Below are 56713 nucleotides of genomic sequence, written 5' to 3'. Positions count from 1 at the left end.
GTTCGGGTTGAAGGCCGATTCGATGAACGGCAGTAGCGCCAGCTCGGTCGGCATGCCGCGCTTTTCCAGCTCCGAGACCACGTGGAACAGGTACAGCGAGGCGCGCGCGGTGGTGCGGGCGATGTAGTCGGGACGGGTGGCGTACCAGTTGACGTGCTTGGCCACCAGGTCGTTGTTCACATCCGGAATGGCGTAACCACTGCGGATGCGGCCCCAGACGTCTTTCTCGTGGAAAGCATCCTCCTCGGCCAGTTTGGCCGGTTTGGCGATTTTCAGCGTGGAGGACAGGTCGGGGAGCGGGTTTTTTGGCAGGGGGGACAGCGCGGCGGAAACGGGCGTCTGGTCCATGTCGTGATCGTAGGCCTGGACCAATGCCGGCGCGAGTAACGCGATCAGGGCTGCCAAGGCGGCGGATTTGGGAATACGAGCTTGCATAGTTTTCCGTGAGTTAGCGAAAAGACACGTCGCGTGGACTATGAATAAACGTGGAGTGTAAGGACCTCACCGGGGGGAGTCAAGCTATATGTCACGCATATTACAAATTCTTATAGGTAATAATTCCCGCAAATTAAGGGCGAGATCGCGGCAGATTGGCGGAAGTAGGCGCGGCGGCCAAGAGTGCGTACAATTCGGTTTTTGCAGAAGTGATCAAGGAATCGTCTTATGAGTAGTCCCGCCATCGACCGCGACGTGGTGGTCGCCGACACCGTGCATTGGCTGGAACAGGCCGTCATTGGCCTGAACTTGTGCCCGTTTGCCAAGGCGGTGCATGTGAAAAAGCAGGTGCGGTATGTGGTCAGCGAGGCGGAAACGCCGGAAGAACTGCTGGAAAAGCTGATGGAGGAGTTGCAGCACCTGGCCGACGCCGATCCGGAGCAGCTCGACACGACGCTGCTGATCCATCCGAACGTGCTGACCGATTTCTTCGATTACAACGAATTCCTCGACGTCGCCGACGCCGCGCTGGAGGACCTGGGCCTGGACGGTTTCCTGCAGGTGGCCAGCTTCCATCCGCAGTACCAGTTCGCCGGCACCGAGCAAGACGACATCAGCAACTTCACCAACCGCTCGCCGTACCCGACGCTGCACCTGTTGCGCGAGGACAGTATCGAGCGCGCGGTCGAGGCCTTCCCGGACGCCTCGGATATTTTCGACAAGAATATCGAAACGCTGGAAAAGCTGGGCCACGCGGGCTGGGCGACGTTGATGGCCAAGCCGCCGCTGGAGCGGCCATGAGCGATTTGCCGGTGCGCCCGGACACGCCGTGCGTGGCCGTGTGCTCGACCACCTTTGACGAAGTCTGTCGCGGTTGTGGCCGCACGGTGGTCGAGGTGGCGCACTGGGTGTCGATGAGCGCCGAGGCGAAAGAGCGGGTGTGGCAGCGCATCCTGGCGCAGGGCTATCCGCGCCGCAACACCTGACCGGCTTAGTAAGCGGCTTAGTAGCTGCCGATAAAGTCCTTCTTGCCAATTTCCAGGCCGTTGTGGCGCAGAATGTCGTAGGCGGTGGTGGCGTGGAAGTAGAAATGCGGCAGCGCGTAGTGGAACAGATAGGTCTGGCCGACGAAGTGCTTGGTCTTCTCGCCGCTGCCGGTGGTGATGGCGCGGCCTTCGCTGCCCTCGATCGACGCCTGCGGCACGCTGTCGAGATACGCCAGCGTCTTGGCGATGCGCGCCTTGAGGTCGGCGAAGCTCACTTCCTGGTCCTCGTACGACGGCACTTCCTGGCCGCCCAGGCGCGCCGCCGCGCCCTTGGCGAAGTCGCAGGCGATCTGGATCTGGCGGGTGAACGGCAGCATGTCCGGGAACAGGCGGTCAGTGAGCAGCGCGGTCGGATCGATCTTCTTCTCGGCGGCGTGCGCCTCGGCTTTGTCCAGAATGGCGTGCAGGCTGTTCAGAATCTGCTTGAACACAGGAACAGAAGCGGAATACATCGAGAAAGTGGTCATGGTCATTCCTATGTGTGGGGAAAAGAGTGGCGATCATAGCGCGCTTGTAGGTTTTTTGCTCATCGATGACTTTTTATACTTTTTCCTGTGCATTTCCGTGCATAATTCCTATCAAGTAACAACCTCAGACCTATGATGCAAATTAAACCCAACGCTGTGTCGTTGCATGACTAGCACGATTTATCTGAACCTGCGCAGCCGCCTCGGCGCGCTGTACGGCCTGTCCATCTATGGGGCCTTGTTACTGGTGGTCTTTGGCGGCCTGGTGATCCCGGCCATCATCGGCAGCTATCTGCTGATCGGCGTGCACGAGCAGCAGTCGGCGCGTGTCGCCCTCAACGAGTCGCTGCAGCGCAATGCCGACATCCTGGCGCTGGGCATGCAGGAATCATTGTGGAATATGAATGCCGAATCGGCCCATTCGCTGGTCGAATCGGTGATGCGCGACCGCTCGGTGTTGCAAGTGCAGGTGGTCGGCCAGGCCGACACCCAGTTCATACGGGTGCGCTCGCCGCGCGCGGCCAGTGGCAATGTGTATCGCGCCGAGCGCGAGATCCTGGTGCGGGGCGAGCGTATCGGCCGCATCATGGTGGAAATGGACGACGCCCGCAACCAGCAGGAACTGCGCGAGAAGCAGTGGTCCTACGTGTTTGTGCTGGCGGCGCAGCTGACGGTGTCGCTGCTGCTGATCGTGCTGTTCCTCAAGGCGCGCCTGATCAAGCCACTGCGCAAACTGATGCGCTTCTCCGACCGCCTGTCGCAAGGCGACTTCGAGACGCGGCTCGACGTCAGCGGCGGCGATGAACTGGGCCGCCTGGCGCAGCAGCTGGAGCAGACGCGGGTGGCGATCAAGCGCCTGTTCGAGGACATCGGCCGGCGCGAGGAACGCTTCCGCACCATCGTGACCCAGGTGCCGGGCGCGGTGTTCCGCATCCGTCCCGACGGCCCGATCGATTTCGTTTCCGACGCGATCGAAGAAATTTCCGGCTATCCGGCGGCGCAGTTCATGCGCGGCACCACCCACGCGTGGGCCGATCTGATCGCGCCGGAAGACCGCAAGAAGCAGCGCCGCGCGTTGGCGCAGGCGATCCTGGACGGCCAGCCGTATGAAATCGAATACCGCATCCGGGACGCCGCCGGCGCCGAGCGCTGGGTGCTGGAGAACGGCCAGCCGCAGGCGCCGGACGGCGAGGTCGCCGCGCCGTGGGTGGATGGCATCATCTCCGACATCAGCCAGCGCAAGCACAATGAAATGCGCATCGAGGCGCTGTTGGCCGAGCAAAGCGCGATTCTGGACAATGTGATGTTCGGCGTGATGTTTGTGCGTAACCGCAGCATCGTCTCGGTCAACCGCCGCTGCGAAGAGCTGTTCGGCTACGAACCGGGCGAGATGTCCGGCGCCTCGACCGCCATCATGTTCCTCGATGCGTTCGACTTTGAATCGTCCGGCGCGCGCCAGTACCCGCTGCTGTCGCACGGCGACTACTTTAACGAAGAGCGCCAGTACCGGCGCCGTGACGGCGGCGTGTTCTGGTGCCTGGTCAGCGGCTATGCGCTGGACAGCAGCCGCGCCAACGAGGGCAGCATCTGGGTGTTCGCCGACATCACCGAGCGCAAGGAAGCGGAGGAGAAACTGCGCCTGTCGGCCACCGTCATCGAGCATATCGCCGACGGCGTGGTGGTGCTCGACGCCGAGGGCGTGATCGTGGCCGTCAACCCGGCCTTCACGCAGATCACCGGCTATACCGAGGCCGAAGCGCTGGGCCGGGACCGCACGCTGACGCGCTCCGGCCGTCACGAGCAGGCCTTCTACGAAGCCATGTGGCAGCAGCAGCTGGACACCGGCTTCTGGCGCGGCGAGCTGTGGTGCCTGCGCAAGAACGGCGAGCTGTACCTGGAGTTCCTGACCGTCAGCGCGGTGCGCGACACGCACGGCAAGACCACCCACTACGTCGGCGTGTTCAGCGACATCACCAAGGCCAAGGAGGCGCAGGAAAAGCTGGACCATCTGGCGCACCACGACCCGTTGACGGCGCTGCCCAACCGCCTGCTGTTCAACGACCGCCTGCAGCATGCCTTGCAGCGCGCCTCGCGCGATGGCAAGCAACTGGCGCTGCTGTTCATCGACCTGGATCGCTTCAAGAATGTGAACGACACGCTGGGCCACCACATCGGCGACGAGCTGCTGAAGCAGGTGGCCAGGGCGCTGCATGACCGTCTGCGCGAAGGCGACACGCTGGCGCGCCTGGGCGGCGACGAATTCATCGTGCTGCTGGAGGATATCGAGAACCAGTACGGCGCCAGTCTGGTCGCCGAAAAACTGGTGCAGATGTTCGAGCAGCCGTTCATGGTGGCCGGCCACGAATTGTTCGTCACCTGCAGCGTGGGCATCTCGCTGTTCCCGGACGATGCGTCCGACCTGAATATGCTGATCCGTAACGCCGACGTGGCGATGTACCAGGCCAAGGCGCGCGGCCGCAATGGCTTCAGCTTCTTCGCGCCGTTCATGATGGGCGAGGGCGTCGAGCGTCTGCGGCTGGAGACCTATCTGCGCCGCTCGATCGAGAAGGACGAGATCTTCCTCAACTATCAGCCGCAGGTGGAAATCGACACCGGCCGGCTGGTCGGCGTGGAGGCGCTGGTGCGCTGGAACCACCCGGAACTGGGCCTGATTCCGCCGATCCGCTTCATCCCGCTGGCCGAGGACACTGGCTTCATCAATCAGTTGGGCAAGTGGGTGCTGCACGAAGCCTGCCGCCAGATGGTGCGCTGGCAGGAAGCCGGCCTGCATGTGCCGAAGATCGCGGTCAATCTGTCGGCCAAACAGTTCGAGCGCGGTTCCATCGTCAATATGGTGGCCGACATCCTGCGCGACACCGGCCTGGAGCCGCAGCGTTTGCAGCTGGAAGTGACCGAGTCGGTGATCATGAACACCGGCGACGCCATGGTCTTCATCAACGACCTGCACTCGATCGGTGTGGCGCTGGCGATTGACGATTTCGGCACCGGCTACTCGTCGCTGGCCTACCTCAAGCAGTTGCCGGTGCAGACGCTGAAGATTGACCGCTCCTTCATCAAGGACATCTCGACCGATGTCAATGACGAGGCGATCGCCATCGCGATTATCCAACTGGGCAAGAGCATGAACCTGTCGGTGATTGCGGAAGGCGTGGAGACGGAGGAACAGGCGGCCTTCCTGCTGCGCCACGGCTGCAACCTGGCGCAAGGCTATTTCTACAGCCGTCCGTTGACGGCGGACGATATGTTCACACGCTGGCAAAAATAAACAATACGCGGGAGACGTGCATGCAGGGAGCGAAAAACAAGTCGCGCCGCCGGTTCATATTGGGCGGTCTGGCGGCGACCGGCGCGCTGGTGGTTGGTTGGGGTGTGATGCCACCGCGCCAGCGCCTGCATGCCTCGGTGCCTTTGCCGTTGAGCGGCGATAGCGTCGCCCTGAACGGCTGGGTGGGCGTGGCGCAGGATGGCACGGTCACCGTCGCCGTGCCGCGCAGCGAAATGGGGCAGGGCGTCTACACCGCCTTGCCGATGCTGGTGGCCGAGGAGCTGGATGTGCCGCTGTCCGCCGTGCGGGTGGTGCAGGCGCCGATCGACAAAATCTTCGGCAATATCGCCATGCTCAAGGACGGGCTGCCGTTCCATCCCGACGATACCGGGCGCTTGAAAGCGACAGTCGGCTGGATCGTCGGCAAGGTCGCGCGTGAATTGGGGCTGATCATCACCGGCGGCTCGTCGAGCGTGAAGGATGCGTGGGAGCCGATGCGCGAAGCCGGCGCCACCGCGCGCGCCATGCTGGTCGCCGCCGCCGCGACGGAATGGTCGGCGCACGCCGCCGATTGCCGCACCGAGGCCGGTTTTGTGGTGCACGCGGACGGCCGCCGGCTGGCCTATGGCGCGCTGGCCGCGCGCGCGGTCACCGCCAGCCCTGGTGAAGTGCGTCTGAAAACGCCGCGGGAATTTCGACTGATCGGTCGGCCGCAGCCACGGCGCGACACGCCGTCCAAGGTGAATGGCTCGGCCATTTTCGGCATCGACGTGCGGCCGCCGGGCATGCTGTATGCGGCGGTGCGCATGTCGCCGGTGATCGGTGGCACGGTCGTCCGCGTCAACAGCGCGGCGGCCCTGAAGATGCCAGGCGTGCTCAAAGTGGTGGATTACGCCGGCGCGCTGCCGGAGAAGAGCGGCGCCGGCGCCGGTGTCGCGGTCATCGCCAACAGCTATTGGCAGGCCAGGCAGGCCGCGCTGGCGCTGGACATCACATGGAGCGATGGGCCGCTGGCCGGATTGTCGGACGCCGCCATCTACGCCGATTTCGCGGCGAAGCTGGAGCGCGAAGACGGCTACGCCTACTACAAGGCGGGCGACATGGACGCGGTGGAAGGGCGTGCGTCCGGTGTCGCCAGGAGCGTGCAGGCCGAGTACCGCGCGCCGTTCCTGGCGCATGCGGCGATGGAGCCGATCAACTGCACCGCGCAAGTCAAGGATGGCAAGGTGCGCGTGTGGGCGTCGACGCAGTCACCGGGATTCGCGGTGGAGGTGGCGGCCAAGGTGGGTGGCGTGGCCGTCAACGATGTCGAACTGCAGGTGACGCTGCTGGGTGGAGGATTCGGCCGGCGGCTGGATGTCGACATGATCGCGCAGGCGGTGGCCATCGCCAAACAAGCGGATGGCCATCCGGTGCAGATGATCTGGTCGCGCGAGGACGACACCACGCACGACGTCTACCGCCCGGCGGCGCTGGCGCGCTTCAGCGCCACGCTGGACGCGGTGGGCAATGTGCTCGGCTACGACAATAAATCGGCCAGCGGTTCGATCTCGCACCAGTTCTTCAAGCGCAATCTCGGGCTGCCAGCGGGTGGGCCCGACAAAACCACCGCCGAAGGCGAATTCGACATGCAGTACCACATCGCCAACCAGCGCATCCGCCATGTGACCGTGGACAGCGCGGTGCCGCTGGGCTACTGGCGCTCGGTGGGGCACTCGCACAACGCCTTCTTCAAAGAGAGCTTCATCGACGAACTGGCGCATGCGGCGGGCAAGGACAGCGTGACGTTCCGCCGCGAGCTGCTGCGCCAGCACCCGCGCCATGTGGCCGTGCTGGACGCGGCGGTGATGAAGGCCGGCGTGGCGCCGGCAGGGCGCGCGCACGGCGTGGCGCTGCACCAGTCGTTCGGCACGATCGTCGCGCAGGTGGCGGAAGTATCGGTGGAGGGAGCGGAAATTCGCGTGCACCGGGTGGTGTGCGCGATCGATTGCGGGCTGGCGGTCAATCCCAACATCATCGCGCAGCAGGCCGAATCGGGCATCATCTTTGGCCTGTCGGCGGCGCTGTTCGGCGCCGTCACCATCAGCGGCGGCAAGGTCGGGCAAAGCAACTTCCATGACTACCCGGTGGTGCGCCTGAACCAGGCGCCGGCGGTGGAAACCATCATCATCGCCAGCAACGCGCATCCCGAAGGCATGGGCGAACCGGCGACGCCGCCGATCGCGCCGGCGGTGGCCAACGCCGTCTTCAAGCTGACCGGCAAGCGCCTGCGCAGTCTGCCGCTCAAACTATAAAAAACCGGTGTCAGGTCTGACATTCGCACACGGGCTCAACTGCGGAGCAGTTGAGCCCGTGTGCGAATGTCAGACCTGACACCGGGGTTTAGGCTACTGGCCCAGCAACAGGAAGACGGTTGGCTTTTTGTGGAAGTCCGGTGGGGCGGTGGTTTTCCATTGGGCCGCCGTCATCGTGCGGATGGTTTCGGATGGCAGGCTGAGGTCGGTCGCGACGCAGATCAGCGTGCCCGGCGCGCAGGTCGTCACCAGCGCTTCCAGCAGGGCGGCGTTGCGGTACGGCGTTTCGATGAACAGCTGGGTCTGCTTTTCCTTGCGCGAGCGCTGCTCCAGGTCTTTCAGGCGGCTGGCGCGCTGGGCGGCGTCGGTCGGCAGGTAGCCGTTGAAGGCGAAGCTTTGGCCGTTCAGGCCGCTCGCCATGACGGCCAGCAGCAGCGACGACGGGCCGACCAGCGGCCGCACCGGAATCTTGTGCTGGTGCGCTAGCCGGACCAGGTCGGCGCCGGGGTCGGCCACCGCCGGCACGCCGGCTTCCGACACCAGTCCGCCATCCTGGCCGGCCAGCAGCGGCGCCAGCAGCGCGCTCAGCGCGGCGGCCGGGGTGTTGACGTTGAGCTCGGCGATGGTGATGTCCTGCATCGGCTTGCACAGCGGGTGTTGCGTGCCGACCAGCTTGAGGAAGGCGCGCGCGGTCTTGGCGTTTTCCGCGACGAAGTAGTCCAGTTGCGCGGTCAGGCGCTGCACCTGCTCGGGCAGCACGTTGGCGAGCGCTTCGGTCTGGCCCAGGGTGTTGGGGATTAAATACAGGGTGCCGGTCATATCATTGCTTGAAAAAGGTGAGGCCGAGGTTGCGCAGCATGCCCGTCAGCGCGATTAATGGCAAGCCGGTGAGGGCGGTCGGGTCGCTGCTGTCGATGCGTTCGAGGATGGCGATGCCCAGCGCCTCGTTCTTGGCGCTGCCGGCGCAGTCGTAGGGTTGTTCGATGCGCAGGTAGGCGTCCAGCTCGGCATCGGGCAGATCGCGGAAGCGCACCACGGTCTGGATGTCTTCCAGTTGATGCGTGCCGTCGCGGCCATCCCAGACGCACAGCGCGGTGTGGAAGATGACCTCGCGGCCGCGCATTTTTTGCAGTTGCGCCAGCGCGTTGGCGTGGTTGCCTGGCTTGCCGATCTGTTCATTGTCCAGCGTGGCGACCTGGTCGGAGCCGATGACGATGGCGCCCGGCATGTTGGCGGCCACGGCGGCGGCCTTGTCGCGCGCCAGGCGCAACGCGGTGGCGCTAGGTGTTTCGCCCGGCAGCGGGGCCTCGTCGATGGCCGGCACGGCCACCTCGAACGGTAGTTGCAGGCGCGATAACAATTCTTTGCGGTAGGCGGAACTGGAGGCCAGTACGAGTAAACTTGATGTCATGAGGGGAATGTTATATGCTCTGTCGCCGGTGATTTCAGCGATATAAATGTCGCGAAACCGCCAAGGCTTTGACTTGAATGCGAAAACCCTGCTATTATCGCAGGTTTTCCGGGGAAACTCTGTAATGAATGCTTTTGTGATCGACACCTTTGAGTTCTGTCGGACCAACAGCAGCCAGGCAGGCACGACGCCTGTCGCTGAATTGACCCGTCTGGCCAAGGAGTGCGCGGACGCCTCCGGCGAGATCGCCTGGAAAGTAGCGGGCACGACCCACAAACTGGGCTTCCCGCAGATGACGCTGTCGGTCAACGGCACCGTGCAGCTGGTCTGCCAGCGCTGCCTGCAGCCTTACGCCCACCACCTCGATTCGTCGACCGTGCTGATGCTGGGTAAGGATGATGAGCAGGCGGACGAAATTGAAGAAACGATCGACGACGAATCGATCGACGTGATCGTTGGAAGTCGCAGCATGGAGCTGATGTACCTGGTGGAAGATGAAGCGTTGCTGGCCTTGCCGCAATCGCCGCGTCACGCTGTCTGCCCGGATGCCAGCCTGCTGGACAAGGCGAAAAGCGAGAAAATCTCGCCCTTCGACGCTCTGAAGAGCCTCAAATCCGAATAAGTAGTGTGTAACAGACGTGTCAATACGCGTGTTTATCGAGTCTTGGCAAGTGAGTAGTGCAATGTAGTAGGGCTCGATTCGCATATGTATGCCGGTCGATTGTGTTAGAATTTTAGAACTTATGTATTAGGAGTCATTAACATGGCAGTTCAACAGAACAAAAAATCCCCATCGAAGCGCGGTATGCACCGTTCGCACGATTTCCTGGTTGCTCCACAACTGGGCATCGAGCCAACCACCGGTGAAACCCACCTGCGTCACCACATCAGCCCTAACGGCTTCTACCGTGGTCGTAAAGTCCTGAAAACCAAAAACGACGAGTAATCGAACGTTTTTGCTGGACACGGAAACAGGCGGTGCTGACTTGTGTAGCATCGCTTTTTCTTTTTTAAGCGGCTGCAATCTGATTTTGCACACCGTCATGTTCAATGCGGATGGCCGACGTTGAGCTTCCGCCGCTTGCCATAACAATGACAATCAAAATTTCTATCGACTGCATGGGTGGCGATCATGGCCCGTCAGTCACTATTCCCGCCGCTGTTTCCTTCGTCAAACGCGAACCTGATGCCGAGCTGATCCTGGTTGGTCTCGAAGACGTCATCCGCGCCGAACTGAAGAAACACCATGCCGAGGCCCACCCGCGCCTGAGCGTGGTCCACGCTTCCGAACAAGTCACCATGGACGATCCGCTCGAAGTGGCGCTGCGCCGCAAGAAGGATTCGTCGATGCGCGTCGCCATCGAGCAAGTCAAGGACGGCAAGGCCCAGGCCTCGGTCTCGGCCGGCAACACCGGCGCGCTGATGGCCGTGGCCCGCTACGTGCTCAAGACCATGAGCGGCGTCGACCGCCCGGCCATTTGCAGCATCATGCCCAACCAAAAAGGCGGCCCGACCTATATGCTGGACCTGGGCGCCAACGTCGACTGCGAACCGCATCACCTGCACCAGTTCGCCATCATGGGCTCGGTGCTGGTCTCGGCGATGGAAAACATCGCCCGCCCGACGCTTGGCCTGCTCAACGTCGGCACCGAGGACATCAAGGGCAACGACGTGGTCAAGGCCACCAGCAAGCTGCTGCAGGCCGACCACGAGCGCGGCGCGCTCAACTTCCACGGCAACGTCGAGGGCAACGACATCTTCAAAGGCACCACCGACATCGTGGTGTGCGACGGCTTCACCGGCAACGTCACGCTGAAGGCGGTGGAGGGCGTGGCCCGCTTCTTTGCCGACACCGTCAAATCCGAATTCACCCGCAATCCGCTGACCATGCTGAGCGCCCTGATCGGTCGCGGCGCGCTCAACAACATCAAAAAACGCTTGTCGCCGTCGCGTTACAACGGCGCCAGCCTGCTGGGCCTGCGCGGATTGGTGTTCAAGAGCCATGGCGGCGCTGACGCATATTCCTTTGAGTGGGCGATCAAGCGGGCGTATGATGCTGCAAAAAATGACGTGTTGCCGCATATTTCGACCCTGATTACCGAGCTGATGCCGCGCAACACTGACACGCCGGAAGTACCCAGCTCAACTCTTTAGTGGACGGTAGAACGTCATGACTCTGTATAGTAAAATTATCGGCACCGGCAGCTATCTGCCGGCCAAGCGTGTGACCAATCAGGAACTGACTGATCAACTCGCGGCCAAGGGTATCGAGACTTCGGACGAGTGGATCACGACCCGCAGCGGTATCGCGGCGCGCCACTTCGCCGCGCCCGAGCAAAAATCGTCCGATCTGGCGGTGCATGCCGCCCACAACGCGCTGGACATGGCGGGCTTGCAGCCCAATGATATCGACCTGATCATCGTGGCCAGCTCGACCCCGGATTTCTTCGGCAGCTTCCCCAGCACCGCCTGCGTCGTGCAGCAAAAGCTGGGCATCACCAACCACGGCGCCGCCGTCGATGTGCAGGCGGTGTGCAGCGGCTTCGTCTACGCCTTGTCGACCGCCGACGCCTTCATCCGCGCCGGTGTGCACAAGAATGTGCTGGTGATCGGCGCCGAAGTCTTTTCCCGCATCCTCGATTTCAATGACCGCACCACCTGCGTGCTGTTCGGCGACGGCGCCGGCGCCGTGGTGCTGACCGCGTCGCAAGCGCCCGGCATCCTGTCGACCGCGCTGCATGCCGATGGCAGTCACTCCAGCATCCTGTGCATGCCGCATTCGTTCAGCGGCGCCACCGCCGGCGAAGCCTATCTGTACATGGATGGCCCGGCGGTGTTCAAGCTGGCCGTGTCGGTGCTGGCCAAAGTGGCGGACGAGGCGCTGGCAAAGGCCGACATGCGGGCCGAACAAATCGACTGGCTGATCCCGCACCAGGCCAATCTGCGCATCATGAGCAGCACCGCCAAGAAGCTGGGGCTGCCGATGGAAAAAATGGTGGTCACCGTTGATCAGCACGGCAACACCTCGGCCGCGTCGATTCCGCTGGCGCTGGACGTCGCCGTGCGCGATGGCCGCATCAAGCCTGGCCAGAACATCATGATGGAAGGCGTCGGTGGTGGTTTCACCTGGGGCGCTGTGCTGGCCAAGTTTTAAGTGAATTAGAATTAGAGTTCTAACGAGCTCGGCGTAGCAGTGCTGTCATGTTCGCATGCTAGCTTTGCTGCCAATAATTAAAGAGATAAACCGATGACTAAATTTGCTTTTGTATTCCCGGGCCAAGGTTCGCAAGCGATCGGCATGCTGAACGGTTTCGCCGATAACCCGGTGGTGGCGCAGACCGTCGCTGAGGCGTCTGCGGCCCTGGGCTTCGACCTCGGCAAACTGATCGCCGAAGGTCCGAAAGAAGAGCTGGACCTGACCACCAACACCCAGCCGGTGATGCTGACCGCCGCCGTCGCCACCTACCGCGCGTGGGTCGCCGCCGGCGGTCCGCTGCCGTCGGTCGTGGCCGGCCACAGCCTGGGCGAATACTCGGCGCTGGTGGCTGCCGGTGTGATCGCTTTCAAGGATGCGGTGCCGCTGGTGCGCTTCCGCGCGCAAGCGATGCAGGAAGCCGTGCCGGTCGGTCAGGGCACGATGGCCGTGGTGCTGGGCCTGTCGGATGACGACGTGCGCGCCGCCTGCGCCGAAGCCGCCGCCGCCGGTGGCGTGGTCGAGGCGGTCAACTTCAACGCGCCGGCGCAAGTGGTCATCGCCGGTGATACCGCCGCCGTTGAGCGCGCCTGCGACATCGCCAAAGGCAAGGGCGCCAAGCGCGCCATGAAACTGCCGGTGTCGGCGCCGTTCCACTCGTCGCTGCTGAAGCCGGCGTCGGACCGTCTGCGCGACTATCTGGCCGATATCCATTTCGCGGCACCGCAGATCCCGCTGATCAACAACGTCGATGTTGCCGTGCTGAGCGATCCGGCCGCGATCAAGGACGCGCTGGTGCGCCAGGCCGCCGCGCCGGTGCGCTGGGTCGAAACGGTGCAGAAGATCGCCGCCGGCGGCGTCGTCGATGTGGTCGAGTGCGGTCCGGGCAAGGTACTGATGGGCTTAACCAAGCGCATAGACGGCAATCTGGCGGGCGATGCCATCTTCGACCAGGTCTCGCTGGACACCGTATTGAGCAAGCTCAAATAATCGTTTGCGCTTTCAGGCACACTCGGAATTTACTGTAGAAGGATTTACATGACTTTAGCAAATCAAGTCGCCCTGGTAACGGGCGCATCGCGCGGCATCGGCAAGGCGATTGCCCAGGAGCTGGCGCGCCAGGGCGCGAAAGTGATCGGCACCGCCACCACCGAGGCCGGCGCCGAGGCCATTTCCGCTTACCTGGCCGAGATCGGCGTTGACGCAGGCAAGGGCATGGTGCTGAACGTCACCAACGCCGAAGCGTGCGCCGCCATCATCGACGACATCGGCAAGACCTATGGCGCCGTGGGCATCCTGGTCAACAACGCCGGCATCACCCAGGACAATCTGGCGATGCGCATGAAAGATGAAGAGTGGGAGAGCGTCATCGCCACCAACCTGAGTTCGGTCGGCCGCCTGTCGCGCGCCGTGCTGCGCGGCATGATGAAGGCCAAGACCGGCCGCATCATCAACATCACCTCGGTGGTGGCCTCGTCGGGCAATCCGGGCCAGATGAATTACGCCGCCGCCAAAGCCGGCGTCGAGGGCATGACCCGCGCGCTGGCGCGTGAAATCGGCAGCCGCAACATCACCGTCAACAGTGTGGCGCCGGGCTTTATCGATACCGACATGACCAAGGCGCTGGGCGAAGAGCAGCACGCCGCCTTGCTGACCCAGATTCCATTGGCGCGCCTCGGCAAGCCAGAGGACATCGCCGCGGCGGTCGCTTTCCTGGCGTCGCCGCAAGCCGCTTATATTACCGGCGCCACCCTCCACGTGAACGGCGGTATGTATATGAACTGACGCGGATGGGCGCGAAATAAATGCCCATTCAACTCTTTTAAGTGTGATTTCGGTATATTTAGCAGCACTCACCGAAATTAGTTTTTCAGTGCGCAAACCTGATAAAATGCGCGCTTTCCGTAACAAACAAATGGAGCCATAACATGTCGGATATCGAACAACGCGTTAAGAAAATCGTCGCTGAACAACTGGGCGTCGCCGAAGCAGACATCAAAACCGAATCGTCGTTCGTCGATGATCTGGGCGCTGACTCGCTGGACACCGTGGAACTGGTGATGGCCCTGGAAGACGAGTTCGAAATGGAAATCCCTGACGAACAAGCAGAGAAAATCACCACCGTGCAGCAAGCGATCGACTACGCTACCGCGCACGTCAAGGCGTAATACCCGCCCGATCGACTCTAGGAGAATCGCTTGAGAGGTTCTAAAAACCGTCGTGTTGTCATTACCGGCCTGGGCGCCGTGACTCCGATCGGCAATAACATTGCCGATTCGTGGGCCGCTGCCGTCGAGGGCAAATCCGGCATTGCCACCATCACCAAGTTTGACGCAACAGCTTTCAGCACCCGCTTTGCCGGCGAAGTCAAAGGCTTCAACATCGAGGACTATATCTCCGCGAAGGAAGCCCGCCATATGGATACCTTCATCCATTACGGCATGGCGGCCGGCATTCAAGCTGTGAACGACTCCGGCCTGGTTGTCACCGAAGAGAACGCCGACCGCATCGGCGTGATCGTCGGTTCCGGCATCGGCGGTCTGCCGATGATCGAAGAGCAGAAGGAAGACTACGACAAGCGCGGTCCGCGCCGTATCTCGCCGTTCTTCGTCCCGGCCTCGATCATCAACATGATCTCGGGCAACCTGTCGATCAAGTACGGCATGCGCGGCCCTAATCTGTCGATCGTGACGGCTTGCACCACCGGCCTGCACTGCATCGGCGCCGCCGCTCGCATGATCGAGTACGGCGATGCCGATGTGATGATCGCCGGCGGCGCCGAATCGACCGTGTCGCCACTGGGTCTGGGCGGTTTCGCCTCGGCCAAGGCGCTGTCGTCGCGCAACGACGACCCGGCCACCGCGTCCCGTCCATGGGATACGGACCGCGACGGTTTCGTGCTGGGCGAGGGCGCCGGCGTGATGGTGCTCGAAGAGTACGAACACGCCAAGGCGCGCGGCGCCAAGATCTACGCTGAAGTGCTCGGTTTCGGCATGAGCGCCGACGCCTATCACATGACCTCGCCTCTGGAAGATGGCAGCGGTGGCAGCAAGTCGGCGCAAGCCGCGCTGCGCGACGCCGGCATCAATCCGGATCAGGTGCACTATGTGAACGCGCACGGCACCTCGACGCCGCAAGGCGACGTGGCCGAAGTGCAGGGCATCAAGCGGACGTTCGGCGACCACGCCAGGAAGCTGGTGGTCAATTCGACCAAGTCGATGACCGGTCACCTGCTGGGTGGCGCGGGCGGCCTGGAGTCGGTGTTTACGGTACTGGCGGTACACCATCAGGTGTCGCCGCCGACCATCAACATCTTCAACCAGGACCCGGCGTGCGATCTGGACTTCGTTGCCAACACGGCGCGCGACATGAAGATCGAGTATGCGGTCAAAAACTCGTTCGGCTTCGGCGGCACCAACGGCAGCCTGGTCTTCGGTAAAGTCTAAAAAAGTTTGAACTAATTCTCGTCGCGCCTTGTCCAATCAAGGTGAGCGAGAATTCGGCGCCGGCACTCGCTGGCGCCTGAATTGCCCGGCCTCCCGGCCGGCGCTTCCACGAGGTACTTCCCGTTTTTAAATTCATGTGTTTGTGGTGCTGGCGTCATGTCGATCGCGGTGTCTGTCATCGTTCGCCCCTCGCGTGGCTTGCGCGTTGCGCATGCCGGCTTGTGCTGTTGCGTGATGGCGTCCGCCGCCGTTTGCCCCGGCGTTCTGGCACCGTTGTTGTGTTTGCTGGCCGGCGCGCTGGCCTGGCTGTGCGGTCGTCCGCCGGCTATCGCGCATCGGCTTGATATATCCGGTGTCGGCCATGTGCGGCTGGCGGTATACCAGCACAACGACGGTGCGCAGCGCCTGCTGGGCGGCTCGACTTTATGGCCGCGCTTGCTATTGCTGCGCCTGAGCGACGCGGCCGGCAAGCCGCAGGTGGTGGCGGTGTTGCCCGATAGCGTGGCCGCCGCCGAGTGGCGGGCAGTGGCGCTGGCATGCCGCGCCGTGGCGCACACCGAAATAAACACACCGGCAGGTTGAACTTCTTGCAGCGGGCTAACTCTATAGCATATGGCTACAGATATCGGCAGCGCTGCAGGCCACCGAGGAATGCAGGAGTGACGACAGAACGCGAGTGTGACCAGTTGCTGGTCGAGCGGGTACGGGATGGCGAGAAGCAGGCGTTTGATTTGCTGGTGGCGAAGTACCAACGCCGGCTGATGCGTCTGCTATCGCGTATCGTGCACGACCCTACCGAAGCGGAGGACGTGGTGCAGGAGACCTTTATCAAGGCATACCGGGCGTTGCGGCATTTCCGCGGCGATTCGGCCTTCTACACCTGGCTGTACCGCATCGGTATCAATACCGCCAAGAACCACCTGGCGACGCAGGGACGGCGCACGCCCACCTCGACCGACACCGATGCCGAACAAGCCGAAGGTTTCAACGATGGCGAGCATTTGCGCGACATCAATACGCCGGAGTCCATGCTGGCCAGCAAGCAGATCGCCCAGACCGTCAACGCGGCCATGGACGCCTTGCCAGTGGACCTGCGCACCGCGATCGCCCTGCGCGAGATCGAGGGGCTGAGCTATGAGGAGATTTCCGACATCATGGCTTGTCCCATCGGCACGGTGCGCAGCCGTATCTTTCGCGCCCGCGAAGTCATCGCTGAAAAACTGCGGCCTTTACTGGATATGCCGGTTGACAAGCGCTGGTAACGCAGCAATGATGCGTTAATGATGATGACGGCCGGCAATTTATGATGGCGGGATGCGAATGGACACCGATAAAAAACTGCGTGAACATATCTCGGCACTGACCGATGGCGAATTGCCCGACAGTGAGCGTGAGCTGGCTTTTGCCGCCCTCGACACCGACGCCGGGCGGCATGCCTGGCGCGCCTACCACCTGACGGGCGACGTGCTGCGCGGCACGCCCGGCGCCGACCTGCGCGCTGATTTCAGCGTCCGCATGGCGGCGCGGCTGGCGGCCGAGCCGGCCTATGCGCCGGCCGATGCCGGCCTTGAAGTTCAGCCGGTAGCCATCATTTTCCCTTAAGCACACGGCGTTAGCATCATATTGCACATACGGAACGGCGATTTTCGCTTACCATGTGCTAGCCTCACGTCGCGCCACGCCACGTGCAGGGCGATTGCATCCTGAACTTTAAAGAAGAGATCGATACTCCATGAAAAATAACTTCTCTGCTGGTCGTAACACGCTGTCCGCGCTGGTACTCGGCGCAAGCTTATGGATGTCCCTGGGAATGACGCCGGCGACGGCGGCGTCGCCGGTCACCGGCGCCGTGATCGGCCTGCCGGACTTCGCCGATCTGGTCGACCGCGTTGGCCCGGCGGTGGTCAATATCCGCACCACCGAACGCCCGAAACAGTTGCAGCGCGGTGCGCAAGGCGCGCAAGGCGATGAGGACATGCAGGAATTCCTGCGCCGCTTCTTCGGCGGGCAGTTGCCGCCGGGTGCGGCGCCCAATGGCCGCGGCCAGCGCCGTGGCGCGCCATCCGACGAGCCGGTCAACCGCGGCGTCGGTTCCGGCTTCATTCTGTCGGCCGACGGCTATGTGATGACCAACGCCCACGTGGTGGATGGTGCCGACGAGGTGTTCGTCACGCTGACCGACAAGCGCGAGTTCAAGGCCAAGGTGCTGGGTGCCGACGCCCGCACCGACGTGGCGGTGCTGAAAATCGAGGGCGACAAGCTGCCATTCCTGGCGATGGGCGATTCGGACAAGATCCGCGCCGGCGAATGGGTGATCGCGATCGGCTCGCCGTTCAACCTGGAGAACACCGTCACCGCCGGCATCATTTCGGCCAAGGCGCGCGATACCGGCGAATACCTGCCGCTGATCCAGTCGGACGTGGCGGTCAATCCGGGCAACTCGGGTGGCCCGCTGATCAATATGCGCGGCGAGGTGATCGGCATTAACTCGCAGATCGCCACGTTGTCGGGTGGCTCGAACGGTATTTCGTTCGCGGTGCCGATCAATGAGGCGATGCGGGTGTCCGACCAGCTGAAGAAATCCGGCAAGGTCACCCGTGGCCGCATTGGTGTGCAGATCAGCGAAGTCAACAAGGAAGTGGCGGAGTCGCTGGGCCTGAAGTCGGCGCAGGGCGCCGAGGTGTCGATGGTCGAGCCGGGCGGTCCCGCGGACAAGACCGGCATCAAGGCCGGCGACATCATCCTGAAGTTCAACGGCAAGCCAGTGGCCCGTTCCAGCGATCTGCCGCGTCTGGTGGGTGAGACGGCGCTGGATAGCAAGGCGACCGTGACCGTGTGGCGCAAGGGTGCCGAGCTGACGCTGCCGGTGACCGTGGCTGAGCTCGATGGCGACAAGAATGCCAAGGGCGCGAAAGGCAAGGGCGCCGACAAGGTCGAGCCGGCCAAGGCCAATGCGCTGGGGCTGAAGGTGGATGACCTCAGCGCCGCGCAGAAGAAGGATCTGGGCGTCAATGGCGGTGTGGTGGTGGTGGATGCCGAGGGGGTGGCGGAAGGCGCCGGTCTGGATGAGGGCGATGTGCTGCTGCAGCTGAACAACATCGAGGTCAAGGACGCGAAGCAGTTCAATGCGGCCGTGGCCAAGTTGGATCCGAAGAAGCCGTCGGTGTTGTTGGTGCTGCGTGATGGTAATACACGCTTCATCTCGCTGCGCCCGACTGCCAAGGCCGAGAAGTAACCGAGAAATAAGCGGAGTCGTTCCGGCGGACGCCGGGACGACGTGCCGACGCGACGACGATGCACTTTACCCTCTACTCCCGCAGCTATTGTCATTTATGCCAGGACATGCTGGACGCGCTGATGCGGCTGCGAACGCCGCAACAGCCGATCACCGTCGACGTCATCGACATCGACGACGCCAACGATCCTGAGCTGCTGGCGCGCTATGACGAACTGGTGCCCGTCCTGTTCGCCGATCTGTCGCAACCGGAGCTGTGCCACTACTTCCTCGACGAAGCCAAAGTGCGCGAACTGCTCAAAATCTAGGCAGAATTGCATTTCTCGTGGCATAAATCCGGGCTTTCCCCTCTGAAATCCGGTAAAATGCCCGGGCAAAGCATATTTCCACAAGGCGCTCGCCAGGGCTTCGCCCCGTTCGGAGCGCTTTTTTGTATTGTGCGCCCGTTGTGTCAAACCCGTTTTTGAATATTTGTTAATGAATAACATACGCAATTTCTCCATCATCGCCCACATCGACCACGGCAAATCGACGCTGGCCGACCGCATCATCCAGCTGTGCGGCGGCCTGTCCGACCGCGAGATGGAGGCGCAGGTGCTCGATTCGATGGATCTGGAGCGCGAGCGCGGCATTACGATCAAAGCCCAAACCGCCGCCCTGCAATACAAGGCCCGCGACGGCGTGGTCTACAACCTGAACCTGATCGACACGCCCGGCCACGTCGACTTCTCCTATGAAGTGTCGCGCTCGCTGTCGGCCTGCGAAGGCGCGCTGCTGGTGGTCGACGCCTCGCAAGGCGTGGAAGCCCAGACCGTGGCCAACTGCTACACCGCGCTCGACCTGGGCGTGGAAGTGGTGCCGGTGCTGAACAAAATCGACCTGCCGAACGCCGATCCGCCCAGCGCGATCAAGGAAATCGAAGACGTGATCGGCATCGAGGCCGGCGACGCGGTGCATTGCTCGGCCAAGACCGGCCTGGGCGTGGAAGACGTGCTGGAATCGATCATCGCCAAAGTACCGCCACCGAAGGGCGATCCAACCGCGCCGCTGCAGGCGCTGATCGTCGACTCCTGGTACGACGCTTACGTGGGCGTGGTGATGCTGGTGCGTGTGGTCAACGGCACCCTCAAGCCAAAAGAAAAAATCAAGCTGATGGCGACCGATTCGGTGCAGCTGACCGAAGACGTCGGCGTGTTCTCGCCGCGCTCGTTCTCGCTGCCGCAACTGTCGGCCGGCCAGGTGGGCTTCGTCATCGCCGGCATCAAGGAACTGAAGGCCGCCAAGGTCGGCGACACCATCACCCACGTCGTCAACGCCGCGCCGGCGCCGCTGCCAGGCTTCAAGGAAGTGCAGCCGCAGGTGTTCGCCGGTCTGTTCCCGGTCGAGGCCAACCAGTACGACGCGCTGCGCGACTCGCTGGAAAAACTGAAACTGAACGACGCCGCGCTGATGTACGAGCCGGAAGTGTCGCAGGCGCTGGGCTTCGGCTTCCGCTGCGGCTTCCTCGGCCTGCTGCACATGGAAATCGTCCAGGAACGTCTTGAACGCGAGTTCGACATGGACCTGATTACCACCGCGCCGACCGTGGTGTACGAAGTGGAAATGCGCGATGGTTCGGTGATCAAGGTGGACAATCCGTCGCGCATGCCGGAAACCACCAAGATCAACGAGATCCGCGAGCCGATCGTTACCGTCAACCTGTACATGCCGCAGGAGTACGTTGGCTCGGTGATCACGCTGTGTATCGGCAAGCGTGGCGTGCAGATGGACATGAGCTACCACGGCCGCCAGGTCAAGCTGGTGTACGAAATGCCGATGGGCGAGATCGTGCTGGACTTCTTCGACAAGCTGAAATCGACCTCGCGCGGCTACGCCTCGATGGACTACGAGTTCAAGGAATACCGCACCGCCGACGTGGTCAAGGTCGACATGCTGATCAACGGCGAGAAGGTCGACGCGCTGGCGATCATCGTCCACCGCTCCAACTCGGCCTACCGTGGACGTCAGGTCGCGGCGAAAATGCGCGAGCTGATTCCGCGCCAGATGTTCGACGTGGCGATTCAGGCCGCCATCGGCGTCAACGTGATCTCGCGTGAAAACGTCAAGGCCTTGCGCAAGAACGTGCTGGCCAAGTGCTACGGCGGTGACGTCAGCCGTAAGAAGAAACTGTTGGAGAAGCAAAAAGCAGGTAAAAAACGCATGAAGCAGGTGGGTTCGGTTGAGATTCCACAAGAAGCGTTCCTGGCAATTTTACAAGTGGATGAGAAATGAACCTGCAAGTCATCTTAGGAAACTTTGCATTAATCCTGTTCGTGCTGATGGTGCTGACGGGCGTGGTCTGGTTCCTCGACGTGTTTTATCTGGCCAAGCAGCGCCGCGCCGCCGCCGACCGCGCGCTGGCCGAGTACGACAGCCGCGCGGCCAAGGCGACCGCCGACGGCATCAAGCTGGACAATCATGGTCGCCGCGCGCAGATCGAAGCCGACATCCTGCGTCAGCCGACCTGGGTCGAATATTCGGGCAGCTTCTTCCCGGTGATCGCGCTGGTGTTTTTCCTGCGCTCCTTCCTGTATGAGCCATTCAAGATTCCATCGTCGTCGATGGTGCCGACCCTGCTGGTGGGCGATCTGATCCTCGTGAACAAGTTCACCTACGGCATCCGCCTGCCGGTGATCAACCAGAAGATCATCCAGATTAACGACCCGCAACGTGGCGATGTGATGGTGTTCAAGTATCCGAAGGATATGAGTCAGGATTACATCAAACGCGTGATCGGCGTGCCGGGTGATAAAATCACGTATGAAAACAAGCGCTTAACCGTCAACGGCGTGGCAGTGAAGTACACCCCGATGGACGATTACCTGAACGACGAGCGTTTGGTTTATAACAAGCAATTCCAGGAAAACCTGAGCGGCGTCAGCCATCGCATCCTGAACGACGACAGCAAGCCGACCTATGGCCGCGATGCGGTGGAGGCGTTTCCGGGCCGTGATGAGAACTGCACCTACCGCTATGAAGGCTTTACCTGCACGGTTCCTGCAGGCAACTACTTCATGATGGGCGACAACCGCGACAACAGCGCGGACAGCCGCTACTGGGGGTTTGTGCCGGATAAGAACATTGTTGGCAAGGCATTCTTTGTGTGGATGAACTTCAGTAGCCTGCGCCGTATCGGCGGCATCCAATAAACAGACAGCGTTGCGGCTCGAAAGGGACTAAGATGCAAAAACGGCAGAACGGTATTTCGCTTGTCGGTTTGATCCTGGTCCTGGCGCTGCTGGGCATGGCACTGGTGCTGGGCATGAAGATCGTGCCGACCTACAGCGAGTACCGGGCGATCCAGAACGCCATCGTCACGGCCAAGGCCAGCGGTGGTTCAGTGGCCGAGATCCGGCGCGCTTTTGACGCCGGCGCCACGGCCAGCTACATCAGTTCGATCAGCGGGCGTGACCTGACGATAGAAAAAGTGAACGGCGAAACCGAAATCAGTTTCGTCTACGAAAAGAAAATCCCGCTGGCCGGACCGGTCAGCTTGTTGCTTGAATATGAAGGCAGCACCGCCAAGGGCGGCGCCGCCAAACCCACCGAGTAAAGTACCGTACAAACAATGAATCTCCAGTTATTGCAAACTCGTTTAGGCTACACGTTCCAGGATGCTGGCCTTTTGCAGCAAGCCTTGACGCACCGTAGCCATAGCAGCGTGCATAACGAACGACTGGAGTTCCTCGGCGACTCCATCCTCAACTGCGTGGTGGCGTCGATTCTGTACGACCGGTATCTGGAGATCGACGAGGGCGACCTGTCGCGTCTGCGCGCCAACCTGGTCAAGCAGCAGTCGCTGTTTGAAATCGCGCAGAAGCTGGAGCTGTCGCAGTTCCTGCGGCTGGGCGAGGGCGAGTTGAAATCGGGCGGCTTCCGCCGGCCATCGATCCTGGCCGACACGCTGGAGGCGCTGCTGGGCGCGATCTTCCTCGACGGCGGCTTCGAGCCGGCGCGCGCGGCGATCCGCTCCTTCTACATTCCGATCCTTGACTCGGTCGATCCACAGACGCTGGGCAAGGATGCCAAGACGCTGTTGCAGGAATTCCTGCAGGCGAAAAAAATCTCGCTGCCGCTGTACAACGTCATCGCCACCCATGGCGCCGCCCACAGCCAGGAATTTGAAATCGAATGCCTGGTGCCGAAACTGGGCATCCAGGTCTTCGGCCGTGGCGGCAGCCGCCGCGCCGGCGAACAGGCGGCCGCCAAACTGGCGCTGGCTGCCGCCGAGCTGGCGGTGCAAAAGGGGCCGGCGGCAACCCGCAAGTCCAAGCCGCGCGCCGCGCAGCTCAAGCTGGCCGGCATCGCCACCGTGCAAGAGCAGCCGGCGCCGTTGGCCAAGGCAGCCAAACAATAAAAGAGAACACCATGACCACCGAAACGACTTCCGCCGGCAACTTCCGTTGCGGCTACATCGCTATTGTGGGCCGCCCGAACGTGGGCAAGTCCACGCTGATGAACACGCTGATTGGCGCCAAGGTCAGCATCACCTCGCGCAAGGCGCAGACCACGCGCCACCGCATCACCGGCATTCAGACTTATGACGACGCGCAATTCATCTACGTCGACACGCCCGGCTTCCAGACGCGCCACGCCAATGCGCTGAACAAAACGCTGAACAAGACCGTCACCAACACGTTGATTTCGTCGGACCTGATTTTGTTCGTCGTTGAAGCGGGCACCTTCGGCCCGGCGGACCAGCAAGTGGTCGATCTGCTGCCGACCGAAGTGCCGGTGATCCTGGTCATCAACAAGGCTGACCGCGTCAAGGACAAGGCGGCGCTGATGCCGTTCGCGCAGCAGGTGGCGTCCAAGTTCAACTTCGCCGCCATCGTGCCGGTATCGGCCAAGCTGCGTTTCCAGCTCGACGGCCTGGAAAAGGAACTGAAGGCCCTGCTGCCGGAGAACGAAGCGATCTTTGGACCGGACGATATCACCGACCGCAGCGAGAAGTTCATGGCGTCCGAGATCGTGCGCGAAAAGCTGTTCCGCTTCGTTGGCGATGAGCTGCCTTACACCAGCACGGTGCTGATCGAGAAGTTCGAGCAGGAGGGCGATCTGCGCCGCGTGTTCGCCGCCATTCTGGTCGAGCGCGACACACACAAGTCGATGATCATCGGGAACAAGGGCGCGCGCCTGAAGGAAGTGTCGACGCAAGCGCGTCTCGACATGGAGAAGCTGTTCGGCGGCCCGGTCTACCTGGAAATCTGGGTCAAGGTCAAATCCGGCTGGGCCGATAACGAAGCGGGCCTGCGCGCTTACGGCTACGAGTAAATCCCTCACCAGCATGTCCACCACGCCAGACGCCACCCTGGACGCGCCGCCCGCCGCTGCGGCGGCGCCGGTGGCTGCTGCGCCAAAACGCCCGCGCGCGCCCAGCCGTGAGCGCACCGTCGGCACCAAGGTCGCCGGCCAGCCGGCCTTCGTGCTGCACAGCTATCCCTACAAAGAAACCAGCCTGATTATCGACCTGTTCACGCGTGACTTCGGCCGCGTGGCCTTGATCGCCAAGGGCGCCAAGCGGCCGCACTCGCAACTGCGCGGCGTGCTGCAAACCTTCCAGCCGCTGTCTAGCAGCTGGGTCGGCAAATCCGAACTGCGCACGCTGACCGACGCCGAATGGGTGGGCGGCATGCTGCCGCTGGAGAAAACCGCGCTGCTGTGCGGCTTCTACCTGAACGAACTGCTGGTCAAGCTGCTGGCGCGCGACGACGCGCACCCGGCGCTGTTCGACCACTACGTCTCCACGCTGAACCAGCTGGCGCACAACGAGCCGGCCACCATCGTCTTGCGAAAATTTGAACGGGCCTTACTTAAAGAGACGGGGGTGGCGGCCGACCTGACCCGCTGCATCGAAACCCGTGGCGCCGTGCGCTCGGATGTGGTGTACGTGGTCGATCCCGAGCGCGGCCCGCGTCCCGAACGCGCTGCCGATCCGTGGCCGCGCGTCGCCGGCAAAACCCTGCTCGACATGGAATGTGAAAATTACGAAGACGTCGCCACGCAAGCCCAAAGCAAGCAGCTGATGCGCTTCCTGGTGGCGCATCATCTGAACGGCGCGCCGTTGAATACCCGGCAGATCCTGATTGACCTGTTACAGTTATAGAACGAGAAAAACAATGAGCTTCCTGCAACCATCCGGCACCATCATCGACCTGGGCGTGAACATCGATCACGTCGCCACGCTGCGCAACGCCCGCGGCACCAAGTATCCCGATCCGATCCGCGCCGCGCTGTTGGCCGAGCAGGCCGGCGCCGACTGCATCACGCTGCACCTGCGCGAAGACCGCCGCCACATCAAGGACGCCGACGTCATCGCGCTGGCGCCGCGGCTGATCACCCGCATGAACCTGGAAGCCGCCGTCACGCAGGAGATGATCGATTTCGCTTGCAAGATCAAGCCGGCCGACGTGTGCCTGGTGCCGGAAAAGCGCACCGAAGTCACAACCGAAGGCGGCCTCGATGTCGCCGGCAACTACAACGCGGTGGAGCGCGCCGTGAAGCAGTTGCAGGCCGAGGGCATCCGCGTATCGCTGTTCATCGACGCCGAAGAGGCTCAGATGGACGCCACCGCCGCCATCGGCGCGCCGGTGATCGAGCTGCACACCGGCCGCTATGCCGACACCGAAGGCGCCGAGCAGGCGGCGGAGCTGGAGCGCATTCATCGCGGCGTGCTGTATGGCGTGGGCAAAGGCCTGAAGGTCAACGCCGGTCACGGTCTGCACTACACCAACGTGCAGGCGATTGCCGCGATTGCGGAAATCGCCGAACTGAATATCGGCCACGCCATCGTTGCGCATTCGGTGTTCGTCGGCTGGGAAAATGCGGTGCGCGAGATGAAGGCGATCATGGTGTCCACCCGGATCGGCGCGCGCAAATGATTTACGGGATCGGCACCGACATCTGCAAAATCCCGCGCATTGAAGCGGCGCTGGCGCGGCATGGCGACCGGTTTGCGAAGAAGATCCTCGGTCCGCAGGAGTTTGAGAAGTACCTGGCGCGCAAGGCCAGGCACCCGCTGCGCGGCATTCGCTTCGTGGCGACGCGCTTCGCCGCCAAGGAAGCGTTCTCCAAGGCCATCGGCCTGGGTATCCGCATGCCGATGACCTGGCCCGCCGCGCAGATGCTGAACGCGCCGAGCGGCAAGCCGGTGATCGTCTGCAGCGGCGTGCTGAAAGAATTCATGGAAAAGAACAAGCTGTCGGCCCAGGTGACCGTCAGCGACGAGGAAGATTACGCGGTCGCCTTCGTCATCGTGGAGCAGGAAAAGTGACTGAAGAAGTAAGCGATCCGCGCGAGAAAGTACTGGCCACCGTCGCCAAGCTGCCCAATCTGCCGGGCGTGTACCGCTATTTCGACGCCGAGGATAAAGTCCTCTACGTCGGCAAGGCGCGCGACCTGAAAAAACGCGTCTCCAGCTACTTCCAGAAAAACCTCAGCAGCCCGCGTATCGCCATGATGGTCGAGCGCATCGCGCGCCTCGAAACCACCGTCACCCACAGCGAAGCCGAAGCGCTGATCCTTGAAAATAACCTGATCAAGGCCCTCAGCCCGCGCTACAACATCCTGTTCCGCGACGATAAGTCCTACCCGTACCTGAAGATCACCGGCGGCGATGCCCCGCGCATGGTCTACTACCGCGGCGCGGTGGACAAGAAGAACCAGTACTTCGGACCTTTCCCCAGCTCGTGGGCGGTCAAGGAGTCGATGCAGATTTTGCAGAAGGTATTCCAGATCCGCACCTGCGAGGAAAGCGTCTACGCCAACCGCACGCGCCCCTGCCTGCTGCACCAGATCGGCCGCTGCTCGGCGCCGTGCGTGGACCTGATCTCCAGGGAGGACTACCAGCTGGATGTGGAAAACGCCGCGCGCTTCCTGCGCGGTCGCCAGTCCGAAGTGCTGGCCGACCTTGAACAAAAAATGCACGCCTTCGCCGCCGACCTCAAATTCGAGCAGGCCGCGTCGGTGCGCAACCAGATCCAGTCGCTGTCGCGCGTGCTGCACCAGCAAAGCATGGAAACCACCGGCGACGCCGATGTCGACATCATCGCCGTGCTGGTGCAGGGCGGGCGCGCCTGCGTCAACCTGGCCATGGTGCGCGGCGGCCGCCACCTGGGCGACCGCGCCTACTTCCCGACCCACCTTGGCGACGCCGAAGCGATCGCCGAGGAAGCGATCGAGGTCGAAGTGCTGGCCGCTTTCCTGGCGCAGCACTACGCCGACAAATTCATCCCCGGCACGCTGATCCTGAATATCGAATTCAATCACCCGGTGCTGATCCAGGCCTTGCAGGAGCAGTGCGGCCACCGCATCAACCTGATCTTCCAGCCGCAGGATCAGCGCCGCAAATGGCTGGAGCTGGCGCACAAGGGCGCCGAGATCTCGCTGGCGCGGCTGCTGTCGGAGCAGGGCTCGCAGCAATCGCGCACGCGCGCGCTGGTCGAGGCCTTGCAACTGGAGCCGGAAGACATCGACACGCTGCGCGTCGAATGCTTCGACATCTCGCACACCCAGGGCGAGGCGACGCAGGCCTCGTGCGTGGTGTTCCATCACCACCAGATGCAGAACGGCGAATACCGCCGCTACAACATCAACGACATCACGCCCGGCGACGATTACGCCGCCATGCGCCAGGTGCTGTACCGCCGCTACGAAAAGGTCGCCAACGGCGACGGCGTCATGCCGGACGTGGTGCTGATCGACGGCGGCAAGGGCCAGATCGAAATGGCGCGCCAGGTGTTCGCAGAACTGGGGCTGGACATCAGCCTGATTGTTGGCGTGGCCAAGGGAGAAGGGCGGCGCGTCGGCCTGGAGACGCTGATGTTCGTCGACGGCCGGCCGTCGCAGGAACTGGGCAAGGAATCGGCGGCGCTGATGCTGGTGGCGCAGATCCGCGACGAGGCGCACCGCTTCGCCATCACCGGCATGCGCGCCAAGCGCGCCAAAACGCGCCAGACCTCGCGCCTGGAGGAAATCGAAGGCATCGGCGCCAAGCGCCGCCAGCGCCTGCTGGCCCGCTTCGGCGGCCTGCGCGGCGTGGTCAACGCCAGCGTCGAGGATCTGAAGACGGTGGAAGGCATTTCCAGCGCGCTGGCCGAGGAAATCTACAAGCAGTTGCATTAAGCGCCAACTGTGCTGGTTTAATGCGCGGCGTCAAGGTAGACTAGCGGCGCATTACAAATTTTCACGGTCGCACCTCTTTTTTAGCTTATGCCCTTCAATATTCCGATACTGTTGACCTGGTTGCGCGTCGCGCTGATTCCGCTGGTGGTGGGCGTCTACTACCTGCCCACGACCATGCTGCCGGTGGCGGATCAGAACCTGGCGGCGACGCTGGTGTTCATCATCGCCGCCGTCACCGACTGGTTCGACGGCTTCCTGGCCCGCCGCTGGAATCAGACCTCGGCGTTCGGCGCCTTCCTCGACCCGGTGGCGGACAAGCTGATGGTGACCGGCGCCTTGCTGGTGCTGGTGCAGCTGGACCGCGCCAACGCCGTCATGTCCTTCATCATTATCGGCCGCGAGATCGCCATCTCGGCGCTGCGCGAGTGGATGGCGCAGATCGGCGCGTCGAAATCGGTGGCGGTAAGCTCGCTGGGCAAGATCAAGACCACGGCGCAGATGGCCGCCATTCCGCTGCTGTTGTTCCATGATGTGCTGTGGGGCGCGATCGACAGCCAGTTCTGGGGCGCGCGCCTGCTGGAAGTGGCGGCGGTGCTGACCGTGTGGTCGATGTTCTACTACCTGCGTCTGGCGTGGCCGCTGATCAAGGAAAAGTCCGGTCAACGCTAACCGTATAAACAATATTTACGTTGAGCATTGACAGCGGCCGTAGAACCTCTATAATACTGCCCTGTTGTTGATGACGACGAAGCAAAGCGGGAGTAGCTCAGTTGGTAGAGCGCAACCTTGCCAAGGTTGAGGTCGAGAGTTCGAGACTCTTCTCCCGCTCCATGCACGGCGAAGTCAGTAACAAGTAGTACTAGCAAAAACAGCAGTCACCTGCTAAGATGCTGGACTCGAAATGCGGGAGTAGCTCAGTTGGTAGAGCGCAACCTTGCCAAGGTTGAGGTCGAGAGTTCGAGACTCTTCTCCCGCTCCAGCTTCTCAGGGAACGCGAGCGTAGTACAAAGCAGTAAGGCGGTAACACTCCAAGCGGGAGTAGCTCAGTTGGTAGAGCGCAACCTTGCCAAGGTTGAGGTCGAGAGTTCGAGACTCTTCTCCCGCTCCAGAATTTCGGATCGCAGCGCGTAACCCGCTGGGATCTTGTAGCAAAAGTTTCCTCTGGCGAGGTAGCAAAGCGGTTATGCAGCGGCCTGCAAAGCCGTCTAGGTCGGTTCGACTCCGATCCTCGCCTCCAAAAGCTCCTCAGCGGGAGTAGCTCAGTTGGTAGAGCGCAACCTTGCCAAGGTTGAGGTCGAGAGTTCGAGACTCTTCTCCCGCTCCAGTATTGAAAAAGGGCAGCCCAGAGGGCTGCCCTTTTTGCTTTGGGGCCTGCACGACTCCCAAAGTTTTGGACTATCAGCGGAGTGATACGGCTGCTTGTGGTTCAATCGCGGGAGCGCCATCCACGGTATATCGTATCGTCAGCACTTCGCCGTCCTTGTAATCCATCTGGCCTTCGTCGTGCGAAAGGAGGGCAGTTTCCAACAGCAGTCGATCATGGATGATCGCGAGCTTTGTCGCGCTGTCATATTGAGCGAGGAAGTTGGGAGTGGAGGTTAGAACAGGACCGGTATAAATTCCACGGAGTTCGTCGGTGTCACCGCATGAATAGCCGACACCATCCAGCGACTCCAGCAGAAAGCTCAACTCCTCTTCACGCGCCTGAAGCGGTTTGATCAATTGCTCGACTGCCCATTCCTTGGCGTCGTCAGCTACAGAAAATTGGCCATCGCGTTCAATTACAACTTGCAGAGTCGCGCCTTTGCCGTCGACGCTGTTATCGTAGACGTAGACCGCGTCGGCGATTTCGGTTGCGCGCGGCAGCAGGGCTAGGGTCCTGTGGTAGCGTTCACGCACTTTTTCTGGTTTGACATAATGGCCGGTCGTACTGCCGGTTTCGTAGCGCCATTTAACACGTTCGACGTTTTTTTCTGGATCATCCGTGGTGATGAACGTCAAAAACAAGTGATAGCCTTGTTCCTTCAGCAGAAGCATTTCATTGATGCGCGAAGGGTGCGACATTACTGTCTCGAACGCAAACGGCAGCCTTCCTGCAATCGCACTGGCGCGTGCCTGCATCGCGGCGCGCTGAGCTGCTTCATCGCGCGCATTCTGATCGGGAAACTCGCCTTTGAGGTCCTTGGCGACTTGGTCGGGGTTGATGAAGTAATTCGGCAGAGGAACGACGCCACGCATGGTAGCTAGTCCTGTCTGTTTGAGTTCTTCAATCAGTGAGGTTTTGCCGGAGCCATTTGGGCCGGCAAAGACCACCACCAATGGACCCAGCGCGGACTCGTCTTTATCGTCAGCCATTGCAAAAAACGCGGCCTCAGCCGCGTTTCCAAAGTGGTGGGGTCATTTTCGCTTCGCCAGGTGATGGCCTGCGTAGCTCGCCAAATCAAATGTTGTCGCGGTGTTGACATCGCGTTTCGGGGAAAGTGCGGCATGCCGCTTAATTTCGGCCAAGGTCTGCTCCATGTTGCCGACAATGGCATTATCCCATTGCCTCACGGTGGCACCGAGAAACGGCGCATCGCCCCGCAACACGGTGGGGTGCTTAAATCGATGAGCTTCACCACGCATCTTGAGTTTCATGACAATTCTCCTACTACGATGGCTTCATTATAGACCAAAGCCGTACTCTATCCGCGTGTGGCCTACCTAGCGGCATCGCATGCACGATTTTCTCAAAGATGTTGCTGCAGCCTAGCGCTCAGGGAGAGTGCTACCAGGGCCTGTTTCCGCCCCGACCCTATTGCTTCGTTGGGGGGAAAGAAAAAGATGTGGAAGTGACCGAAAAAAATATACGACAGGCAGCTATGGGGTGCAAGCGGGCTTAGGGTAGGGGGGGCGATGCAGGCCCGCAGTTGCTGTTGTGAGACAAACACTGGCATTTATTGCTGAGGTTTAACAGCGCTCAAAACGTCGGAAAATCACGGGCTGTTGCGGTGTAAAAGGCGGTATAGCTGTAAGTGTTTGATTTTTAAAGGTGGAATACGGCCTGCAAAGCCGTCTAGGTCGGTTCGACTCCGATCCTCGCCTCCAAAAGCTCCTCAGCGGGAGTAGCTCAGTTGGTAGAGCGCAACCTTGCCAAGGTTGAGGGCGAGAGTTCGAGACTCTTCTCCCGCTCCAGTATCGAAAAAGGGCAGCCCAGCGGGTTGCCCTTTTTGCATTCTGCGTGCGTCGGGCAGGGCGGCTAAGGTTGGCCGAAAATCTGTGCCAGCGATGCGCGCAGCCAGGCATTAGCACCATCCTTGGCGTATTTACGGTGCCAGTGCTGTTTCAGATCGAAGCTGGGCACTTCCATCGGCGGCTCCACCAGCCGCACCGGCGCAAACCGCGCGAAACTTTCCCCGACTGCGCGCGGCACCGTCGCCACCAGGTCGCTGGCCGCGATGACGAAGGGAATCGACATGAAGTGCGGGGTAGACAGCACCACGCGCCGCGAGATGCGGTTGCGGATCAGCAGTTGTTCGAACACTTCCTGGCTGCGGCCTTCGGCCTTCACTACCGCATGTCCCATGTTCAGGAATTTCTCCATCGTGAGCCGTTTCCCCCGGAATGGATGATCGGCACTCAGGATGCAAATGAAGTCATGCGAAAACAGCCGTTGCTGAAAGAAGTTGCGGTGTTTCAGGTCTGGAAAATAACCCGCCGCCAAGTCGACCCTGCCATCCTCCAGTGCGATTGCCAGTTCCGCAGGCGGTAGCGTTGCAGACGTGATGCTAGTGCCTGGCGCCTCGCGCCGCAAGTGCTCCAGCAGGCGCGGCAGGAATGTCATTTCGCCCACATCAGACAAGGCGATCGTGAAGCGGCGGTCGCTGGTGGCGGGGTTGAACTCGGTGCTGGCCAGCACGTCATTTTGCAGGCGTTGCAGAATATCGCGGGTCGGGTCGACCAGTGTCAGCGTTCGCGGCGTCGGCGCCATGCCCTGGGCGGTGCGGACAAACAAGGGATCGCCCAGCGATTTGCGCAGTTTGTTCAACGCCACGCTGACCGCGGGCTGGCTCATGTCGAGCTTGCGCGCCGCGCCGCTGACGCTGCGCTCCTCGTAGATGGCCAGCGCCACCGGCAGCAGGTTCAAATCAAAGCCTTTCACGTTGCGCTCCCAGTAAAATTTGAAATTGATATAAACGTTATTCAGTTTATTCTATTTAAAAATAGCCAGTTGTCCCCGATGATTGCCGCACAACAGTCACAACAATCATGGAGACAATATGCAACGCACCTTATTGGCGCTCTGTTTTAGCCTGTGTTCCGCGCATGCGGCGGACGAGCCGATCCGCATCGGCGTGATCACTTCCCTCAGCGGCCCGGCCGCGCAAAGCGGCGAGCAAATGAAAGCCGGCATCGACACGTGGATGCGGATGAACGGCGGCAAGGCCGCCGGCAGGAAGCTGGAAGTGATCTACAAGGATGACACCGGTCCGCAGCCGGAAGTGGCCAAGCGGCTGGCGACTGAGTTGGTCGGCCGCGACAAGGTCGATATCCTGGCTGGCTTCGTATTCACGCCGAATGCCATCGCGGCCGCCGGCGTCAGCGAGCGCGCCAAAAAGCCGATGATCGTCACCGGCGCCGCCGCCTCCGCGATGACCTCACGTTCGCCATATTTGACGCGCACTTCCTATACCATCGCCCAATCCGTGCAACCGCTGGCGCAATGGGCCTACAAGACCGGATCGCGCCGGGTGTTCTCGGTGGTCGCCGACTATGCGCCGGGGCATGACGCTGACATGTGGTTCACCAGCAGCTTCAAAGCTGCGGGCGGTGCCGTGATCGATTCGGTCAAAGTCCCGTTGGCCACGCTGGATTTCAGTGCCTACCTGCAGCGCATCAAGGATGCCAGGCCGGATGCCATCCATGTGTTCCTGCCAAACGGCCAGCCGATGGTCGCCTTCATGAAAGCATATCGCGAGAAGGGGCTCGATAGGGCGGGCATCCGTTTCCTCGGCGGCGAAGGCTGGGCCGATGAAGACGTACTGAAGGCGGCGGGCGAGACGATGGCAGGCATCTACACCGCCGGCTACTACTCCTACTTCCAGTCCGGCCCGGGCAACGCAGCCTTCACCGGGGCGTTTGCGAAGACGGTGAACAACCGCTTTAAACCGAATTTCCAAGCCGCCTCTGCTTACGACGGCATGGCGCTGATCGCTGCCACCCTGGCCAAGACGGGCGGCAAGGTTGATGGGCCTACGTTTATCGCTGCGGCCAAAGGCTACAGCGCCGCCAGCCCGCGCGGCACGGTGATGATCGACGCCCGGACTGGCGACATTGTCCAGACCATTTATATCCGCCGCATCGACAAGCTGGCCAACGGCTCCTATGGCGCCGTCGAGATTGGCCGCTATGACGCGGTCAAGGACCCAACCAAGTAAAGGAGAAAAGTATGTTCCCATTGAATCAGTGGTACGTCGCGGGCTTTACCTGGGAATTGCAGGGCCAGCCGCTCGCACGCAAGCTGTTGAACTACCCGATCGTCATGTTCCGCACCGAGGATGGCGGCGTGGCCGCACTGGAGGATCGCTGCTGCCACCGCGCCGTCCCACTGTCCTGTGGCACGCTGGAGGGCAGTGGCATCCGTTGTGGCTACCATGGCTTGCTGTTTGGCGCGGCAGGGCAGTGCCTTGAAATTCCCGGCCAGCTCAAAATTCCTGGCAAGGCCAAGGTGCGGGCGTTCCCGGCCCAGATCCGCAACGACGTAATCTGGATCTGGTTTGGCGCCGAGCAGGGGGGCGCGCCATCCGTTGCGCCGCCGGCTATTCCGGCACACGAGAATCCACGCTATACCTGGAAGGGCGGTGTGTTCCACTACGATGCGCCTTACCAGCTGATCCATGACAACCTGCTGGACCTCAGCCATGTCGGCTACCTGCACGGCCGCACCATCGGCGGCAACGCCAAAGTCCACATGGAAGCGCCGACCACGGTATCCGGAGAAGGCGACCATGTGCGCGTGGTGCGCCACATGCCGGGATCGCTGCCGCCGGCCACTTACAGCGCCGCCTGGCCGTTCAAGGGCAAGATCGACCGCTGGCAGGAAATCGACTTTCACCTGACGCACCTGCAGATTTTCACCGGCGCCGTCGATGCGGGGACGGATTCGCTGGCGAATCCCGAGCGCGAAGGCTTCCACATGCGCGGCTTCCACGGCATCACGCCGGAAACCGACACGACCTCGCACTATTTCTGGACCATGGCCAGCTCCGCCCATCCAGATCAACCGGACAATGCGGAAACGGTGTATCAGCAGACCGCGCAAACATTCGAGGAGGACCGTGTGCTGATCGAGGCGCAGTACCGCAATATGTGCCAGTACGGCCCCGGCCCGATGGTGGACATTCATGTGGACAGTGGCCCGAACCGCGCTCGCTGTATCGTGGCGGCCCACATTGCAGCGCAGGCGGGGTAGGCGTATGCAAGTCCGAATTCATGCCATAGCCGACAGTGCCGCCGCGCGCGTCGTTGAGCTACGTGCTGTCGGCGGCGTCCAGTTGCCTTCGTACGAAGCCGGCGCGCATATCGATGTTACGCTGGGAAATGGCCAGGTGCGTCAATATTCCCTGTGCTGCCGCCAGCCGGGCGGCGACGGCTATCGCATCGCCGTGAAGCGCGAGCCGCAATCGCGCGGCGGTTCGGCCTGGCTGCATGACGAGGCGAAAGTAGGGATGACCCTGCAGATCTCCACGCCGCGCAATGCCTTCGCCCTCGCTCCCGAGGCCGGCATGCACCTGCTGTTTGCCGGTGGGATCGGCATCACGCCTATCTTGTCGATGGCGTATGCGTTGCAGCGGCGCGACCAGCCATTCCAGCTGTACTATTTTGTGCGCGACGCGGCCTCTGTGGCCTTCGCCGCCGAGCTGCAAACCTGCCCGCTGGCCGGACGGGTGCAGGTGCTGGCCGGCCAGAGCCCCGAGCAGACGGAAGCGAGTATCCGGACGTACCTTGCAACGTATCCGGCGGCGGGAACCCACGTGTACGTCTGTGGTCCGGCGCCGTTCATGCAGGCGGTAGCGGCCGAGGCCAGCCTGCGAGTTGGACCTGCCGCGGTGCATCAGGAATCGTTCGGCGCTCCGCTTGCCCATGCCGATGGCGATACGCCGTTCACGCTGACTTTGCAGCGCTCCGGGTTGCAGGTGCCGGTGCCGGCTGGCCGCACGGCGCTGGCCTGCCTGCAAGAGGCCGGCGTGGCGCTGGATTGCTCGTGCGAGGTCGGTGTGTGCGGAACCTGCCGCACGGCGGTGCTGGACGGCGTGCCGCTGCATTGCGACTCGATTCTCAGCGACGCCGAGCGGCAGGCCAACAACTGCTTCATGCCGTGCGTGTCGCGTTCAAAGACGCCGGTATTGGTGGTCGATCTGTAACCCGCGGCGCCGGTTACTCCTGGCGGGCAGCGGCGGCGCGCTGCAGCCGCTGCATGGCCTCCTTGGTACTCATGCTGTCCTGATCGCGTTTGGCGCTGCTGCTGAAGTCGCGCTGGGCCTGGCAGTGGCGTCGCTGTCGGGGTGGGGTGGGGCTGGCGAACAGGATCGACATAATGGTTCCTTTAATCTGATAGATAAGGAGCTTACTGTGGCGGTGCCGCAGATCTGTTCGCGGTCTCAGGAAACGCGCGCGGATGACGCCACGAGCCTGCCAGACATCCGCGAGCCGTTCAGAAATGTCTTCGCTCAAACGCTGCTGTCCGCAAACCACAGGATAGCTATTAAAATCTGGGGCAGGGCGGCAGTCCCGCCAACAAGCTGCCGCATACATACTGGAGCGTCGTTGTGAAAAAATTAATTGCAAGCATGGCCGCGATCGGCCTGATCGCATCGGGCGCCGTAGTGGCCCATGAAAGTCCGGCAAAGTACGGCGACATCGTCAAGTCGGCCAGCGACCTGTCGGTCGAGCTGTCCAACAGCGATGGCAAGACTGCCCTGTACATGCGCGATCACGACGAGGACGTCGCGATGGGCGGCGCCACCGGCGCGCTGACGGGCCTGGCCGCGATTAACTTTCCTGACAGCAAAACGCTGAGCTTGCGTTTCGCGGTACGGTAAAGCTAGCCATGCACCAGGGAGTTTTGTTTGCGTTGCTGGCGGCGGCCAGTTTTGGCGCCAGCACGCCGGTCGCCAAGATGCTGCTGGGGAGCATGCCGCCGTTCACGCTGGCGGCGTTGCTCTACCTTGGCAGCGGCGGCGGGCTCGCGCTGTGCCTGCTGGCCAGGCGTCTGTCGCGCCGCGCGCGGGTGGCGCAGGCCGGCCTGACGCGCCGCGATCTGCCGTGGCTGGCCGGCGCCGTGTTGTTCGGCGGCGTGGCCGGGCCGGTGTTTCTGATGTATGGACTTGCCAGAACGACGGGCTCGACAGCATCGCTGCTGCTGAACCTGGAAGCGGTGCTGACGGCGGCGCTGGCATGGTGCGTGTTCGGCGAAAGCGCTGACCGGCGCCTGGTCTTGGGGATGACGTTGATCGTTGCTGGCGGTGCTGTCCTCGGCTGGCATGCTGGCGCGGCCCAGGGCGACACTTTGGGAGCGATGTTTATCGCACTCGCATGCTTGTCATGGGCGATCGACAACAACCTTACCCGCAACGTCTCTGGCAGCGACGCCATGCAGATAGCAACCATCAAAGGGCTTGCGGCCGGCACCGTGAGCGCCCTGTTGGCGTTGGCGCTTGGTCAGCAATTGCCTGCCTTCGCGGTCGCGTTGGGGGCGGGCGTGCTTGGTTTTGTTGGCTATGGTCTCAGCCTCGTCTGCTTCGTCCTGGCCCTGCGCCATCTTGGTACAGCCCGAACCGGCGCTTATTTCTCGACGGCGCCTTTTGTCGGCGCGGCACTGTCCCTGCTTGTGCTTCAGGAAGCGCCTGACGCGCTGTTCTGGGTGGCGTGCGCGCTGATGGCCGCCGGCGTCTGGCTGCACCTCTCGGAGCGTCATGCCCATGAGCATACGCATGAGGTGCTAACGCATAGCCACCAGCATCGCCATGATGAGCACCACCAGCATCAGCATGACTTCGAATGGGATGGCAAGGAGCCTCATGTCCATCCGCATCATCACCAGGCGATGACGCACGCCCATGCGCATTGGCCGGATCTCCATCACCGGCACCGCCACCAGTGATTTAGGGCGACGTATCGAACATCGAACTGCGCCAACGCGCTGCTGAAACCGCATTACGCGACTTTCGACAGGGAAGCGCTGGCGCGTGGCTATGCGGCCCACCTGCGGGCCCCGGTCCGATGCGAATGATCATGAAAGATCTTCTTGCTTCTGCTAAGCGTCTTTTCGCCACCGCAATGAACGGTGGGGCGACCTGGGCGTCGAACCTGGCCGTCCGCCGCAGTAAACTCGAACGGGCCAGTAGGGATGGCCGATGAGTATGTTGGGCAATTGCACCGAAACACGTCGACCACGGCGCAGGCGGTAAGTTCATGGTCAACTGGGACATTTTGTCTCAATGTATGGATATTGCTTTGAAGTAGTATGCTTCAGACGGTGTGGCACCCATATTCTTGAAGTTAATAGCCTGGAAATACACAAAATGGTGGACTGGATCCCTATAGTTTTCGTTACGTTCAAGTTTCTCGTGCTCGGCACGGGCATGTTCTTCGCCATCAAATGGCACTACGATCAAGGCAAGAAGGGGGAGCGGCGTGCGGTACTGCGCGCCGGTGGCAAGGTGGCCGCAATCTTCGTAGTATCGCTCCTGGCTCTGGGGCTCGTCACCTTCCTCGTGATCAGCATGCTCGGGATGGACTTGACCTTTCCATGAGGGCAACGAAGCCTCGGCCGCACCTCCCATCCCCACGCCTCACGATGGCGGCCTTGTCACCGCTCTAGGCGCAGTAAGGGAGGGGGCTCAATGAGGAGAAGGACACCATTATTTTGACCGGCAGACATGACGTCACCATGTAGTGGTCAATAGCGCACCTGTGAGCTTACATAAAGGCGTGAAGGCTTAGGTCGATAATGCCCTGGGACTGCAATTCGTTTGCAAGGGTCTTCCGATCCTGAACAGGCATCACGCCGCAAACAGTGTGTCTGAGCGCAGATGCCTTCGTTAACGTGCATCTTGAGCAGTCTAGATGACGTTAGGTTTACGAGCATTAGCATCAGCATCGACGGCGATAAGAATTCCGAGCTTGCACGGCGAATGCGGCAACCGCTACAAGCTTAAGCTGGAAAGCGAGCCGCCGCATCGCATGCCTGGCTGACGCCAGCCTGGCGGACGACCGGTAGACGCACCTGCGCACCTTGGTTCACCACGCCAGGCCGACTCGTACTGGAGATTTAATCCGACGCTGGCAACAGCTCGAACGCCAGCAACTGCGTCACCTGGTCATCACTGAAGTTATCGTCCGATACTAGCACCAGGCTGCGATGCCCGTTGGGCAGCAGCGGTCCCCAGCTCATGCCTTCCAGGTTGTCCACCTTGTTCAGCCCAGCTGAGTCAAAGTTCAGCAACAGCTGCTTACGCAGCGGCTGGTAATCCACGCCTGTCAGGGCGGGATAGCCACCAACGTTGGTGGCGCCATCCAGCTCCACCATGTACAGGCGGATGTGGAAGGTGAAATGGCCGGCCGCATCCTGCACACCGGACCGTTCCAGCACCAGCAAGTGGTACGTATCGAACACCAGGATTTCGGACACGCCGTTGTCGCCGAAATGCCCCGCCGCTGGCACGCCTTGCACGCGATCCACCGGATAGGCGTATTGCGCGAGTACCTTGCCGCTGCGAGCAAACTGGGTAAGGCGGCTTACGGCGCCATGTTCCTGCGTTGCCACCGGACCGTCCTGATAAAGCGGCGCCTCCATTCCCAACCACAGCGACTGCCCGTCCGGCGCAAACGACAATCCTTCAACACTGAGGTTGTTGCGCGGGCCGCGCTGGTGCCCAGGATCGTCCTTGAACAAGTCAGGCATCGGCAACGCAACCCGGTAGCTGCCATCCGCAGCCGCCCGTCGCACAAAAGGCGACAGGCCCAAGCTGCCGCTGCCTTCGCTGGCATACCAGATGCTTCCATCCTGCGGATCGACGCGCACCGCCTCGATATCCGCCACCTCGCCCTGCTGGGCGGGATAGGTGCTACCGTCGGCCTGGCGGAACAGATGCACCGCCTCCAACTTGATCGCCCGGAACTGCGTCGCATCATAGTCCAGGCGCGCCGTGTAGAACCGCGCCGGACTGAATTCCGAGCGGTCGTCGCTGGCCATCACCCAGGTGTCGGAGCGTGCATCGTAATCGATGCCCGAAAGGCCGCCCACCACCGTACCGTCAAATACCAGCCGGTGCGGAATGCGCTGCTCGCCGATCAAGCGTAACCGCGCCTGTTCCGCGCTGGCGGCTGGAATCGCCAGCGACAACAGCGTCGCCGCGATGCCGAAGCAAAACCCTGCTCTCAAAACTTCACCCGCATGGTGGCATAGAAGGTCCGCGGGCTGCCCAGGAAATAACGCCCGGTGGTCAGCGGATTGGAGCTGGTCAGCTCCGCGCCAACGCCGCCCAGATAACGGCGATCAAACAGGTTATCGACATTGACGGCAAACTCCGTGCGGCTGCCGTAGCCAAACGGGCTGCCGTTCGGTTTATAGCTCAAGTTCAGGCCCACCAAAGTGTAAGCCGGCATGTACTGGCGTGGATAGATTGCCGGACCTCCGGTGATGACGGTGTTCGGCACGTCGCCATAAGTGCCGGCCGCCTGGCCCACATAGTGCGCATTGGCCGTCAAGCGCCAGGCTTCCGACGGTTTCCAGGTGGCTTCCGCAAAGGCGCTGCGGCGGGGCGCACCCAGTACCGGATCGTTGGCCTTGATGCCTTCGGCCGGCGTGTCGCCGACATAGTGCGCATCATTGTACGAAGCGTTGGCATACAGCTCGTAGCTAGCGCCGCTGGCGCGCAAGGTCAGCTCCACGCCCCGCGAGCTGATGCCGCCCTGGTTGGCAAAGGTGGTGGTGGCGTCGCGCGAGAAGATGTCGCCATTCGGATTGCCGTTCTGGATTGAGATGCGGTCGCGGTAATCGATCTTGTAGGCGCTCAGCGCCGCGCCATAGCCGTTGTCGCTGGTCCAGCGGACGCCAATGTCCTTGTTGATGGAGGTTTCAGGCTTGATGCCGTTTTTCGAATCGACCGCCGCCGTGCCCTCGAACACCGTGTCGGGAATCGCGCTGAAGTTCTTCGAACCGCTGGCGAACACCTCCCAGTCGTCGTTCACGCGATACAGCGCCGCCAGTTTGGGCAGCAGCCGCGAACTGACTTCCAGCGTCCGCACGCCGTTGAACTCCACCGCCGACGAATAGTCCTCCTTGAAGCGCTGATATGTGGCGCCGAGGTCCAGTTGCAGGCGGCTGTCCATCAGGCTGACCTTGTCCTGGGCATACGCCATCGCCGTGTTGGACGAATAGTGACGGTCCTGCGTGACCGAATATAGCGCGCTGTCCTTGAAGGCACCGCTCACGGTTGGATCGGTGACGGCGAACCAGTTGCGATCCTTGTCGCGTGTGGTCCGTTCCACCCAGCCGCCGACGCGGAGGTGCTGGTACTCGCCCAGCATGCCGGAAGCTTCCGCGAGCGCGCCCTTGCGATCGATGGCGTTGTCGCTGCGGCGCGTGCTGGCTTCGCGCGCGCCCCACTGCGCGACGGGATTCATCGCATACTTTGCCGCCGCCGGGCAGCCGGCAGTGGCTAGTGACGCGCTGCTGGAACCTGATGGATAGCTGATCGCACTGACCGGAATCAGGGCGCCGCCGGCGGTGCGCTGATACTGGTTCTGGTAGCACTCCTGCACCACGGCGGTTGGCTTGCCGCCTGCCACTACAGGGCTGTAGACCAGGCCATTGCTGGGCAACTGTACGTAAGGCACGTAGAACCAGCCATTGCCATCCTGCTTGTGCCAGTACGGCTTGACTGTCAGCTTGCCGCTGTCGCCGAAACGCTGGGTCCAGTCGATGTGCATCAGCGTGTCTTCGCTGTTGATGCCGCGCGTGCCGCGATAGTTCTGGTCGATGGATGGATTGCCGGTCCAGTGGTCGGTCAGGCCGTCGGTGGTCGGATCGCCGTAAAAGGTGGCCTTATAAAGCTTCGACGATGCGGCCAGCAAGGCCACCGCGTCGTAGTCGTTGTCGCTGAACTTGTTGTAGCTGACGGTGGCGCGCAGGCTGGAACCGTCGCCCAGATCCTGCAGCACGCGCGCGTCGATGTGACGGCGGGTATTACGACCGGATTCATCGCCCGGCCAGGTACGCACGTATTCATGCGAATAATCGAGGTAGGCGCTGGTGCCCGACGCCGACTTGCCGGTATCGATACGCATAAAGCCGCGCTGGTAACCAAAGCTGCCGGTAGACAGTTCCACCTCGCCGCCGCGTTCCTTGGACGGATCGCGGGTTTTGAAATCGATATAACCGCCCAGCGCCTGGTTCGACGGCGTACCCAGGTCACCGGCGGTTTGAGACGCGTCGACGCGTACCAGATTGGCCGGATCGAGCAACCGGTTCGGCATAGTGCCGCCGTTCGACAAGGTCGAACCGTTCGGAATACCGTCGATGGAAATGCCGATCTGCTCCTTGTTAAAACCGCGCATCGAGAGGCGCATCGAAAAACTGCCGGTCAGCGCGTCGCTGGAACTGACCTGCATGCCCGGCACGCGCGCCAGCAGTTTGAGCGGATCGAGACCCGCGGGCTGCTCGGCAATCACCGCCTGGTCGATCACGCTGTTGGCGCGCGCCTCACCCTTGCCCAATACCTGGCCGGTGACCTGCACCACGGTCGCCACGGCCTCCCCAGTTTGCTGCGCTTGCGCCTGCGCACCGCATTGCAGCAGCGCCACCGATCCCGCCGCGATCACCCCCAATTTTGAATACATAAATTCCCCTGTGATGGATAGTCGATGCCCGCGCACCTGTTGATTTCGCCAGTAATACTACAATGGTACGTACCAATATTCAAAGCGAAAAATTATAATACTCATGAAAAATCAAGATTAATCTAACGCAAACATAAAAGGTACGTACCTATGTCATAAAGCTGTCATAATTCACCGGGGCGTAAATCATTTCGCTACAATACGGCCATCACGATCCTCAGCAGGTAAACACAATGCGATCCACCAAGACCAACGTGCCGCTGTACCAGCAACTGGCGGAGACACTCAAGCAGCTGATGGCGTCGGGGAACATCGGCGCCAAGGAACCCATGCCGGCCGAGCGTGAACTGGCGATCACCTACCAGGTCAGCCGCGACACGGTACGCAAGGCGATCCGCCTGCTGGAAGAACAGGGCCTGCTTTACAGCGACCACGGACGCGGCACCTTTGCCGCGCCGGAGTCGGTGCGCCAGATGTCGCGCTTCCTCGACAGCTTCACCGACGACACCCTCAAGCGCGGCGGCGTGCCGGGGCAGACTATCCTCAGCATGGAAAACGTCGCGGCTAACATGGCCATCGCCAGCCTGCTGCACATGCAGCCGGACGAGCCGCTGCTACGCATCAAGCGCGTGCGCCTGATGAACAGCAAGCCTATCGGTTTGCAGGAATCGTTCTTGCGGCTGCCCGAAGGCGCGCAACTGACACAGACAGAGCTGGAACAAGTCGGCTCGCTGTACCGCATCCTGATCGACAAGTTCGGCATCAAGCCATCGGAAAGCCTGGAGAGCGTGGGCGCGGTGGCGGCCCAGGCGGAAGATGTGGCGCTGCTGGGCGTTGCGCTGGGCGCGCCGCTGCTGCTGTGCGAACGCGTGATGCTGTCCGACCGGCGCGAACCGGTCGAATACTGCGAAATGAAGTACGTACCACCTTACCGCTACAAGACCCGCATCAGCAAGGGCAGCGCCGGTTGACGCGGCGCCCAGGCCTCAGCCGATATGGCCGCGCAGCGCCAGGTACAGCACGAACACCGCGTCCAGCCCGAGCACCATGGCGCCCGGCCAGCGGCGCCACGCCAGCAGCATCAGCGTGTAGATGAAGCAGCCCAATGCCAGCGCCACCATCAAGTCGGCGCTGCACGCTGTGACCAGCAACATCAGCAGCGGCGGCAGATAATTCTCCGGCGTGCTGGTATCGAGTTCGCGTAGGCCGTCGAGCATGCACAGGCCCACCATCACCAACACCGGCGCGGTGGCGCAGGTGGGAATCGCCGTCAGCAAAGGGCCGCACAACAGCGCGATGCCAAACAGCGCGGCCACCACAACGCCGCTCAACCCGGTGCGCGCGCCGGCTTCCACACCGGCCACCGATTCAACGTAGGCCGTGACGGTCGACGTGCCGGCAGCCGCGCCTATCACGCTGCCCAGTGCATCGGCCGCGAAGGCGGCCCGCGCGCGCGGCAGGTCGCCGTTCGGTTGCAGCAGGCCGGCGCCGCGGATCACGCCGAACATGGTGGCGGTGCCGGCGAAAAATTCGATTAGCAGAAAATACAGTGTCACCGGCAGCAGCAGCATGAAGTGCGAGGCAAAGCCACGGAAGTCCAGTGCGAACAACAACTGACCAGTAAACACCGGCAGGCCGATCCAGCTGGACGGCAGCGTCGTCAGCGGGCGGCCATCGGCGCCGGTAACGAACACGCCCAGTGCACTCACCGCCAGCATCGTCAGCAGAAAGGCGCCGGGCACGCGCCGCACCATCAGCATGGCGGTCAGCAGGATGCCGCCCAGCGTCAGCCACGCGCCGCCGTCATGCAGGCGCGAAAAGCCCACCAGCGAACCGGCATCCGCCACCAATAGACCACCGCTACGCAAACCCAGCCAGGCGATGAATACGCCGATCGAACATTGCATGCCCAGCTTCACCGGCTCCGGAAACGCGGCGACAATGCGCGCGCGCCATTGGGTCAGCGACAGCGCCAGGAACACCAGGGCGTTCAGCTGCACCATCGCCAGACCGATCTGCCATGGCACCCCCATCTGCCCCACCAGCACCTGGGCAAACACGATGTTGGTGCCCATGCCTGGCGCCAGCGCGATCGGCAGGTTGGCCCACAAGGCCATCACCAGCGTGGCCGCCATCGCAGAGACGATGGTGGCAAGGAACAGGCCATTGCGGTCCATGCCGGCCGCGGACAATATCAGCGGATTGACCACCAGGATGTAGCTCATGGCGGCAAAGGTAGTGCCGCCGGCAACCGCCTCGCGCGCCGGCGTGGTGCCACGCGCGCTGAGCTGGAAATAGCGGTCGGCCCATTCAACAAAATGCATGCGGCTTCCTTGTATGTGAGGTTCAGGGGCGTTGCAGAAGTGCCGCCACTTGCGCCCGCGTCGGCAGCGCTGAGCGCGCGCCGGTGGCGGTAACGGCGATGCTGCCGGCCGCACAGGCGAAACGCAGCGTGTCTTCCAAAGGTTGTCCTTCCAGCAGCGCGGCGAGGAAAGCGCCGTTGAAGCTGTCGCCGGCGCCCGTGCTGTCGACCACTTCGGCGGCAAACGCCGGCTGGGTGATGGCCTGGTCGTGCGTGACCAGCATGGCGCCACGTGCGCCGCAGCTGACGACCAGCGTGCGCGCTCCAAATCCCAGCAGGCTGGCCATGGTCTCTTCCTGCGGCGCGGCGCCGAGGATGGCGTGGAAGGTGGTGTCGTTCATAAAGGCCAGGTCACACAGCGACAACAAGCGGTGCAGATGCGCGCGGTCGGGCACCATCGCCGTCTCGATGTCGATCGCCAGCGGTACGTCGGCGGCGCGCGCCAGCGCGTGCAACTGCTCGAACTCCGGCAAGTTATACGGCATCGAATATAGCAACCGGCTTTGCGCCAGTGCCGCCGAAAACGATTCCGCATGCAGCGTCGGGCCAGGCATCGGCGAATACACCAGCGCCTTCTCACCGCTGGCCTCGATGATGATCAGCGCCGTCGGCGATGTGGCGTCCGGCACCACCCGCAAGTGGCTGGTGACGACGCCGAACCGTTCGTACTCGCGACGCAGAAACTCGCCCTCGCCGTCATCGGCGATGCGCCCATAGGCCAGCGTTGGCCGGCCCAGCAGGCCGGCGGCACAGGCTACGTTGGCCACCGTGCCGCCGGCGTGGGGCGGCAGGCGGCGTCCCAGCACCTTCTGGTCCGCCTGAGGCGCCCGGTCGACCGTGAACAGCAGGTCGATATTCGGATCGCCAAAGGCCAGCAGATCAAACGGACGCCCTTGCGGAAAATGGAGAAAATCACTCATGCGGTCGGTCCCGTGTCGCCGTCAGGGTCAGAAACGGCGGCTGGCCTGGATGCCAAAGATGCGCGGATTGTTATCATTCACGAAACCAGTCAGGTTATTGAAATCAATCCCGCCCACCAGCTGGACGCGATTGGTGATATTGCGGCCGAACAGCGCCACTTCGCTACGATCATTATCCCACTTGTAACCGAGCCGCAAACCGCCTGTCAACAAGGGTTTTCCGACAAACTCCGCCGAACGGTACAAGGTGAAGTTGACCGCGCTGCGGTAGACCCAATCGGTATAGACGTACCACTCGCCGTTGCCGACCGCGTGGCTGTACTTGAGCGAGGTGTTGGCGTTCCAGCGCGGCGCCTGCGGCAGCGGATTGCCGTCGATTCGCACCAGCGTGCTGCCGGCGCCCGTGACGATGGTCGGATTGAGCAGCGTGCAGGCGGCGCAAGCGCCGACCGTCAGCCCGGCATCCCTGATGCGGGTGTAATTGTAGCTGCCGCCGAAGTTCCACAGCAGGTTCTCGGTCAGGTAGGCGTCCAGGTCAAGCTCTGCGCCGCGCCCGGCGCTGCGGTCGGCGTTCAGCAAAATGGCAGAATTGGAAGTGCCACCCACCGCCGTCAGTTGCAGATCCTTGACCGTATAGCGGTAAACACCGAAACTCAGGCGCGCGCGACGATCCAGCAGGTCGGTCTTGAAGCCGGCTTCATAGGAAGTGATGGTTTCCGGCCGCGCCACCGACATCGGATTGAACGATGCCGCCGGCTGGATGGTCGCGCCACGGAAGCCGGTGGCCACGCGCCCATACACATTGGCGGCCTGATTTAACTTATAGACGCCGCTCACGTCCCAGTTGACCTTGGAGACGCCGGTGCTGGTGGCCAGACCCGCCGAGGCGTCGATGTCGGAGCCACCATCCGGCTTGTTGTTCGGCTCCGTGTTCAGATCCTTGTTGTCGCGCGTGTAGCGCAGGCCGGAGCGCAGGTTGAAACGCGGACTGATATCGTAGTTGATGGAGCCGAATACGGCGTAGGCCGCGTTCTTCTGGTGCGAGCGGATGTCCGAGGTGAGTGCGCCCCCGCCCAGCGTGTCATAGCTGTAGCTGTCGATCTGGTATTTCTCGTCGAAGTAGAACAGGCCTGCCTGCCATTTAAACGCCTGCGCCACGTCAGACTCCAGCCGCAGCTCCTGGCTCAGCTGATGGTGACCCTTGGTGCCGTCCGCCGATTCGACCACAAACGGAATCAGTCCCGGTCCCGATGGCGGTGCATACACCGCGCCATAACCGCCATCGACATCGCCACGGCTGTAGACCCGCACCGTCTCGTAGCCGGTCACCGAATGCAGCGTCACATCGCCAAGGTGCCACGTCAGCCGCAGGTTGCCGCCATAGTTGTTCAGGTGCTGGCCATTCTGGCCATCGGTCAATACGCTGCCGACGTCGAAGCCCGGCACCAGCGCATCGCTGCCCTTCTGGATGATATTGGCGCGGAACAGCGAGGCGCTGCCGTTCATGCTGCGCTGGTGCAGATTGACCAGCGCGCTGAAGCCGCCGCCCGGTTGATACAGCACCTGCAAGCGTGCGGCGGTGTCGTTATAGCCGCCATACTGGTCTGACTGGCCGGTGTGCGCGTTGCCGATCCAGTCATCGCGGTGCTGGCTTAGAAGCGAAACGCGCGCGGCCCAGTCGCCGCCAAGCGGTAGATTCACCGCGCCTTCCAGCCCAGCGGTGTTGTGCGTAGCGTCGGACAGGGTCAGGTAGCCGCCGGGCGTTTGCGACGGCCGCACCGAGTCGAACTTGACCACGCCTGCCGGCGTATTCCGGCCGAACAGCGAGCCTTGCGGACCGCGCAGCACTTCGATCTGTTCCAGGTCGAAGGCCGGGAAGCCTTTCAGCACCGCGCTTTCCTGCACCACGTCGTCATAAATCAGTGAAACCGGCTGCGAGGCGTTCTGGTGAAAGTCCACATTGCCGTAGCCGCGCAGATAAAACCGCGGGAAGCCACGGCCGAAGGATGATTCCACCTGCAGGCTTGGCGCCCGCCCCGCCAGCATCTGCATGTCCAATCCGCCGGAGTTGAGCGCCCCCAGCGTGTCGTCGGCGATGATGGTCGCCGACACCGGCACGTTCTTGACATTCTCGGCGCGCCGCTCGGCGCTGACCGTCACCGTTTGCAGCTGGCCCGCTGCCGCCGCTGGCTGCTCTTCCTGTGCCATCGCTGCCGCCACCGCAGTCAAGCCCAGTACCACCACCACGATTTCCCTGTTAGCCATGCTCGTTCTCCCGTCGTTAATTTGGAAGAAATTCTACAGTGGTATGTACCACTGAAATTATAAATTTTCACGTTCAGATAATTCTGTTGCTTTTATGCGTATAAAGTATTGAAATCGAAGTGCAGCCGTGAAACAATGGTACGTACCTTTAAAACTTAAAGCAACCATGACCATACCTTATACCGCCCCCGCCTACATCACCTTCACCGGCGTCGACCGCGCCGACCTGCTGCCCGGCATGCTGGCGCTGTCCGCGCGCTACCCGATTGAATGGGGCGTGCTGCTGGACGCCGCCCAGGAGGGGGCGCCGCTGTTCCCGCTTGCCTCGGTACGTGACGCCCTGCAGGCCGCGCCACTACGCCTGTCCGCCCACATCTGCGGCGGCGCCGCGCAGGCCATCGTTCAGGGTGGCGATCCGGAATTGAACCTGGCCGGGTTCTCGCGGGTCCAGATCAACCATGCGCGCGCCGGCAGCAGCGACAGCGAGATCCGCAACAGCGCCAGCTTCGCCGCGCGCCATGGCGTGCGGTCGGCGCTGCAATGTCAGGGTGAGTTCCCGGCCGACCTGCGGGCCGACTGGCTGTATGACGTTTCGTTTGGCACCGGCGTGCGGCCGACCACCTGGCCTGCCACCCCCGCCGGCCTGCCGTTCTGCGGCTATTCCGGCGGACTGGGACCGGACACCGTGCGCGACATGCTGCCAAAGTTTGCCATCGCCGCCGGCGCCGCCTACTGGATCGACATGGAATCCGGCGTGCGCACCGAAGGCCGCTTCGACCTCGCCAAATGCGAGGCGGTGTGCCGAATTGTTTTTGATGAGTTGCCGCGCATTGCCGCTTAAACTGGCCAGCGATTTTTCCCAACCTTGACCCGGAGACGAATATGCGGCGACTTCTCATCGTGGCGATCAGCGTGATGGCGCTTTGCGGTGGACAGTGCAGCATGGCGGCCTCGCCGCCGACGAAGATCATCATCGACAGCGACTTCGGCACGCTAAACGATGACGGACAGCTGCTGGTCATCGCCGCGCAATTGCAGGCACAGGGACGCGTCGATATACTGGGATTGACGCTGGTCTCCGGTAACAAGTGGCTGCGGCAGGAGGCCGTCGAAGCGTTGAAATCTGTCGAGCGGCTGGGCATTGCGCAGCGGGTCGGCGTGTACGCCGGGGCTAACTACCCGCTGTCGCACGATCTGGCCACCGTGCGCGCCGAGCAACAGATGCATCCGGACGGCGACGGCTACCTGGGCGCCTGGAGCCGCCCGGAGCCGCGCTCCGACGCAGATCTGGTGGCTCCGCCCGACGGTTATGCCAGCCATACGACGTTGCGCGAACAAAGCGCCGCCGAATTCATCGCCGACAGCATTCGCCGCCATCCCGGCGAAGTCACGATTCTCGCCATCGGGCCGCTGACCAACATCGCACTGGCGGTACGGCGGCATCCAGATATCGTTCCGATGATCGGGCAAATCATCTACATGGGCGGCGCTTTCAATGTGGCGGGCAACACCACTGCGGTGGCGGAGTTCAACTGGTGGTTCGATCCGGAGGCCGCACGCGAGGTGCTTGCGTTGCCGGTGCGGCATGTGATCTTCCCGCTTGACGTTACCGACACCGTCAAGATCGACAAGCAGGTATATGACCGCGTGGTATATGGCGCCGCACGCGACGGCATCATCGCGCGGCTGTTCAAGCAGCTCAACGGTTACGGATATGACGGCAAAAACGGCTTCGAAACCAATCCGGCGTACAGTACCGACGTGTGGGATACGCTGACGCTTGCCTATCTGCTCGACCCAGGATATGCCACGCGCACCGTACGGCGCTGGGTTGAGATCGAAACCAGTGTCGGCATCACCAATGGACGCTCGATCGGCCACGCCACCGCGCAACCGGGGCTGCAACCAGCAACCATCGTGGAGCGTTTCGACAATCGCCGCTTCTTCGACTTCTATGTCGACGGCCTGACCGCCGCCGTGCCGGTGGAGGACAAATGAGCCGCGACACGCGGGCATCGCTTCTGGCGCTGGTCAAGGGCATGCCCAAGGCTGAACTGCACATCCACATCGAAGGCTCGCTCGAACCGGAACTGATCTTCGCACTGGCCCAACGCAACGGAGTAACGCTGCCATATGATTCGGTCGAACAACTGCGGCATGCCTACGCCTTCAACGACCTGCAATCCTTCCTGGACATTTACTACGCCGGCACCAGCGTGCTGTTGACCGAGCAGGATTTCTACGACATGACGTGGGCCTACCTGCAACGCGCGCACACGGACAATATCCGCCACACTGAATTGTTCTTCGACCCGCAATCGCATCTGTCGCGCGGCGTGGATTTTGCAGCCGTCATTGGCGGTATCGACCGCGCGCTGGGCGACGCCACCGCTGAATGGGGCATGACCAGCGGCTTGATCATGTGCTTCCTGCGTCACCTGTGCGAAGAGGATGCCTTTGCGACGCTGGAACAGGCCATGCCCTACCTGCCAGCCATCGTCGGCGTCGGTCTTGATTCATCAGAGCTCGATCATCCACCGGAAAAATTTGTACGCGTCTTCGCGCGTTGTCGCGAACTCGGTCTGCGGCTGGTGGCCCATGCCGGCGAAGAAGGACCGCCGGCCTACATCCGCGACGCCCTCGACCTGCTGCACGTGGCTCGCATCGACCACGGCGTGCGCTGTCTCGAAGATCCGGCGCTGGTTGAACTGCTGCGCGTGCGCCAGGTACCGCTGACGGTATGCCCTCAGTCCAACGTCAAACTGAAAGTGTTCCCGCGGATGGCGCAGCACAATCTGCGCGCGCTGCTGGACGCCGGGTTGATGGTGACGATCAACTCCGACGACCCAGCCTATTTCGGTGGCTACCTGAACGAGAATTTCACGGAAATCTTCACGGCGCTGCCGCTCGACCGCGACGATGCCCTGCGGCTGGCCTGCAACAGCTTCGAAGCGGCTTTTGTGGACGACGCCACCAAGGCCGCATACCGCGAACAGTTGTACGCCTACTTCGGCCGCGCCGTTCCGGTCTAGTTAACGTGCCGCTCAGTTGCGGCCAACTCCAGACTCGAAGGGCAGCGGTCGCAGCGAAAAGGCACAAGATCTCACCGATTGCGGATCCGGTTAAATGAAATATTCATACTGACAGGCGGCGCAAGTTTGGCTTGATGCGATTGCAACGCTGGACGTAAAAACTTTGCTGAAACAGTCGCGACATACGGGTATCACCTCAACAAAGTAAGCTGGTTTTGCGAAACCGTGCGGCGCGTCACACTAAAGTGGAGCCGTCAGTCAAGACACTCAGCCGCTTAATTTAAGCCGTGCTGTTTCCACTTCCGCGGCCGCCCGGCGCTGTCGAACGCGAAGTATTGCGCCGGTCACACCGTCAGCTCGGGCAGGTTGGCGTAGCCCTTCAAATACACGTCTTCGTACTGCACGTTGCGCCACAGGCGCTCCACGAAGATGTTGTCCAATGCCCGTCCGCGCCGTCCATGCTGATCGCCACGCCTTCACGTTTGAGCACGTCGGGTGAAGGCGCTACTGGTAAACGGTGATCCCTGGTCGCTGTTGAACACCTCGGTCTGGCCATGGTGGTGCAAGGCGTATTCCAGACAATCCACGTGGAACGCGGCGACCATGCTGTTGCTGATACGCCAGGGCAGCACTTTGCGGCTGTAGCAGTCGATGATCAGTCGGCATGATTTCGGATCGAGAGTCAGCATATTATCGTCTATGCGAACGACGGCTCTGAAGAGGGATAGCTCGTGGATGCACGACAACCGATGAGCGTGAACGGCGGTTAGGCTAGCTTCGACGAAGGCGTGGACGGTTGATGTGGCCTGGTTTCATGCGCCTGTCATAAACGGTATTTATACTCCCGGCTGTTGAAATGAGAATCAGTGGACGTCCATGGAAGCAATAGCGATCAAGCCCAACGAACAGTCGTTGTCGGCGGCCCATCGTGACGATTTCATGGCGGCGATGTCGCGCATTCTGGCCAGCCGGACGTTTTCCAAGAGCGCGCGTCTGTCCGCGTTCTTGCGGCATGTGTGCATGACGACGGCGGAAGGCAACGAGAAAATGCTGTGCGAGCAGCAGATCGGCATTGCCGTTTTCGGACGCCCGGACCATTACAGCCCGTCGGATGACACCATCGTCCGCAGCAGCGCGCGGCTGCTGCGCCAGCGTCTGCTCACCTACTACGAGGAAGAAGGCTGCAAGGAGCCATTTCGTATCGCCATTCCCCGTGGTTCCTACGTGCCGGTGTTTGCCGCCACGGCTGTGGAAACATCCGCCGCCGCTGCGCCGCCAGAGGAAGCGGTGATCGAGAGCATCGGCCAGACGACGCACGCCATCGATGCGGTCGTACCGCGTGTTGCCGCCTTGCCGCGTCGCTGGTTGGCGCTGTTGTTCGCGGCGCTGGCGCTTGGCGCTGTGCTGGCCTGGCGATTTCTCGGGACTGGTGGGCCGGACGCAGATGCAAGCGCACGTTTCTGGGACAGTATGTTGTCGGCCGACACGGATACTTCGCTGATCGTCGCCGACAATGGACTGGTGATGTACCAAGGTGAGGTGCACCGGCAGGTGGAACTCGCTGATTACACCAGCGGTTTCCCCGCCAACGCCGATTCGCCCGACGGCGCGCAGAGCAGGGCGCAGTATGGATTCAGACGCTATACCGCCATGTCGTCGGTAACACTCGCGGCCGAACTCGGCAAGCGGGCGCATGCCGCGCCGCAGCGTTTTCACGTGCGGTTCGCGCGCGATGTGCAACTGGCCGATCTGAAACATGGCAACAGCATCCTGGTCGGCGTGGAAAATTCCAATCCTTGGTGGGCGCTGTACCGCAAGCAGTTCAATTTCCACATCGACTGGGACCCGGCCTCCGGCGATTACACCGTCCTCAACGATCATCCCCTTGCCGGCGAGCGGCCCTTGTATTCATTCTCGGGGCGCGACCCCGGCCGGCGCGGCTATGCGCTGATCGGACTCAAGCGTAACCTGAGCGGGGACGGCTATACCTTGCTGCTCGGCGGGACCACATCGGCGGGCACCGATGCGGCCATCGAGTTCCTGATGAATCCGACATCGATGGCGCCGCTGATGCGCCAGGTGGCGCGGCCGAACGGCGCCATCGCCGAATTCGAGGTGCTGCTGCAATGCGTGCTGCAAGCCAACGGCAGTACCGATATCCAGCTGCTGGGCCTGCGCGTCAAACCCTCCTGATACGAGCGATTTTCCTCGCCGTTTCACCGTGATTTTTCACTGTGAAACGCTGCAGCGCGGCGTTTTTCCCACCTACACTTCTCGGCGATCAATGATTCCGGCCACGTCGGCCGGAACGCTCATCGAGCTACGCCCACTACCTGGATTGGAGAACCTGACCATGCAATACGCCGTTTCGAACCGCCGCTGGCTGATGACATCATCGGTGGTCGCCTTGAGTTTTGTGCTGGATGCCCACGCGCAGGAAAACCGGGACACCCCGGACGCGGACGCGCCCACCGCCGTGGTGCATGTTACCGGCATCAAGCGCGCCTACCTGAAGGCGATTGAAAGCAAACTGGATCGCACCGGCATTGCCGATGTTGTCAGCGCGAATGAAGTCCAGGGCTTGCCGGACAACACCATCGTCGAGGCGCTGCGCCGGGTGCCGGGCTTGTCCGTCCTGCCGACGCTGGACAACGAACACCCGCGCGACGAGGCGGCCACGCCGGTGTTGCGCGGCCTCGGCGCGGCGTATAACAATGTCACCATCGATGGCTCGCCGCTGGCATCGCCGGGCACGCCAAACGGTAATCTGGGCTCGATCGGCCGTGGCGTGCGGCTGGACCTGCTGCCGTCGTCGATGATCAGCGAGATGGTGGTATCGAAAACCTTCGCCGCCTACCAGGAGCCGAACGCCATTGGCGGCGCGATCGACCTGCGCACCCGCAGCGCGTTTGAACGCAACGGCAAGCCGTTTTTCACCGTGGAAGGTTCCGGCGGCGGCGCCAGTGACACGTCGCGGCCGCGCAAGCAGGACCGCGTCGGCGAGCGCCTGATCGGCACCGGCAGTTTCACCTTTGGACCGGACCAGCGCTACGGCGCGGTGATCTCGGCCAACTACCAGCAACTGGCCACCAGCACCGATACCCACATGACCACCGACACGGTGTTCGAAAATTTCTACGACAGCAAGGGCAACCGCCTCAGCGGGAACAATCTCGGCAACGGCTACGCCGTGCCGCAACAGGACAAATACTGGTACGTCCAGGATGACCGCACGCGCCTCGGTTTGACGGTGAAACTCGAAGCCAAGCCGAACGATCAAGTCTATGCTTTTCTGACCACCGACTATTACCGCTTCCGCGACCTCATGCAGCGCAATGAAAACATCATCGATCCCCGCAACACCACTGTGGTGTACAACCAGACCGCGACGTCCGGCTACTATCCCGGCGGGGACGTGGAGGTGGGCTTTTCCCAGCAGGAAATGACCAGCGCCACCAAGCTGCTGCAAAGCGGCGTGGACTGGAAACTGGCGGACGATGAAACGCTGGGGCTGCGCGCCAACGTGTCGCGCGCCACCTACCGCGAACCGATACAGATGTTCAAGTACGCCACCAATACGGCGTACAGCGCGCCCGGCACCGGCGGCGCCACGCCGGTCGCGACGCCCGAGTATGCGTTCAACTACGACAGCAGCGGCCTGAATCATTCATTCAACGTTTCACCGGCCGCCTACAACAATCTGCCCAACTACAAGCTGCTGTACTACCGCGACAACTACGTCCGTTCGGCCACCGACACCATCGGCAATCTGCGCGCCGATTACCGTCTCAACCTGGATCGTCCGGGCCTGGGCTTTGGCGCCGGCGCATCCTACACGCTGGACCGGCCGAGCTACAACATTTTCCGCAACGACCAGGAGCCGAACACCAGCCAGCCCGCGCTGACCCTGGCCGGCGTTACCGGTCCCGGTGCGCCGCTGATGTACAACCAGAGCGGACTCCAGCTGATCACCATCGATCCGCAGGCGGCCATGGCGCAGATCGCCGCGCTGCGTGCGGCGGGGGGCTTGAATACCACCAATCAAACCGCGTTCAGCAACCAGGATAATTTTGAGCATGTGGAGCACACCGTCGGCGCCTACGCCCAGCTCAGCTACAACACCGAACGCTGGAAAACCCTGTTCGGTCTGCGCGAGGACAGTACCCGGCAGGAGACCAACGGCCGCGCGCTGGTGGCGGGCAACTGGAGCGCCTTGCCGACCAGTTCCCGTTACAACTTCCTGCTGCCGTCGATGCAGCTGACGTACCAGGCCGCGCCGGAGTTTGACGTGCGCGGCGCCGCCAGCCAGACCATCGGCCGTCCCACCTACGATTCCTATGCGGCGCGCACCTCGATCAGCTTCACCAATGTGAACGATGCCGGCAATCCGAATGCGCAAGGGGTGACGGTCACGGTGGGCAATCCGGACATCAAGCCGCGGCTGTCGACCAATACCGACCTGGCAGTGGATTACCGCTTGCCCAAGGCGGCCAACGGCTTGCTGTCGATGGCGGTGTTCAACAAGGATATCCGCGACGAGATTTTTAATCAGTCATCGCTGGGCTACACCTATCAGGGCGTGAGCTATGCCAACGCCGTGGTGTCGAAACCGGCCAACGCCTCCGAGGCGTCGATCAAAGGCGTGGAGTTCAGTGCCGTGGTCAATTCGCTGAGCTGGATTCATCCGGTGTTGGCCGACGTGGGCTTCAGCGCCAACTGGAGTCTGCTGGATGGCAAGATGGCGGTGCGCAAGGCCGATGGCAGCCAGCGTCAGCTGGACCGGCTGGTGGGGCAGCCCGACCAGACCCGCAACCTGACGGTATTCTATGCAAGCAAAGGTCTGGAACTGCGGGCCGCCTACAATTACCAGGGCCAGGCGCTGCGTTCGATCGTGCCGGATATCGCCTGGCAGGACCTGTACTGGGCGCCGCGCTCGCAGGTGGATCTGCAAGCGAGCTACAAGCTGGCGCCGACATTGACGCTGTTCGGCCAGGTGCAGAACCTGCACCACAGCCGCATGACCAGCTATACCGGTCCGGCCAAGAACCTGCTGAAGGATACCTATTCGGTGCCGATGGTGGCCTGGATCGGCTTGCGTTACACGCCTGATTTCTAACCTGGGAGTACAGTCATGATGACTTTTAAATCCGCTGTTTCCAGGCTGTTGCTGCTTGGGCTCTCCCTGTTCGCTTTGGCGCCGGCGCTGGCGGCATCGCGCGTGGAACTGATCCGGCAAAAGCTGGATGACCCGTCCGCCGGCATCTTCATCGCCGCGCATCGCGGTTGTCACAACGCCTCGCCGCGTCTGGCGCTGGCGGAGGCGCCGGAAAATTCGCGGTCCGCGCTGGAGCATTGCGTACTGCTCGGCGTCGACATGATGGAACTCGATGTGCGCCGTGCGGCGGACGGCACGCTGGTCGTCATCCACGACGCCACCGTGGACCGCACCACCAACGGCCATGGCAAGGTTGCCGAGATGACGCTGGCGCAATTGAAAGGTCTGCGGCTGCGGCAAAACTTCGGCGGCAAAATGTCGCCGGAGCTCGGCACCGAAACGGTATCGACCTTGGCGGAAATGCTGGACGCCGCCAAGGGCCGCATCATGCTCAACCTGGACATCAAGGAGGATATCTATGCGCAGACCATCGCCGAGGCGCGTTCCCATGACATGATCAGGTATGTGCTGGTGAAGAGCTTTGTCGACCAGCAGACGGTGGAGCCGGTGTCTGACCGCCCGATGTTTGCGGACGTTCCCTACATGCCGATCGTCGGCCCTTGGCGTGACAGCAGCCAGTCGGATGCGCCCGCGCAGATCGTGACGCGTCAGCTGGCGGCGGTGCACCGGCCCGCCGGGGTAGAGCTGGTGTTCTTGCCGCCGGCGCAATTCCAGGCTTTGCGGGGATTGGTTGTAAAGGCCGGCGTCCGGCTGTGGGCCAATAGTTTGACATCCGTCGGGGTCATCAGCGTGATCGGCATGGGCGGCGATCTTGAGGCGCTGCGCACCTCCGGCAAGACGTGGGGCGCGCTGTTTGCGGCGGGAATCGACACCATCCAAACCGACGAGCCCGGCCCTCTGCTGGATTATCTGGAACGCGAGGGCATCAAGCATTAAGCCACCTTCGGGATGACGCACCCGGGGGCAAATAGTGGGGACCTCGAATTACTGCTGATTTGAACTGATGTGCTGAGAAAACGCCGGCTGTGGACGGATTCGCACGGCGGCTTCAGACCTTTTGGCACTTGTCTTGCTGTCCAGAACCACCTTTTTCGTGGTC

53 protein-coding genes, 7 tRNA genes and 1 pseudogene (1 of these 61 cut by a window edge) are annotated in these 56713 nt (G+C 62.0%); 47 read left to right on the top strand and 14 right to left on the bottom strand.

The features are described 5' to 3' along the window. Positions 1-435 carry the 5' end (the start) of a transglycosylase SLT domain-containing protein gene (locus GTP44_RS17320; protein WP_161020425.1) on the bottom strand. It extends 948 nt beyond the left edge of the window, so 435 of the gene's 1383 nt are visible here — the first part of the coding sequence; its start codon is at positions 433-435; its stop codon lies beyond the left edge, outside the window. A gap of 228 nt (positions 436-663) precedes the next feature. Here GTP44_RS17320 and GTP44_RS17315 point away from each other — a divergent pair, with 228 nt between their 5' ends. After that, positions 664-1236 carry a DUF1415 domain-containing protein gene (locus tag GTP44_RS17315; protein WP_161020424.1) on the top strand — a complete coding sequence of 191 codons (573 nt, stop codon included), beginning with the start codon at positions 664-666 and terminating at the stop codon, positions 1234-1236. Then, entirely contained in the window at positions 1233-1421 is a 189-nt protein-coding gene (locus GTP44_RS17310) for a DUF1289 domain-containing protein (RefSeq protein WP_161020423.1), read from the top strand. The genes GTP44_RS17315 and GTP44_RS17310 overlap by 4 nt, the downstream gene beginning before the upstream one ends. Before the next feature lie 17 nt (positions 1422-1438). Here the strand turns inward: GTP44_RS17310 and GTP44_RS17305 are convergent, their stop codons facing one another. Further along, complete coding sequence (locus tag GTP44_RS17305; protein ID WP_161020422.1) at positions 1439-1948, bottom strand: DUF1993 domain-containing protein; 510 nt, start codon at positions 1946-1948, stop codon at positions 1439-1441. A 166-nt stretch (positions 1949-2114) separates the two neighbouring features. Here GTP44_RS17305 and GTP44_RS17300 point away from each other — a divergent pair, with 166 nt between their 5' ends. After that, complete coding sequence (locus GTP44_RS17300; protein WP_161020421.1) at positions 2115-5234, top strand: bifunctional diguanylate cyclase/phosphodiesterase; 3120 nt, start codon at positions 2115-2117, stop codon at positions 5232-5234. A gap of 20 nt (positions 5235-5254) precedes the next feature. Then, a complete protein-coding gene (locus tag GTP44_RS17295; protein ID WP_229256957.1) occupies positions 5255-7528 on the top strand; it encodes a xanthine dehydrogenase family protein molybdopterin-binding subunit in 2274 nt (757 codons plus the stop codon). Between the two features lie 93 nt (positions 7529-7621). Here GTP44_RS17295 and GTP44_RS17290 read toward each other — a convergent pair whose 3' ends face one another. Continuing rightward, complete coding sequence (locus GTP44_RS17290; protein ID WP_161020420.1) at positions 7622-8347, bottom strand: SAM-dependent methyltransferase; 726 nt, start codon at positions 8345-8347, stop codon at positions 7622-7624. A gap of 1 nt (position 8348) precedes the next feature. Then, the gene (locus GTP44_RS17285) at positions 8349-8939 is read right to left on the bottom strand and encodes a Maf-like protein (RefSeq protein WP_161020419.1); all 591 of its coding nucleotides are present in this window, start codon (positions 8937-8939) and stop codon (positions 8349-8351) included. 124 nt (positions 8940-9063) lie between these two features. Between GTP44_RS17285 and GTP44_RS17280 the strand changes: the two genes are divergently transcribed. The 28 genes from GTP44_RS17280 (at position 9064) to GTP44_RS17145 (ending at position 29299) form a co-directional block, all read left to right on the top strand. After that, positions 9064-9561, top strand: a complete 498-nt coding sequence (locus GTP44_RS17280; protein ID WP_161020418.1) for a YceD family protein — start codon at positions 9064-9066, stop codon at positions 9559-9561. Between the two features lie 141 nt (positions 9562-9702). Beyond that, positions 9703-9885 carry a 50S ribosomal protein L32 gene (rpmF, locus tag GTP44_RS17275; protein ID WP_008449924.1) on the top strand — a complete coding sequence of 61 codons (183 nt, stop codon included), beginning with the start codon at positions 9703-9705 and terminating at the stop codon, positions 9883-9885. 146 nt (positions 9886-10031) lie between these two features. Then, positions 10032-11093, top strand: coding sequence for a phosphate acyltransferase PlsX (gene plsX / locus GTP44_RS17270; RefSeq protein WP_160988784.1), 1062 nt, complete (start codon positions 10032-10034; stop codon positions 11091-11093). Between the two features lie 16 nt (positions 11094-11109). Further along, positions 11110-12093 carry a beta-ketoacyl-ACP synthase III gene (locus GTP44_RS17265; RefSeq protein WP_161020417.1) on the top strand — a complete coding sequence of 328 codons (984 nt, stop codon included), beginning with the start codon at positions 11110-11112 and terminating at the stop codon, positions 12091-12093. 93 nt (positions 12094-12186) lie between these two features. Further along, entirely contained in the window at positions 12187-13122 is a 936-nt protein-coding gene (gene fabD, locus GTP44_RS17260; protein WP_161020416.1) for an ACP S-malonyltransferase, read from the top strand. A 48-nt stretch (positions 13123-13170) separates the two neighbouring features. Continuing rightward, complete coding sequence (gene fabG, locus GTP44_RS17255) at positions 13171-13917, top strand: 3-oxoacyl-ACP reductase FabG (protein WP_161020415.1); 747 nt, start codon at positions 13171-13173, stop codon at positions 13915-13917. A 143-nt stretch (positions 13918-14060) separates the two neighbouring features. Next, the gene (gene acpP, locus GTP44_RS17250) at positions 14061-14300 is read left to right on the top strand and encodes an acyl carrier protein (RefSeq protein WP_055936274.1); all 240 of its coding nucleotides are present in this window, start codon (positions 14061-14063) and stop codon (positions 14298-14300) included. Between the two features lie 30 nt (positions 14301-14330). Next, complete coding sequence (fabF, locus tag GTP44_RS17245; protein ID WP_160988788.1) at positions 14331-15578, top strand: beta-ketoacyl-ACP synthase II; 1248 nt, start codon at positions 14331-14333, stop codon at positions 15576-15578. A gap of 156 nt (positions 15579-15734) precedes the next feature. After that, positions 15735-16160, top strand: a complete 426-nt coding sequence (locus tag GTP44_RS17240) for a protein YgfX (RefSeq protein WP_160988789.1) — start codon at positions 15735-15737, stop codon at positions 16158-16160. A 77-nt stretch (positions 16161-16237) separates the two neighbouring features. Continuing rightward, on the top strand, positions 16238-16840 hold the full coding sequence (gene rpoE / locus GTP44_RS17235; protein ID WP_161020414.1) for an RNA polymerase sigma factor RpoE: 603 nt from the start codon (positions 16238-16240) through the stop codon (positions 16838-16840). A gap of 58 nt (positions 16841-16898) precedes the next feature. Next, the gene (locus tag GTP44_RS17230; RefSeq protein ID WP_160988791.1) at positions 16899-17180 is read left to right on the top strand and encodes a sigma-E factor negative regulatory protein; all 282 of its coding nucleotides are present in this window, start codon (positions 16899-16901) and stop codon (positions 17178-17180) included. A gap of 208 nt (positions 17181-17388) precedes the next feature. Beyond that, entirely contained in the window at positions 17389-18813 is a 1425-nt protein-coding gene (locus GTP44_RS17225; protein WP_371867248.1) for a Do family serine endopeptidase, read from the top strand. Between the two features lie 59 nt (positions 18814-18872). Further along, positions 18873-19121 carry a glutaredoxin family protein gene (locus GTP44_RS17220; protein WP_161020413.1) on the top strand — a complete coding sequence of 83 codons (249 nt, stop codon included), beginning with the start codon at positions 18873-18875 and terminating at the stop codon, positions 19119-19121. Between the two features lie 169 nt (positions 19122-19290). Next, complete coding sequence (lepA, locus tag GTP44_RS17215; RefSeq protein WP_160988794.1) at positions 19291-21084, top strand: translation elongation factor 4; 1794 nt, start codon at positions 19291-19293, stop codon at positions 21082-21084. Then, entirely contained in the window at positions 21081-22001 is a 921-nt protein-coding gene (lepB, locus tag GTP44_RS17210; RefSeq protein WP_161020412.1) for a signal peptidase I, read from the top strand. Before lepA ends, lepB begins: the two co-directional genes overlap by 4 nt. Before the next feature lie 32 nt (positions 22002-22033). Beyond that, the gene (locus GTP44_RS17205; RefSeq protein ID WP_161020411.1) at positions 22034-22405 is read left to right on the top strand and encodes a DUF4845 domain-containing protein; all 372 of its coding nucleotides are present in this window, start codon (positions 22034-22036) and stop codon (positions 22403-22405) included. 15 nt (positions 22406-22420) lie between these two features. Further along, positions 22421-23209 (top strand): ribonuclease III, encoded by a 789-nt coding sequence (rnc, locus tag GTP44_RS17200; RefSeq protein WP_161020410.1) that lies wholly within the window; start codon positions 22421-22423, stop codon positions 23207-23209. Between the two features lie 11 nt (positions 23210-23220). Next, on the top strand, positions 23221-24126 hold the full coding sequence (gene era / locus GTP44_RS17195; protein ID WP_160988798.1) for a GTPase Era: 906 nt from the start codon (positions 23221-23223) through the stop codon (positions 24124-24126). Between the two features lie 13 nt (positions 24127-24139). After that, positions 24140-24958 carry a DNA repair protein RecO gene (gene recO, locus GTP44_RS17190; RefSeq protein WP_161020409.1) on the top strand — a complete coding sequence of 273 codons (819 nt, stop codon included), beginning with the start codon at positions 24140-24142 and terminating at the stop codon, positions 24956-24958. 13 nt (positions 24959-24971) lie between these two features. Beyond that, entirely contained in the window at positions 24972-25733 is a 762-nt protein-coding gene (gene pdxJ / locus GTP44_RS17185) for a pyridoxine 5'-phosphate synthase (protein ID WP_160988800.1), read from the top strand. Continuing rightward, on the top strand, positions 25730-26125 hold the full coding sequence (gene acpS / locus GTP44_RS17180; protein WP_161020408.1) for a holo-ACP synthase: 396 nt from the start codon (positions 25730-25732) through the stop codon (positions 26123-26125). Before pdxJ ends, acpS begins: the two co-directional genes overlap by 4 nt. Further along, positions 26122-27975 (top strand): excinuclease ABC subunit UvrC, encoded by a 1854-nt coding sequence (uvrC, locus tag GTP44_RS17175; RefSeq protein WP_161020407.1) that lies wholly within the window; start codon positions 26122-26124, stop codon positions 27973-27975. The genes acpS and uvrC overlap by 4 nt, the downstream gene beginning before the upstream one ends. A gap of 87 nt (positions 27976-28062) precedes the next feature. Then, positions 28063-28644 (top strand): CDP-diacylglycerol--glycerol-3-phosphate 3-phosphatidyltransferase, encoded by a 582-nt coding sequence (gene pgsA / locus GTP44_RS17170; protein WP_160988803.1) that lies wholly within the window; start codon positions 28063-28065, stop codon positions 28642-28644. A gap of 86 nt (positions 28645-28730) precedes the next feature. Next, positions 28731-28806, top strand: a tRNA-Gly gene (locus tag GTP44_RS17165). 72 nt (positions 28807-28878) lie between these two features. Beyond that, positions 28879-28954 (top strand) — tRNA-Gly (locus GTP44_RS17160). Between the two features lie 53 nt (positions 28955-29007). Continuing rightward, positions 29008-29083 (top strand) — tRNA-Gly (locus GTP44_RS17155). 55 nt (positions 29084-29138) lie between these two features. Next, positions 29139-29212 (top strand) — tRNA-Cys (locus GTP44_RS17150). 11 nt (positions 29213-29223) lie between these two features. Further along, a tRNA-Gly gene (locus GTP44_RS17145) sits at positions 29224-29299 on the top strand. Between the two features lie 74 nt (positions 29300-29373). Here GTP44_RS17145 and GTP44_RS17140 read toward each other — a convergent pair. Both GTP44_RS17140 and GTP44_RS17135 read right to left on the bottom strand, forming a co-directional pair. After that, positions 29374-30330 (bottom strand): ATPase, encoded by a 957-nt coding sequence (locus GTP44_RS17140; protein ID WP_161020406.1) that lies wholly within the window; start codon positions 30328-30330, stop codon positions 29374-29376. Between the two features lie 42 nt (positions 30331-30372). Then, positions 30373-30612, bottom strand: coding sequence for a hypothetical protein (locus GTP44_RS17135; protein ID WP_161020405.1), 240 nt, complete (start codon positions 30610-30612; stop codon positions 30373-30375). Between the two features lie 361 nt (positions 30613-30973). Here GTP44_RS17135 and GTP44_RS17130 point away from each other — a divergent pair. Continuing rightward, positions 30974-31062, top strand: a tRNA-Ser gene (locus tag GTP44_RS17130). Positions 31063-31073: 11 nt separating this feature from the next. Continuing rightward, positions 31074-31149, top strand: a tRNA-Gly gene (locus GTP44_RS17125). Between the two features lie 64 nt (positions 31150-31213). Here the strand turns inward: GTP44_RS17125 and GTP44_RS17120 are convergent. Then, positions 31214-32116, bottom strand: a complete 903-nt coding sequence (locus GTP44_RS17120; protein WP_161020404.1) for a LysR family transcriptional regulator — start codon at positions 32114-32116, stop codon at positions 31214-31216. Between the two features lie 118 nt (positions 32117-32234). Between GTP44_RS17120 and GTP44_RS17115 the strand changes: the two genes are divergently transcribed. The 3 genes from GTP44_RS17115 (at position 32235) to GTP44_RS17105 (ending at position 35378) form a co-directional block, all read left to right on the top strand. Then, entirely contained in the window at positions 32235-33392 is a 1158-nt protein-coding gene (locus GTP44_RS17115; protein WP_161020403.1) for an ABC transporter substrate-binding protein, read from the top strand. 11 nt (positions 33393-33403) lie between these two features. Then, entirely contained in the window at positions 33404-34426 is a 1023-nt protein-coding gene (locus GTP44_RS17110) for a Rieske 2Fe-2S domain-containing protein (protein WP_161020402.1), read from the top strand. An 82-nt stretch (positions 34427-34508) separates the two neighbouring features. Beyond that, complete coding sequence (locus GTP44_RS17105) at positions 34509-35378, top strand: PDR/VanB family oxidoreductase (protein WP_161020401.1); 870 nt, start codon at positions 34509-34511, stop codon at positions 35376-35378. Between the two features lie 13 nt (positions 35379-35391). Here the strand turns inward: GTP44_RS17105 and GTP44_RS17100 are convergent, their stop codons facing one another. Beyond that, entirely contained in the window at positions 35392-35688 is a 297-nt protein-coding gene (locus GTP44_RS17100; RefSeq protein WP_161020400.1) for a hypothetical protein, read from the bottom strand. Between the two features lie 95 nt (positions 35689-35783). Between GTP44_RS17100 and GTP44_RS17095 the strand changes: the two genes are divergently transcribed. The 3 genes from GTP44_RS17095 (at position 35784) to GTP44_RS17085 (ending at position 37769) form a co-directional block, all read left to right on the top strand. Next, positions 35784-36056, top strand: a complete 273-nt coding sequence (locus GTP44_RS17095) for a hypothetical protein (RefSeq protein WP_371867244.1) — start codon at positions 35784-35786, stop codon at positions 36054-36056. A gap of 8 nt (positions 36057-36064) precedes the next feature. Beyond that, positions 36065-37117 (top strand): DMT family transporter, encoded by a 1053-nt coding sequence (locus GTP44_RS17090; protein WP_161020399.1) that lies wholly within the window; start codon positions 36065-36067, stop codon positions 37115-37117. A 421-nt stretch (positions 37118-37538) separates the two neighbouring features. Beyond that, the gene (locus GTP44_RS17085) at positions 37539-37769 is read left to right on the top strand and encodes a hypothetical protein (RefSeq protein ID WP_161020398.1); all 231 of its coding nucleotides are present in this window, start codon (positions 37539-37541) and stop codon (positions 37767-37769) included. A gap of 518 nt (positions 37770-38287) precedes the next feature. Here the strand turns inward: GTP44_RS17085 and GTP44_RS17080 are convergent. Both GTP44_RS17080 and GTP44_RS17075 read right to left on the bottom strand, forming a co-directional pair. Continuing rightward, positions 38288-39400 (bottom strand): esterase-like activity of phytase family protein, encoded by a 1113-nt coding sequence (locus GTP44_RS17080; protein ID WP_161020397.1) that lies wholly within the window; start codon positions 39398-39400, stop codon positions 38288-38290. Then, positions 39397-41859, bottom strand: a complete 2463-nt coding sequence (locus GTP44_RS17075; RefSeq protein ID WP_161020396.1) for a TonB-dependent receptor domain-containing protein — start codon at positions 41857-41859, stop codon at positions 39397-39399. Before GTP44_RS17075 ends, GTP44_RS17080 begins: the two co-directional genes overlap by 4 nt. Positions 41860-42092: 233 nt before the next feature. On the opposite strand from GTP44_RS17075, the gene GTP44_RS17070 reads away from it, so the two are divergent. Continuing rightward, positions 42093-42830, top strand: coding sequence for a GntR family transcriptional regulator (locus tag GTP44_RS17070; RefSeq protein ID WP_161020395.1), 738 nt, complete (start codon positions 42093-42095; stop codon positions 42828-42830). Positions 42831-42845: 15 nt separating this feature from the next. Here the strand turns inward: GTP44_RS17070 and GTP44_RS17065 are convergent, their stop codons facing one another. The 3 genes from GTP44_RS17065 to GTP44_RS17055 are packed head-to-tail and all read right to left on the bottom strand — an operon-like array spanning position 42846 to position 47406. Next, a complete protein-coding gene (locus GTP44_RS17065; protein ID WP_161020394.1) occupies positions 42846-44183 on the bottom strand; it encodes an NCS2 family permease in 1338 nt (445 codons plus the stop codon). A gap of 22 nt (positions 44184-44205) precedes the next feature. Then, a complete protein-coding gene (locus tag GTP44_RS17060; protein WP_161020393.1) occupies positions 44206-45141 on the bottom strand; it encodes a carbohydrate kinase family protein in 936 nt (311 codons plus the stop codon). Between the two features lie 27 nt (positions 45142-45168). Next, positions 45169-47406 carry a TonB-dependent receptor gene (locus GTP44_RS17055; protein WP_161020392.1) on the bottom strand — a complete coding sequence of 746 codons (2238 nt, stop codon included), beginning with the start codon at positions 47404-47406 and terminating at the stop codon, positions 45169-45171. Positions 47407-47572: 166 nt separating this feature from the next. Here GTP44_RS17055 and GTP44_RS17050 point away from each other — a divergent pair, with 166 nt between their 5' ends. From GTP44_RS17050 to GTP44_RS17040, 3 genes are read left to right on the top strand one after another with little or no spacing between them, the layout of a single operon-like run. Continuing rightward, on the top strand, positions 47573-48247 hold the full coding sequence (locus tag GTP44_RS17050; RefSeq protein WP_161020391.1) for a beta/alpha barrel domain-containing protein: 675 nt from the start codon (positions 47573-47575) through the stop codon (positions 48245-48247). 41 nt (positions 48248-48288) lie between these two features. After that, the gene (locus GTP44_RS17045; RefSeq protein WP_161020390.1) at positions 48289-49404 is read left to right on the top strand and encodes a nucleoside hydrolase; all 1116 of its coding nucleotides are present in this window, start codon (positions 48289-48291) and stop codon (positions 49402-49404) included. After that, positions 49401-50438 carry an adenosine deaminase gene (locus GTP44_RS17040; RefSeq protein ID WP_161020389.1) on the top strand — a complete coding sequence of 346 codons (1038 nt, stop codon included), beginning with the start codon at positions 49401-49403 and terminating at the stop codon, positions 50436-50438. Before GTP44_RS17045 ends, GTP44_RS17040 begins: the two co-directional genes overlap by 4 nt. Before the next feature lie 347 nt (positions 50439-50785). Here GTP44_RS17040 and GTP44_RS17035 read toward each other — a convergent pair. After that, positions 50786-51094, bottom strand: a pseudogene (locus GTP44_RS17035) (transposase); the annotation flags it as partial. 220 nt (positions 51095-51314) lie between these two features. Here GTP44_RS17035 and GTP44_RS17030 point away from each other — a divergent pair. The 3 genes from GTP44_RS17030 to GTP44_RS17020 all read left to right on the top strand — a co-directional run bounded on the left by GTP44_RS17030 (position 51315) and on the right by GTP44_RS17020 (position 56550). Then, a complete protein-coding gene (locus GTP44_RS17030; RefSeq protein ID WP_160988809.1) occupies positions 51315-52631 on the top strand; it encodes a hypothetical protein in 1317 nt (438 codons plus the stop codon). 160 nt (positions 52632-52791) lie between these two features. Further along, entirely contained in the window at positions 52792-55554 is a 2763-nt protein-coding gene (locus GTP44_RS17025; protein WP_202424122.1) for a TonB-dependent receptor, read from the top strand. A gap of 15 nt (positions 55555-55569) precedes the next feature. Then, positions 55570-56550, top strand: coding sequence for a glycerophosphodiester phosphodiesterase family protein (locus GTP44_RS17020; protein WP_161020388.1), 981 nt, complete (start codon positions 55570-55572; stop codon positions 56548-56550). The last annotated feature ends 163 nt before the right edge of the window (positions 56551-56713 follow it).

This window comes from Duganella lactea (assembly GCF_009857505.1).
GTDB classification, from domain to species: Bacteria; Pseudomonadota; Gammaproteobacteria; order Burkholderiales; family Burkholderiaceae_D; genus Rugamonas; species Rugamonas lactea.
This window is presented reverse-complemented; position numbering and strand designations above follow the sequence as displayed.

What these genes read in the sequence shown, in the direction of transcription:
- GTP44_RS17315 (WP_161020424.1), top strand. Translation starts at nt 664, where the DNA reads ATGAGTAGTCCCGCCATCGACCGCGACGTGGTGGTCGCCGACACCGTG.
- GTP44_RS17310 (WP_161020423.1), top strand. Translation starts at nt 1,233, where the DNA reads ATGAGCGATTTGCCGGTGCGCCCGGACACGCCGTGCGTGGCCGTGTGC.
- GTP44_RS17305 (WP_161020422.1), bottom strand. Translation starts at nt 1,948, where the DNA reads ATGACCACTTTCTCGATGTATTCCGCTTCTGTTCCTGTGTTCAAGCAG.
- GTP44_RS17300 (WP_161020421.1), top strand. Translation starts at nt 2,115, where the DNA reads ATGACTAGCACGATTTATCTGAACCTGCGCAGCCGCCTCGGCGCGCTG.
- GTP44_RS17295 (WP_229256957.1), top strand. Translation starts at nt 5,255, where the DNA reads ATGCAGGGAGCGAAAAACAAGTCGCGCCGCCGGTTCATATTGGGCGGT.
- GTP44_RS17290 (WP_161020420.1), bottom strand. Translation starts at nt 8,347, where the DNA reads ATGACCGGCACCCTGTATTTAATCCCCAACACCCTGGGCCAGACCGAA.
- GTP44_RS17285 (WP_161020419.1), bottom strand. Translation starts at nt 8,939, where the DNA reads ATGACATCAAGTTTACTCGTACTGGCCTCCAGTTCCGCCTACCGCAAA.
- GTP44_RS17280 (WP_161020418.1), top strand. Translation starts at nt 9,064, where the DNA reads ATGAATGCTTTTGTGATCGACACCTTTGAGTTCTGTCGGACCAACAGC.
- rpmF (WP_008449924.1), top strand. Translation starts at nt 9,703, where the DNA reads ATGGCAGTTCAACAGAACAAAAAATCCCCATCGAAGCGCGGTATGCAC.
- plsX (WP_160988784.1), top strand. Translation starts at nt 10,032, where the DNA reads ATGACAATCAAAATTTCTATCGACTGCATGGGTGGCGATCATGGCCCG.
- GTP44_RS17265 (WP_161020417.1), top strand. Translation starts at nt 11,110, where the DNA reads ATGACTCTGTATAGTAAAATTATCGGCACCGGCAGCTATCTGCCGGCC.
- fabD (WP_161020416.1), top strand. Translation starts at nt 12,187, where the DNA reads ATGACTAAATTTGCTTTTGTATTCCCGGGCCAAGGTTCGCAAGCGATC.
- fabG (WP_161020415.1), top strand. Translation starts at nt 13,171, where the DNA reads ATGACTTTAGCAAATCAAGTCGCCCTGGTAACGGGCGCATCGCGCGGC.
- acpP (WP_055936274.1), top strand. Translation starts at nt 14,061, where the DNA reads ATGTCGGATATCGAACAACGCGTTAAGAAAATCGTCGCTGAACAACTG.
- GTP44_RS17240 (WP_160988789.1), top strand. Translation starts at nt 15,735, where the DNA reads ATGTCGATCGCGGTGTCTGTCATCGTTCGCCCCTCGCGTGGCTTGCGC.
- GTP44_RS17230 (WP_160988791.1), top strand. Translation starts at nt 16,899, where the DNA reads ATGGACACCGATAAAAAACTGCGTGAACATATCTCGGCACTGACCGAT.
- GTP44_RS17225 (WP_371867248.1), top strand. Translation starts at nt 17,389, where the DNA reads ATGACGCCGGCGACGGCGGCGTCGCCGGTCACCGGCGCCGTGATCGGC.
- GTP44_RS17220 (WP_161020413.1), top strand. Translation starts at nt 18,873, where the DNA reads ATGCACTTTACCCTCTACTCCCGCAGCTATTGTCATTTATGCCAGGAC.
- lepA (WP_160988794.1), top strand. Translation starts at nt 19,291, where the DNA reads ATGAATAACATACGCAATTTCTCCATCATCGCCCACATCGACCACGGC.
- lepB (WP_161020412.1), top strand. Translation starts at nt 21,081, where the DNA reads ATGAACCTGCAAGTCATCTTAGGAAACTTTGCATTAATCCTGTTCGTG.
- GTP44_RS17205 (WP_161020411.1), top strand. Translation starts at nt 22,034, where the DNA reads ATGCAAAAACGGCAGAACGGTATTTCGCTTGTCGGTTTGATCCTGGTC.
- rnc (WP_161020410.1), top strand. Translation starts at nt 22,421, where the DNA reads ATGAATCTCCAGTTATTGCAAACTCGTTTAGGCTACACGTTCCAGGAT.
- era (WP_160988798.1), top strand. Translation starts at nt 23,221, where the DNA reads ATGACCACCGAAACGACTTCCGCCGGCAACTTCCGTTGCGGCTACATC.
- recO (WP_161020409.1), top strand. Translation starts at nt 24,140, where the DNA reads ATGTCCACCACGCCAGACGCCACCCTGGACGCGCCGCCCGCCGCTGCG.
- pdxJ (WP_160988800.1), top strand. Translation starts at nt 24,972, where the DNA reads ATGAGCTTCCTGCAACCATCCGGCACCATCATCGACCTGGGCGTGAAC.
- acpS (WP_161020408.1), top strand. Translation starts at nt 25,730, where the DNA reads ATGATTTACGGGATCGGCACCGACATCTGCAAAATCCCGCGCATTGAA.
- pgsA (WP_160988803.1), top strand. Translation starts at nt 28,063, where the DNA reads ATGCCCTTCAATATTCCGATACTGTTGACCTGGTTGCGCGTCGCGCTG.
- GTP44_RS17140 (WP_161020406.1), bottom strand. Translation starts at nt 30,330, where the DNA reads ATGGCTGACGATAAAGACGAGTCCGCGCTGGGTCCATTGGTGGTGGTC.
- GTP44_RS17135 (WP_161020405.1), bottom strand. Translation starts at nt 30,612, where the DNA reads ATGAAACTCAAGATGCGTGGTGAAGCTCATCGATTTAAGCACCCCACC.
- GTP44_RS17115 (WP_161020403.1), top strand. Translation starts at nt 32,235, where the DNA reads ATGCAACGCACCTTATTGGCGCTCTGTTTTAGCCTGTGTTCCGCGCAT.
- GTP44_RS17110 (WP_161020402.1), top strand. Translation starts at nt 33,404, where the DNA reads ATGTTCCCATTGAATCAGTGGTACGTCGCGGGCTTTACCTGGGAATTG.
- GTP44_RS17090 (WP_161020399.1), top strand. Translation starts at nt 36,065, where the DNA reads ATGCACCAGGGAGTTTTGTTTGCGTTGCTGGCGGCGGCCAGTTTTGGC.
- GTP44_RS17085 (WP_161020398.1), top strand. Translation starts at nt 37,539, where the DNA reads ATGGTGGACTGGATCCCTATAGTTTTCGTTACGTTCAAGTTTCTCGTG.
- GTP44_RS17075 (WP_161020396.1), bottom strand. Translation starts at nt 41,859, where the DNA reads ATGTATTCAAAATTGGGGGTGATCGCGGCGGGATCGGTGGCGCTGCTG.
- GTP44_RS17070 (WP_161020395.1), top strand. Translation starts at nt 42,093, where the DNA reads ATGCGATCCACCAAGACCAACGTGCCGCTGTACCAGCAACTGGCGGAG.
- GTP44_RS17065 (WP_161020394.1), bottom strand. Translation starts at nt 44,183, where the DNA reads ATGCATTTTGTTGAATGGGCCGACCGCTATTTCCAGCTCAGCGCGCGT.
- GTP44_RS17060 (WP_161020393.1), bottom strand. Translation starts at nt 45,141, where the DNA reads ATGAGTGATTTTCTCCATTTTCCGCAAGGGCGTCCGTTTGATCTGCTG.
- GTP44_RS17055 (WP_161020392.1), bottom strand. Translation starts at nt 47,406, where the DNA reads ATGGCTAACAGGGAAATCGTGGTGGTGGTACTGGGCTTGACTGCGGTG.
- GTP44_RS17050 (WP_161020391.1), top strand. Translation starts at nt 47,573, where the DNA reads ATGACCATACCTTATACCGCCCCCGCCTACATCACCTTCACCGGCGTC.
- GTP44_RS17045 (WP_161020390.1), top strand. Translation starts at nt 48,289, where the DNA reads ATGCGGCGACTTCTCATCGTGGCGATCAGCGTGATGGCGCTTTGCGGT.
- GTP44_RS17040 (WP_161020389.1), top strand. Translation starts at nt 49,401, where the DNA reads ATGAGCCGCGACACGCGGGCATCGCTTCTGGCGCTGGTCAAGGGCATG.
- GTP44_RS17030 (WP_160988809.1), top strand. Translation starts at nt 51,315, where the DNA reads ATGGAAGCAATAGCGATCAAGCCCAACGAACAGTCGTTGTCGGCGGCC.
- GTP44_RS17025 (WP_202424122.1), top strand. Translation starts at nt 52,792, where the DNA reads ATGCAATACGCCGTTTCGAACCGCCGCTGGCTGATGACATCATCGGTG.
- GTP44_RS17020 (WP_161020388.1), top strand. Translation starts at nt 55,570, where the DNA reads ATGATGACTTTTAAATCCGCTGTTTCCAGGCTGTTGCTGCTTGGGCTC.